The sequence below is a fragment of the Paenibacillus antibioticophila genome (assembly GCF_000455265.1).
Lineage (GTDB): Bacteria > Bacillota > Bacilli > Paenibacillales > Paenibacillaceae > Fontibacillus > Fontibacillus antibioticophila.
In genome coordinates, this window is record NZ_HG005139.1 from 2,960,567 (window position 1) to 3,018,237 (window position 57,671).

The following is a 57,671-nucleotide window of genomic DNA, read 5'->3' on the forward strand; positions in this document are numbered from 1 at the left end:
CGAGCCGTGAGATTATCGCAGACTCGCTTGAGACTGTCGTATCTGCCCACTGGTTTGATGGCATGGTCTGCATTCCGAACTGTGACAAGATCACACCGGGAATGATGATGGGCGCCCTTCGGGTGAATATTCCGACCGTCTTCGTCAGCGGCGGACCTATGAAGGCTGGTGTCGACAGCAAGGGCCGCAAGCTCTCCCTCACCTCCGTCTTCGAGGGGGTTGGTGCTCACCAGGCCGGTCAGATCTCTGATGGCGATCTGTATGAATTGGAACAATTCGGTTGTCCGACTTGCGGCTCCTGTTCAGGGATGTTTACAGCGAACTCGATGAACTGTCTGGCTGAAGCCCTGGGATTGGCTATGCCGGGTAATGGCACAATTTTGGCCGTAGCTGAAGAGCGCCGCGATTTCGTACGGAAGTCCGCTCGCCAGCTCATGGAATTGATCAAGCTCGACTTGAAGCCTCGCGATATTGTTACTATCGAATCGATCGACAATGCCTTTGCCTTGGATATGGCAATGGGCGGTTCCACCAATACGGTTCTGCATACACTTGCTCTCGCTCAGGAAGCCGGAATCGACTATCCATTGGAGCGCATCAATGAAGTTGCCAACCGTGTGCCGCACATCGCCAAGCTGGCTCCAGCCTCGGATATCTTTATCGAGGATGTGGATCGTGCCGGGGGCGTAAGCGCCGTACTGCATGAGCTGCTCAAGAAACCAGGCGCCATCTATGGCGATCGTATCACTGTAACCGGCAAGACGATTGCCGAGAACGTTGAAGGCTGCGAAATTCTGGATCATAACGTCATTCATCCGATCGATCAGCCTCACTCCGAGAAGGGCGGCCTGGCAATTCTGTACGGCAACCTGGCGCCGGAGGGCTCGGTTATCAAAGTGGGCGCCGTTGATCCATCGGTAGGTGGCTACCATAAAGGACCGGCGATTTGCTTCGATTCCCAGGAACAAGCCTTGGAAGGCATCGCAAACGGAAAAGTGAAGGAAGGCTCTGTCGTTGTTATCCGCTATGAAGGACCTAAAGGCGGACCAGGGATGCCTGAAATGCTCGCTCCTACTTCCCAAATCGTTGGTATGGGGCTTGGCGCGAAGGTCGGCTTGATCACGGACGGCCGCTTCTCAGGCGCTTCCCGCGGTATCAGCATCGGGCATATCTCTCCGGAAGCGGCAGAAGGCGGTCCAATCGCTTTCGTCGAGGATGGAGATATCATCGAGCTTGATCTGAACAACCGGAAGATTGAGCTGCATGTCGCCGAGGAAGAACTGGCCCGCCGCCGTTCCAATTGGAAGGGCTTCGAGCCGAAGGTGAAGACAGGCTATCTCGCGCGGTATTCCAAGCTTGTAACGAACGCCAGCTCCGGCGGCGTGCTTAAAATCTAACTATATAGTTGAACTAAGTTGAACTAATGAATTTTACGTTTTGGGCAACGTGTGAAGTGTTCTTACGCCCTTTCATCGCAGCATATTTAGTTCAACTTATAGAATTACTAAAAAATAAGGGTGTCCCAAATCATCTGTGATGATTTTGGGACACCCTTTTCACTGAGTATGACATTAACATTTAAAATCCATGAGTTCTATCTGCTTTTTAAAGGCTTGCAGTGATTGCAACCGGCTCCGGCTCCTCTATGCTCTCATTCGGCTTCTCTGAAATATTCCGATGTGACCTATCTTCCGCATAATGTTCGGCAAGATACTCAAGCGGCATCAGGATCAGTTTAGGAATCAGCAGTTCCGGAGATTGATTCAAGCGTGATCCGCCTTCTGGATGGATGACCCGCATTAGAAACTTCAGGTAAATCCGGGATGAGCCGGAGAACAATCCCTTAGGAAGATCTGTAACTGTAAATCCGAATTTTTCCGGCCCCCGGTTTATCATACTCACCCCATACAATGCCTTTACCTTGGCAAGCTCCGCATGATCGGTTACATAACGGGCAATCAGCGGCATCTCCTGCTCCATTCGCCGGACCATCTTAATCGCAAGCTGTACAGGCGACTTCGACTTCATTCCCAGCTCGAACAACAGCTTGTTATCAATATGCAGTTCCATTACCTGGTCACCTGCTGTAAGTACAGAGCCATCACTCATCGTGACTTGCTGTCCGCGATAGCTTCGGACGCGAAAATGCATCAGCGGGTTTTCCGGGTTAATCGTCTTTAGTCGGAACAGCAGATGGAACAGCTTCTCCCATGCCATCCACAATGCAACGATGGTCTTTTTGAACAGACTAATCGGCTTTTTCTTTGAATCGGCTTGCTGAGCTGAAGAGCTCGGCTTCACTTTTTTTCCCTCCCTGGACACTTCGCTGATCCGAATCATCTCATCGATGCGGATACTGTTCAGACCACGGTCTCTTGCTTCCTTCAATACACGTTCGAGCGCAATCAGCATTTCCCTCGGTGCTGTCATATTGGCTCCCAGCGTCGCACCGCAGTCATGCAGCAGAAATACCTCGCCACCGCGCAATTTCTTCAGCATCCGCTTCGTCAATTTGTCGGCGCCAAGCTTGACCCGCCAATCACTGAATATCGCCGACCAGAGAACGATCTGAGTTTCATTTCGCTTGGCAAAATCAAACAGGTTCACAATCCCCCAGGGCGGTCGATAAAAGTGCGTGCGCACGCCGGTTGCGTCCAGAATCACCTTGCCTGTCTTCTGAATCTGCCTTTTCACTTCAGCAGGTCCCATTAGCCAGTTCGTCTTGTGGACATAATTATGAATACCGATCAAATGTCCCTCTTCGTGCATTCTCTTCAGCAGCTCAGGATGTCGTTCTGCATTGGAGCCAACCACGAAGAACGTAGCCTTGGCATCATAACGCTTCAGCAAATCAAGCAATTCCGGCGTATATTGAGGATCAGGACCATCATCAAAGGTCAGTGAGAAGTATTCCTTGCTTATGCCGCGCCTAAACACGCGAAACCCGAAGATTCTTGTGATCAAGCCGGGAATAAAAGCATATAGCGATGAAATATAAAATAACCACAGCAGCAAAGTCTCCATGTCGTCTTCCCCACTTTTCTATAGTTCATGACTTTGGCATGCCCTAAAGCATAGCATCCCCACTATTTTATCATACAGACCTGCCAAGTTGGGGCATTTTTTTGGAAAAGAAGCTGTTGACGACTAAAGCTGCCTACTAAGACACATCCGTATCCTGCGCGAGAATATCCATCACCCGCCGGAATACGTCGGCCGCAAGATGGTGCGACCCGGCTGGACGGTTCTGGACCAGCACAGCTACGGCATATTGAGGCTCACTCACCGGCCCGTAACCGATGAACCATTGCTGATTGAGCTTTTTACCCGACTTTATAACTTGGGCGGTTCCAGATTTGCCTGCTAACTCCCATTTTGAGGACCTCATTGACCTTCCAGTCCCTTCAGTGATGACACGTCTCATCATGACAAGCAATTGATGTGACGTCTTGGGAGAAATCACTGCTTCACGCCCCAACTTCTTTGCAGGAAATTCAGCCATCGTGGAGCCATCCTTGTACAGAACCTTACTGACCAATCGGGGGGAAAATAACTGACCATTATGAAGCAGCGTCACTACCAAATTTGCTGCCTGAAGCGGAGTTACCAGCACATCCCGCTGGCCAAGTGCCGTTTGAGCCAGTACACCACCGTCAACCTGGACCGCTGGATGAAAGACCCTCCCCGCCTCCTCCTGATCAATCTGTCGTAGCTCCTCACCGCCCATGAAGGAGTCAGCATACCATCCGATCTTGTGAGATAATCCCAGAGCAGATGCGGTTCTTGCAATTTGGGCCTGTGACAAACGCTCTCCCAGCTCGGCAAACACCACATTACATGATTGCGCCAAGCCTTGCTCCAAGGAAATATCGCCATGACCTCCGGTCTTCCAGCAGGATATACCGTAGCGGTGATATTCTCCAGAGCAATGAAACATTTCTCCAGGCCTGGTCACGCCGGATTCCAGAGCAGTTGCAGCTATAACCAGCTTAAATATAGACCCTGGGGCCTCTGCCTTGACTGCTCTATTGCTCCAAGCTCCATCTGCAACTTGAATATGGCTAGGATCATAAAAGGGCCTTGAGACCATAGCTATAATATCCCCCTGCCGTGCATCCAGGACGACGATCGCTCCCTCCTCAACCTTCATGGTCTCGCTAAGCTTTTCCAGTTCGCGCTGAATTCCTTCCTTTATCGTGGTCTGGATCTGGACAGGATAATAAGGATTATCGGTCGTTCGAATTCTGGTTCCGATGCTGGGCATGGAGCGGTATCTTCCGTCGGTGCCATAAGATACTCTTGTTCCGCCAATTCCTCTTAAGAAGCGATCCATGGATAATTCCAAACCCGAAGCCCCGACCTCCATTTGAATCGGAAAGGGCCTGCCGGACTCCTGTCCGATCTTCAACCCTCTTATTACATCGGGGCGCTGAGCGACATAACCGAGCCATTGACTCCCGCTTCTCCCCTCCCGATACCGCTTCATATAAGGCAACCACTCCGCTCCCTCGGGCAGATCACCGATCGACGGTTTAGAAGACTCCTTGTTCGCTACCTCTAGCGCAAGCGGTGTTTGAATCATCTTCCATCTCGCCTTCAACTCATCCGGTGACATATCCACAAGATCAGCAAGCTTCATCAAGCTTTTCGTCTCAGGAAGCCCATGGATTGGGAAAAGAGTAGGCAGCCATTGAATCCCTCCTGTAAGCTTAACCCCATCACGGTCAACAAAGTGGCCCCGCCCTGAATCAAGCTCAATCCCTTGTTCCCGTTGCCTGACAGCCAGTTCATTCATAGTTCTTCCTCCAGCTGTTAAAGGGCGCGCAGCAGCACTCCATGCCAACCAGCCCATTCTTACGGCAAACACCGTTAAAAAAAATGAAAAAGCGAGCAATACGATAAATATCCGTTTTTTCAAGCGCGTTAGCAATTGAACCGCCTCCTGTCTCTTCCCATTATTTCCTGGGAAAAGATTGTTCACACTTCCAGGGGCAATTCGAATTAAACGGCTGCTTTTTCATATAAAAAGCAGGTCCACCCATAGCCTATGACTATGTTGGACCTGCCTTCTCATTCATATCAAATTAGGATGATTATACCGTAAACTTGGACAATGAGTCCTTCAAGCCTGTCGACACATTCTCTAGCTTCATGGACAGTTGTACCAGCTGTTCCCCAATCGTCTGCTGCTCGCTGCTTAACGATGCAACTTCTTCAGAAGTGGCAGAGGATTCCTCGGCCACTGCGCTAACGTTGCTCATCGCATCGGACAGAATATTTTGCGATTCATTCAACTGATCAATCGAAGTGGTAACCTTGTCCAGATGAGTAATGAAGTTATCCATTTGCTGTTGTACAGAGACAAAGATTTGTCCTGTTTCCTTCACAGAACTCATTTGCTCCTGGAACAATGGGCTGGCATCAGAGAGCGCCTGTACCGTTTCATTCATTTCCTTCTGAATGTTATCGGTAATCTCTCCTACCATGGCAATCGATTGCTTGGACTGATCCGCCAATTGACGAATTTCGTCTGCCACGACCATAAAGCCTCGCCCTGCAGCCCCGGCACGTGCAGCCTCAATCGTTGCATTCAAGGACAGAATATTGGTTTGCTGTGTAATATTCTTCATGACATCCAGTACCTTCATCACCGAAGATGTACTTGTCTTCAATTCATCTACTTTGTTGGTCAATTGGCTGATCATCTCGGCGGAAGCTTCCGTCTTGTCAAGCAGACCGTTCAAATACTCGGTTCCGCGCTGACTGGACTCGTGAACCTGATGCGCAGATTGCTCCATCTGTTGGTTCACACTGATGACATGCTCCATTTGACGGGCGATATTATCTGTCAACGAATTGCCCCGCTCCGCTTCATTCGCTAAGCTGGTTGCGCCATTCGCAATTTCTTCGGTTGCCGAAGCGATTTCTCTCGCGGAGATCGCTGTTTTATTGGAAGCATCCGTCAATTCTGCAGCAGTCTCCAGCACATCTTGAGCGGAATGATTAGTCTGACTAACCAGAGATGTAATTTGCTCCATCATCAGGTTGAAGCTGACCGAGAGCTGTCCGATTTCATCCTTGGCCTTTGTTTCCATACGGACCTTGAGATTCCCCTTGGCTCCCTCTTCCATTAATTCCTTCATTCTGCCTAAAGGATGAGCAATCATTCGTACCATCCAGACCGCAATCAAGGTAGTAATCAAGGCAACGATTAATGCAGACAGAAAAGTGTAATTCAAAATGCTCTTAGCATCCTTCGTCAATTCGGAAGTTGCTACAGTTCCTACCAGCTTCCAGCCAGTCATCTCATGCTGTACGAATACAGCCAGGACACTTTCACCGGATTGATCCTTAGTTACGAAGCTGCCGTATGAATCGGTTCCGGCTTTAGACATATCGATCGTATCTGTCTGACCAACACTCTCTACGTTTGAAGAGCTTACAATAAAATTGTCAGCCGTCAACATCTTGACTTCAGAGCCATCTCCAAGAGAAACTTCCTTCAAATAGTCTTCCAGCACCTTAATTTTAATATCTGCCACCAGCACAAAACGCTCCATACTGGTTACGCTCTGAACCGAACGGACCAGTCGGAAGACTTCGGGTGTGCTGCCGTCTTCTTTCGGAACAGGCATCCATTGGGTCATCGTCTTATCAGAGACATCCTTAAACCATTCCGTATCCCTGATTGTGCTCAGGAGCGCTGGATCGGTATTGCCTGCGCTGATATCATCAATAGCCTGCTTGCCTGAAAGCATATAAATCGCTGTGAATCCATCATTTGAAAAGGTTAGACCATTCAGGCGAGTTCTCATCTTTGTCACCTGCGTAAACCGGTCATAATCAGACAATCCCGGGAGATAAGCTTCCGTAATTGCTTTTTGCATCTCATCATCCAAGAATGCCTGCTGCAGATTATCCGCAAACTTTTGGAATACAATATCCAGCTTCTGCGTGGTTTGCAATATGGTCTGTGTATTGGAAGTCTCTGCGTTTCGTTGAATCGTACTTTTTGCGACTCCATAGGACACAAAACCGATGGCCAGAACAAACGTCATAATTGCTATAAAGAAGATTAAAAACAATTTTACGCCAACCGACTTATTAGGGTTAATCTGACCTGGCACCATCTTGCCCAGAGATGATCTCCAGCCGCCCCCGGCCTTTTCCAATGAAGGGGGTTTCAATTTCTCCTTCAAAGCATTAAGGCCTTTCCGTTTCGATTCCTTGCTGTCCGTGTCTTGCTCCTTCTTCTTAGGAACCATACCCATTCATACTCACCTACCGCTCGTAATAGTCATCGTACTTTAAGCATGGGATTAAAGTCATACCAGTTTCGATCTGGTGGTACGACATCCTTACGTGCATAATTCGACATGCTCTGACGACTTCCTCTATAATATCGGAAAAGTTCATACCGAAAATTACATTTTTTTGATCCAAAAATCAAATAAGGACTTTCGTCCCACACCACCCCTTTCGTGCAAACGATTTCCAGAAAAAGAAAAGGGTGCCCCAAAAGCATACTTTGGAACATTCCTACCAACAAAATAGGATGATTCATAAAAAAACCAAGGGGTTAAGCGGTCTATCTTCGCTTATCTCTTTGATTTTTATCGTCTATGGCTGCTTTTTTAAGCAGATTGTCAACAAGGGGAGGCAGATCCTTACGGAACACTTGAATCGCCTTCCCCCAAAACAGACTCCTCTTTGGGTGCAACCGATTCTCTGATTAGCATTTGCTGCTCGCTGCCGGATATTTTAAACTCGCTAACGGACATTCTAGCCTCTTAGCAGACTTTTTCTCATGATTCGAAGGGCTAACGGACATTTCGGACGCTTAGGACGCTCAAACGACTCTGGTTCACTCGATTCTACTCTCTAAGCAGCCAAAATGTCCGTTACAATTCTGGTTCATCCAAAGGTGGACCGTAAGGAGACATAATGTCCGTTGAACTAGACCAAGTGCTTACTTCCTTAGACCAAATGACCGCATTGCTTATATTGAAAACAGAGTTGATCCCTGCTATATCGAATGTGCAAAGAAACCGTCTCCTTGTGGTTTATGGTTGGGTGGTACCTCCATTTTCCCAGAGAGCGGTTTCTTTTTGCTTGACGAAATGAAAGAGGGTGCCCTCAGTTCATCTTATGATGACTTCTGGGACACCCTCTTCTGATAATTTCATTTTATTACTTCTTTTTTCTCATCATATCAAAATAGGATACCGGCCGGTCTACCTTGAACTTCACTCTTTGCAGAGGGTGGCGTGCTGCATCCAGCTCATTGCCTTCTTCATCCCAGATCGTTCCGACCGTTTGCTTGAAGAAGGTGCCGCCCGGACCGAAGAACTCCACTTCTTGCCCGGGCTTGAAGTGATTGCGCTGCTGCACCGTTGCCATGCCTGTCTCGGAATCATATTCCATCACAAGACCGGCAAAATCATAAGGAGCTGCCTTCTCTTCAGGCTCATAGATATGGTCCTCATGATCCGGCGTGTCGTAGAAGAAGCCGGTGTTCAGCGGACGATTCGCTGCTTTATTGATCTCTTCGATCCATTCCGGCTTGAGGACATAGTTGTCCGGATCCGCCATGTATGAATCAATCGCTTGACGGTAAACATTGACTACCGTTGCAACGTAGTGAATAGACTTCATCCGTCCTTCAATCTTAAAGCTGTCAACACCGACATCGATCAGGTCCGGAACATGCTCAATCATGCACAGATCCTTGGAGCCCATCGTAAAGGCATTGTCGTCCTCCGTAAATTGCGGCAACTGGTTAACTCCCAGCTGGAATTTTTGCAGAACCGGATCACTAAGCGCTTCTTCCTCCGAGATCCATGTCTCAGCCTCCGGACGCGCATCCTCAAACAGATCATATTTCCAGCGGCAGGATTGACAGCACCCGCCGCGATTCGAGTCACGATCCGTAAAATGGTTCGATAATACGCATCGTCCGGAATAGGAGGAGCACATTGCACCGTGGATAAAGGCTTCATTCTCGACATCTACATGCCGTTTGATCTCTTCTATCTCTTCCATACTTGTCTCTCGGCCCAGCACCACCCGCGGGAGACCTTCTTCCTTCCAGAACTGAACAGACTGCCAGTTCACGGTGGACTGTTGGGTACTTAAATGAACCTCGAGGCCAGGCACTGCTTTTTGCGCCGTCTGGACAATAACCGGATCCGCTACGATAACGGCTGAAATCCCGGCATTGTACAAGTTGCGTAAATATTCCTCGATTCCGCCCAGATCCTCATTGTGGGCATAAATATTCGTGGCAACGAATACCTTCGCCCCGTATTTTTTGGCAAATTCAACGCCTTCGCGCATTTCCTCAAAGCTGAAGTTATCCGCATTCGAACGAAGGCCATATTTTTGTCCCCCAATATATACAGCATCTGCTCCGTAATGAATCGCGAACTTCAGTTTCTCCAAATTTCCGGCAGGTGCGAGCAATTCCGGTTTGCTGAGGCGATTTCGTCTGCCTGAATATTTACGCACATGTGTCTTGGTTGTTGTCTGCATCTTCGTTCACCTCTCTACTGGATTAATAAACCTGCTCTTTATAGAAGAAGCCGAAGGAGAGCTCCCGCTCGGGATCCTGAACCCGGCGAATCTCGTCCATCCACGCCTCATTAAATTCATAGTCTTCAGGACTTTCCATATAAGTATCAATAGCTTGGCGATACACCTGAATCACTGTCCTGTTGTAGCTCACCGGCTTCATCATGGTTTCGATCTTAAAGCTGTCAAGTCCGGCTGCCAGCAATACATGCAAATCCTCAAGAATACACAAATCATCTGAGCTCATGATATGCGTGCCATTCTCATCTTCATAAATCGGATACTTTTCATTCGGGCGTTCGGCTTCGATCAGGAACAACCCGCGCTTTGGACCCAGGTCTGTTCCGGAGACAGGGCGCCCCTGATGGGTCATATAGCTGTTGACCAGGCGGCGCTTCGAGTGATAGATATTGGTCATGCCATGAACCTGCACCTCTGACTCGATACGAAGAGACGGCTGCATTTCTGTTATTTCATCCATATTCAGCTCACGGGCAAGCACTACCCTGCTCGCTCCTCGGTCCCCCCAATAATTGGCGGTCGAATAATTGGTCGAGGTCATCTCGGCATTCCAATGAAGCGGCAGTTGGGGAGCAATCTCTTTGACAAGTCTAAGAACGCCAGGATCACCAAATTGAATCCCGTCTACCTCAGCGTCTGCCAGTTGAAGAATATAAGTCCTGAGTTCCTCCAATTGCTCATTATGAAAAAGCTTGCTTATACTTACATATATTTTCGCATTGTGCTGATGCCCATAGGCAACAGCCTTCCGAATGTCTTCGATCGAAAAATCACCGGGCAAACGCATCCCGTATTTTACATTGCCAATCAATACAGCGTTCGCACCAGCGCCCAGGTATTCGCTGATCTCTTCCAGCGACCCTGCAGGTACCAGAAGCTCAGGTTTCTTGCACATTGCTTGTTCACCTCAATTAATTAGCCTATTTCTTGCTAGTCTCGATGTTCTTCAAATGCTCTTTATATGTCTTGGCAAACAGATGCTCTCCGCTTCCATCCTTTTTGGTTACATAGAACAAATACTCGGAGGCCTCCGGCTCCAGCGCAGCTTCAACGGACTTCAAGCTTGGCGCAGCAATTGGACCGGGCGGCAGCCCGGCATACAGATAAGTATTATAGGGACTGTCTACACTGCGCAGATCCGAGTTAAGCAACCGCTCCTTGGGCTTGTCGAGCAGATACTGAACCGTTGCATCAATTTCCAGCTTCATGTCCGTCTCCAACCGATTATAGATTACGCCGGCCACGAGCCTCCGTTCAGCGTCCGCAACCACTTCACGCTCGATGAGCGAAGCAATTGTCATAAGCTCGTTCAGAGAAAGACCGGTCTTGGACAATTTGGCATCAAAATCAGCTATTCCGTTAAGCCGCTTGTTTGTCTCCTCTAGCATCCGATTGATAATATCGGCTTCTGTACTCCCCTTCTTCAGCTCATACGTCTCTGGAAAGAGGTATCCCTCCAGACGATATTTCAGAGCATCTCCGCTAGGCAAATCACCTGACAATGAAGAGGTCACCCCATCTCCTTGCTGCACCAGCTCTAAAAATATCTCTTTATCCGCAATCCCTTGTTCTGCAAGCTTATCCGCCATCTGCATAACAGTATAGCCTTCCGGAATTGTAAAGCGAATCATCTCCGCCTTTACCACATCGCCTGAATTGAGTTTGGCGATAATCTCGTCATAAGTTACGCCTGGCTTCAAATCATAGATACCCGCCTGAAACTTGCTCCCTTCGGATTTCCATTTCAGATAAGATACAAAGAAGAATGAATTTTTGATAAGGCCGTTCTCTTCCAACAGATCTGCAATGGCGCTCGTTCCGGTTCCCGGCTCAATCGTAATTCGCACATCCTGTTCAGCTGAGTCCACCGGCTGCATGCCGGAATATACATACCACCCGCCTGCGGCGGCGCCAAGAATCAGGATCAGAACCAGAATCCCGAGCCCTTTCAATACCTTCCTCAACAGATCAACCCCTTTACAGCCAAAAAGAGCGGTTGTCCCGCCCTTCCCAGTCCGATCTATGATATCACACATTCCAGACCCGGTCTATTCCGGGAACGTTAATTCATCATACAGTTCTGCTACATTTTCCCACTCTTCATCGTCATCAATCGTAACGAGTTCGAGTCCTCCATCCGGCAGTACAACGATCTTCAGAAGTTCAGGCTCATCTTCATCACGGCCTTCATCATTCCGCAGAACGGCATAAGAATTACCTGCAACGTCAAATTCCTTTTCCACGGAATAGTAGGAAACCTTACCTGTCTCATCCTGCAATTCAACAATCTCACCGAAGGCATCCATGACACGGGTAGTCCATACCACCTGATCCGCCCGATACTCAGTCATGATCGTCCTCGCTTCCGTCAAACTCATCAATGAGGGTGTTGAACGTCTCTTCAACAATTTCCCACTCCTCATCGCTCTCTATAGTATACAGCTTCAGGTCATCTCCGTCTTCTTCGTAACGGAATGCGTATACTTCTTCGCTCTCTTCATCTTCCTGTTCAGTTGAATCCAAAGGAACGACCATCATATACTTGGCATCCGAACCGTCGACTTCGAATTTCATAATCACTTCGAATTCTTCTTCATTCCCCTCATCATCAGGGATGTAAATAATTTCCGGTTCTTCTTCATTGCCGATACGATCTTTAGACATGTGCGATCACCCTCACCTTTGACTCTTAGAGTCCAAATAATTTTGCAAAATCAGACTTGCGGCCATTTTATCAACGACCCCTTTGCGTTTTTTCCTGCTGACATCCGCCTCGATCAGCGTGCGATGGGCAGATACTGTAGTTAAACGCTCATCCCATAAATGAACGGGAAGCTGGAGCAATGCTCTCAGTTCCTCGGCAAAGGCTATGCATAATTCACCACGGGGGCCGATGGTGCCGTTCATATTCTTCGGAAGTCCAACCACAACCTCCTCGATATGATGCTCCTGCACCAGGGCTGCGATCCGATCAAGCTCGGTTCCCTCTTTGCGGCGTTCAATAACCTCCAGGCCTTGAGCAGTCCAGCCGAAAGCATCGCTGACAGCTGCTCCGATTCGCCGATCCCCGTAATCCAATCCTAAAATTTTCATGAAATCTCCTAACGATGTCCGGCAAGATAATATCTGACCAATTCCTCGATCAGTTCGTCGCGCTCCTTCTTCCGAACCAAACTCCGGGCATTGTTATGCCGGGGAATGTAGGCCGGATCTCCGGACAACAGATAACCAACGATTTGATTAATCGGGTTGTAGTCCTTCTGCTTGAGCGCTTCGTATACCGCAAGCAGGATTTCCTCCGAGGAAGCCTCCTGCTCGTCGCCAGTGACATTAAACTTGACGGTTTTATCCATGGAGTCCACGATAACACCTCGCTTCTTCAAACTGCGGCCTGCACGTTTGCCTAGTTGAGTCTAATTCTACCTTTACTATATCACATCATGGGCCTCATAAGGAAATATCCGGTTTTATAAGTTGGATTACTAATGCCACGTTCTGCTGGCAACGTATGAAGTGTGGCTACGATCGCTGTTGTTCGCGGATTTCTTTGATTGAACCACCATAAGGAAGAAATCCGCTCACAAAGGCGAACGCTACCGCTTCTATCACCACACTTCACACTTATGCCTAATATCCGTATTATCAGTCCAACTAATATTGGATATATTCACATAGCAATTGATTACTTAGCAATCAGCTTAGCCGGCAGCTTCAAGGCTTCCTCCAGCTTGGAGATATCCTTTCCTCCGGCCTGAGCCATATCAGGCCGGCCGCCGCCGCCGCCGCCGCAGACAGCCGCAACTTCCTTCACCAGCTTGCCGGCATGCAGCCCGCGCTTCACTTCCTCTTGCGGTACAACAACGACAAAGCTCACTTTGTCTTCTACGCTTGCACCAAGTACAAGAACTGTATCCGGGAGCTTGACCTTTAGCTCGTCAGCCAGTCCTCGCAGCGCGTCCATACTGCTCGCCTGAACCTGAACCGACAACAGCTTGGTATTTCCAACCTCAATCACGCGGTCTGTCAATTCGCCGGCCTCGATTGCGCTCAGCTTGCTTTGCAAAGACTCATTTTCACGGGCAAGGTCTTTAAGCTGCGAATGCAATGCTTCAATACGCTTTGGCACATCGGAAACATTGGACTTAAGCAATGCCGCCGATTGCTTCAACAGCTCAAGCTGACCATCCATAAACAGATAAGCGCCTCGGCCCGTTACCGCTTCAATCCGACGAACACCGGAGCCGATACCGCTCTCGCTTACCAGCTTGAACAGGCCGATTTCGGCTGTATTGCTCACATGGCAGCCACCGCAAAGCTCCAAGCTATAAGAGCCGACTTGTACAACACGAACGATATCACCGTATTTTTCACCGAACAGAGCCATGGCTCCCATCGCCTTCGCTTCATCAATCGGCTTCAGCTCAATCTTGACATCAAGCGCCTTCCAAATCTGTTCATTCACTCGGTGCTCAATCGTCGCCAGTTCCTCAGCACTGATGCTGCCCAAATGCGAGAAGTCGAAGCGCAGGCGATCAGCCTCCACCAAGGAGCCCGCCTGATTGACATGCTCGCCCAACGTCTCCTTAAGCGCCTTATGCAGAAGGTGGGTCGCTGTATGGTTCTTCACCACACCGCCGCGAAGCTCCCGGTTCACCTCGGCCTTCACGCTGGAACCGCTGCGAAGCTCGCCAGCCGTAACCGTAACCTGATGCACATGCTGACCATGCGGAGCCCTGAACAAGCCTTGAACCTCAGCCGCTCCCGTTTCGCCTTGAAGCATTCCTCTATCGCTGACCTGACCGCCACTTTCTGCATAGAACGGAGTTTTCGACAGGATCACCTGGCCGCTCTGACCGGCAGTCAGAACATCCACGAACTGATCGTCCGCGATCAAGGCTATAATTTCGGAGCTAACTTCAAGCTCATTATATCCAATGAATTCTGTTTTAGTCGTAAAGTCGGACAGGACCCCTCCCTGCACCTTCATACTGCCGCTTTCATGCCGGGCCGCACGAGCGCGCTCGCGCTGTTCCTCCATTGCCGCTTCGAACCCTTCCCGGTCAACGCCGAGCCCATGTTCAGCCGCGAAATCTTCTGTCAGATCAAGCGGGAAACCATAGGTATCGTACAGCTTAAAGGCATCTGCCCCACCGATCCAAGTTTTCCCTGCCGCTTTAGCTTCGGCACTCATCTCGGCGAGAATGGCGAGACCATCGCTTAGCGTCTCATGGAAGCGCTCCTCCTCCGAGGAAATAACCTTCTCAATGAACTCGCGCTTTGTAACGACATCCGGATAGTATCCGCCCATAATATCGCCAACAGTCTCCACCAGCTGGTACATGAACGGTTTATCCAATCCGATCAGCTTGCCGTAACGCACCGCACGGCGCAGCAAACGCCGGATAACATAGCCTCTGCCCTCATTCGATGGAAGAACACCGTCAGCAACAGCAAAGGTTACGGTACGGATATGGTCGGCGATAACCTTCAGAGCCACATCGACGTCTTCCTTTTCCCCGTAAGTCACCTTGGCGAGACTGGTGCTCTTCTGAATAATCGGCTGGAACAAATCGGTGTCAAAGTTGGAATCCACGTCTTGCAGAAGAGAAGCAAAGCGTTCGAGACCTGCACCGGTATCAATATTTTTATTTGGCAACGGCGTATAACTGCCGTCTTTATTATGATTAAATTGGGAGAACACCAGATTCCATACCTCCAGGAATCGTTCATTCTCTCCGCCCGGATAGCATTCCGGATCGCTAAGATCCCCGTAAGCCTCTCCACGGTCGTAGAAAATCTCGGTACATGGCCCGCACGGACCCTCGCCAATATCCCAGAAGTTGTCCTGCAGCTTAACAATCCGTTCAGCCGGAATGCCGACGACCTCGTTCCAGAGCTTGAACGCTTCCTCATCCTCGGGATACACGGTTACAGACAGCCGTTCAGGATCAAGCCCAATCCACTCTTTACCGGTCAAAAATTCCCATGCCCAGGTAATGGCCTCCACCTTGAAGTAATCCCCGAACGAGAAGTTCCCCAGCATTTCAAAAAAGGTATGGTGACGACGCGTCTTGCCGACATTCTCAATATCGGTGGTACGAATGCATTTTTGCGAGTTGGTCAGACGCGGATTGTCAGGCTTGACCCGTCCGTCAAAATACGGCTTAAGCGGCGCCATGCCGGCACTAATCCAGAGCAGGGACGGATCATTATGGGGAACGAGCGAGGCGCTGGGCTCCACCTTATGTCCCTTTCCTTCAAAAAATTGCAGCCATTTAGAGCGAATTTCACTTGCTTTCATCTATAACATCCTCCTGTACCATGAAATGTGAAGCAAAATGGTGCCAAACAGAAAAAACGCCCCTGAATATCAGGGACGATTATCTCGCGGTACCACCCTGGTTATCGCTTCTGAAATAGACATCACAGAAGGCGATCGCCTTGTACGGTCCGATAACGGGCACCAGCCGGTGAATTTTTAACTCACACTCGGAAAACAGCGTTTCTGTCCGGCGAGATTCGGGTTCTTTCAGCCATTCCCCGAGTATTACGTCAGTAAACTACGTATCGCAGCGGGGAAGGAACACCTTCTCTGGGAAAATCGGGCGGACATACTTTTTTTCGTCAACGTTTTTATCAGCATGCAGACATATAAATTTAGTATATAAGCGGACCTCTCTGCTGTCAATCTGCTTCACAGCGCTTTAAATTTGGCGCAGCTAAGCTGTTTTCCTGCGAATGTAGTACGCGTAGAAATGCTGGATTACCACTTTGCATACGGCGAAGAAAGGGACAGCCAATACGAGACCGATGATCCCGCCGATCTCCCCTCCGACAAGCAGAGCGAAAATAATAAACATCGGGTGCAAATGCAAGGTTCTGCCTACGACTTGAGGTGAAATAATATTGCTCTCCACCGTCTGGCAGATCATATTGACGAGCAGCACCAGCAGGACCATTTTCCACGAAATCGTGGTTGCCATCAGCATGGCAGGAGCCGCTCCCAGGAACGGTCCCACATAGGGAATGATGTTGCACACGGCAACAATGCCTGCGAGCAGCAGGGCAAAGGGCATTCCGATGATCATATAACCAATATAGGCAAGCACGCCAATAATCACGCAGACCAGCAATTGACCGCGAATGTAATTGCCCAGCGCCTCATCGATATCCTTAAGCAAAGTTACAATGGACTTTCTGCGCGATTTCGGAAGGACACGCAATATCATGCGCTCTATCGATTCGAAATCCTTTAGCATGTAAAAAATCAAGAACGGTACGATAAACGCGTTAAATACAACGCCAAGCGTGGTTCCCAGATTATCCAGAAAGCCCGAGATGGAAGCCGCAAGCCGATGCTCCAGCTGAAAAAACCAATTATTCATTCCCATTCGAATACTCCCCGGAAAAATCCCCTCATCCCAACGATTCATAAGCTGCTGCGTCTGAAAGGTAATCTGGGGCAAATGCTCGCCAAGCTCCTCCACCTGCTCAACGAACATCGGAATGACATTCATTAGAATCACGGCCAGGCTGGTCAGGAATACCGCATAGATCAGCAGCACCGCCGCTGTCCGTGGAACCTTCCGGCTGCCTAGCATACGAACAATAGGATTCAAGACATATGAGATGATCATCGCAACAATAAATGGGGCGAAGATCGTGCTGAGAAACCGGTAGACCACTGCAAACAAGGGACGCAGCAGCCAAATGAAATACAAGATGACCAAACCAAGAAGCAGCCATACCCCGTAACGAAAAGCTTTACTCTTCATCAATTGCTCCATCCTTGTGTCCCCCTTCCGGAACTCGGAGTCGGACCAGCTATGATGAAAGTATATGCCCTTCTGAAAAAAAATAATCGCCGTCCGCAAATCCGCATTTCACGGAGAGGCAGCACGGCGACGATACCGATCATTCTTTGTGTTAACTAGATACGGGATTGAAGAATTTCATATTGCTTCATCACTTCCTGATGTACCGGATGGGAGTCAGGAATTTGCGAATATTTACTGATGGTATAAGCCGGACCATGCTCCTTAAGCGTTGTCTGTACTTCTTTCGCTTCAGGATCATCTGCTGCGTTAAAGAACAGAGCTGCGGCCATTGTTCTCGCCAAGTACAAATACCCGGTGCCAAGCTCATGTCCGCGCAATGCCGGCAAAGTCAGACGATCAAGCGGGGACAGCTTGCGGATAGGAGAACGCCCTACCCGGGCTACCTCATCCTTGAGAGCCGGATTCCGGAAGCGCTCCAGCGTGGTTGCAATGTAGACTTCATGCTCTTTTGAATCGAAGCCGTGCTTAGCAACCAGCATCGCTCCTGTTTCTTTCAGAACAGATGCCACATGGTTGACGACCTCGGCATCATTCATCGCTGTCTGAATCGTATCATATTCATGCAGGTTTCCAATGTAGGCAGCCGAGCAATGGCCCGTATTCACCGTAAACAGCTTTCGCTCGATATAAGGCTCAAGATGCTCTACATACTTGACTCCTTCAATCACGCGATGCTCCGGAAGCAGTTGAGATTTATCCACAACCCATTCGAAGAAGGGCTCCACCACAACCTTCAGAATATCCTCATGCTGCTGCAGCGGCACGATACGATCCACGGCGGCATCCGGGAAGGCAATATGCTCATCCGCGTACTTTCTTCCTTCAGCATCCAGCTGTTCATAGACCAGCTGCTTCAATTGAGAGCTTGCGCCGATGGCATTCTCGCAGGCAATAATATGTAGGGGTGCCGATCCGCGTTCTGCGCGCTGGAGGATGCCATTGGCAATAGCTCCGGCAATATGCTTCAGGATAGAGACACCGACAGCAGTCGTGACCAGATCCGCTTCAGCGATGGCTTCAACCAGCTCAGCCGTTTCTGTATTGCTGTTCACCGCAGTTACCCCGGTAACAATCGTTGTCTCCTGTTTCTCATCCGCCAGGGTTACAGGATATTCTTTACGCTCCTTCAAGGCGTCGACAAGACGCTCGTTGACGTCGGCAAAGCATACCTCATATCCGGAACGGGCCAAAAGCAGCCCGATGAATCCCCGTCCGATATTCCCCGCTCCAAAATGGACTGCCTTCATGCGAAATCTCCTCCTTGGAAGATGGCTAGAATTTCTTCCTTCGTCCGGGCATCCATGACCTTCTCAATGCTGTCATCATCCGAGAAAATCATGGCAACCTGCGTCAAAATCCCCATGTGCTCGCCGCCTGCTCCAGCAATGCCGATCACGACAAACGCAGGCTCATCCCCGCCAAAATCAATCCCTTCCGGAAAGCGTACAATCGACATCCCCGTCGATTTAACCAGGGACTTGGCTTCTTTGGTGCCATGGGGTATTGCCAGTCCGCCCCCCATATAGGTGGATACAATTTCTTCGCGTTCCAGCATCTTATCCACGTAATCCTCAGTAACATGGCCCGCTTTTACTAACAATTCACCAGCCAGGCGGATGGCTTCATTTTTATGACTTGCTTTCGCATCCAATACAATTTTCTCTGTAGACAGTATGCTCATCAATTCTCTCTCCTTCAGTCAGATTTTGTTCTGAAGCTAATATTATTAGTTATTCTCAAAAAAAGACAGCAGCTCTTCAGCCAATTCATTACGAATCTGCTCCTCGGAGCCGACTTCCAGCAACTGAACCACTTCAGCCTTCAGCAGCAAGGAACTGATCTCGCTTAATACCTCAAGGCTCTCCCTTGATAATTCGCGATTAGCGAGCATTAATAGAATGACCTGGACGGGCTCTCCTTGACCTAATAGCATCGGTTGAGTCAATCTGAATAAGGAAACAGCCCTGTTGTGGATGAACCTGCTTCTCGTGTGAAACAATGCTAGTGAAGTGCCAGGAATAATCTGGGTCGCCATACGCTCCCGATCCGTCAACCTTTGCACGACCGCCGGAACATCTGCAATCATTCCATCTTCGCTTCCGGCCCCCGAGGCATTCATTAGCTCCAGCGCTTCCCCCAAGATTCCTTCCAGGGACCAATCGGTATTATCCAATTCATACAGCCGGAAGCCTTTTAGCAGGGAGACGATTTCATGAAGCATGTTCCCCAGCTTTACAAGCCGGTGAATCGCCCTCTCCTCCTGGAAGTCCGCCTGCCTGGGAGCCGAGCGCTCCCGCAGTGTGATGCTCTGGATATGGTTAAGCAGCCGTTCCACATCCTCCTGGCTTAGCAGCGGGCTCAAGCGGATGTAGCGATCCTCAGGAATCGGCAGATTAATCGTTGAAATAATAAGATCATAATCCTCCTCCGGAAGCCTTGCTGCTTCATACCAGGAAGCATTACGAAGCACTTCAATCTGAGGCATCTCCTTGGCCAGCCTTGTAGCCAACAGCTTGGATGAGCTAAGGCCGCTGGAGCAGACCAGAATCGCCTTCACATTTCTGCCCAGCTGGCTTAACCGTTCGGCCGAGGCGCCAAAGTGCATGACCAGAAAACCGATCTCCTCGTCAGGCACTTCGAAGCCGCCTTTAATTTCATTGACAGAAGAGCGCATCACCTTGAACAATTCTTCGTAATCCTTGCGAATCGCACTGAGCAGCGGGTTGCGGATTCTTGCTCCTTCCTTGATCCGTTTCAGTGCCGGATTCAAATGCTCTTGAAGCCCGACACGAAGCGATCGATCTTCATGAAAGGGCAGTCCTGTTCGCTTGACCACCTCTTCAATCAGACGCTCGACAATATCCATGATTTCCAGATCGACACGGGCTAATTCCGGCGAATCCTCCCGGGCCGCCAGAAATAGTCTTGCGATATGATGAATTTCCCCCGGAGGCAGTTGAATGTCGAACTCCCGCTCCAGCGCGCCTGCAATTTGTCTGGCCTGGTCGATGACCTGTTGTTCTCCGCCCTCTGCCTGCAGATCTGCCTCTTGAATCTCAATGACCCGGCCCGAGGCAACCCTGGTTAGCATCACGGATAGAGCGATCAGTAGCGAGGTATAATGCTGCTCACTCAGCCTCTCGGTCCAATCCCAGTTCATATCCCAAAGACTGTTCTCCAATTGCAGCAAGTTCGCTTTGCCTGCAAGCTGCAGGAGTCGGCGGGTAACCAAGCCTTCCTTAGAGGGGGAATTCCCGATCAGATCTGAATATTCCAGCTCATCGGAAGCAATTTGGGCAATCGCTGCGCGAATATTCTCTTCTTCCCCTTCAATCTCTACACCGTAGCCCCTGCGCCGAATCAAGTTTAGCTTGAGTTTGGACAGCTCAGACTCCAGTACATCGAGATCATTGCTGATCGTTGCCGAGGTTACGTTCATCGTGTGGGCGAGAGCAAACATTTTAACCGGCTCCACAGCCTCCAGCAGCTCGCACATTAACAGAATCAGCCGTTCCTCGCCGGAGAAGTCTGTCGGCTTGACGGACAGCACCGTTTCACGGAACTCCTTGAGCGTCTCTTCTCCCGGAACTTCTCCGCCCAGCAGGCGAATCGATATGCCGGTTCCCGATTTACGGTACAGCTCGAGACCGTAAGGGCTCAGTCTTAAGGCCAAATCATCCATCTCCCGGTGCACTGTGCGCACACTCACGGAGATTGTCTCTGCGATTTCGGCGGCTGTCACCCCGTTTTTCCGGTTCAGGAGAAACATGAGAATTTGCCTTTGTCTTGCGGAAAATCTCCTCATTTCATCCCTCCCGCATAAAACTAAGATAAACGCTGGAGGGGTGCTCCAGCGTTTTTAGGGAACGCAGTGATGATATCACGAATGCTGTTAGCCTTTCAAACGGTCAACGAGCTCATCGTACTTCGGACTCTTCAGGAAGTTATCGATGGAGATATGCTCGGCATCCGGTTTGGCAATTCTGGCGCGTTCAGTTAATTGATTCTGTGTAATGACGATATCCGCATCTGCAGGAATTTCACTTACCGCCGAGTTCACGACAGTTACGTTAACACCTGCTTCCTGCATCTTCTTGCGGAGGATCGAAGCGCCCATGGCACTGGAGCCCATTCCTGCATCACAAGAGAAGACGATCTTATTCACATTTTCTTTGCGAACGCCTGATTGCGCGGCAGGAGCGGCGGAAGCGCCGGCAGCCTTCATTTGACGGCTCTTCTCGGCAGCTTCTTCCAGAGAAGTTTCGTCTTCTTTTTGTTTACCCGTTTTCAGCAGCAATGCCGCAATCAGGAACGATACGATCGTTGCCGTGATAACACCGGAGAATACCGGAAGCAAGCCGCCCTTAGGAGCCATGGCAATGTAAGCAAAGATACTGCCCGGCGCTGGAGCTGCGACCAAACCTGCATTGAACAGCTGGAACGTGAATGTACCTGTCACACCGCCGCCAATTGCGGCTAGAATCAGACGAGGATTCATCAGGATGTACGGGAAGTAAATCTCATGAATACCTCCGAAGAAATGAATAATCGCAGCGCCTGGAGCAGATTGCTTAGCCGATCCTTTACCCACCAGCATGTAAGCAAGCAGGATGCCAAGACCAGGGCCTGGATTGGATTCAAGCATGAAGATTACGGATTTACCAACCCGAAGCGATTCCTCCAATGCGATCGGGCCCAATACCCCGTGGTTAATGGCATTATTCAGGAACAGTACCTTTGCTGGCTCAATCAGAACGTTTACAAGCGGCAGCAGGCCTGCTCCTACCAGAACGTCTACGCCTGAAGACAACGCTTTAGTGATTACTTCAACGAAAGGACCAATCCCTGTCAAAGCGGCGATTGCCAGCAATGCACCAAGAATACCCAGCGAAAAGTTGTTGACAAGCATTTCGAAGCCGGACTTGATTTTTCCATCAACCAACTTATCAAATTGCTTCAAAATCCATGCGGACAAAGGACCTACGATCATTGCCCCCAAGAACATTGGAATGGATGCGCCGACAACGACACCCATGGTTGCAACTGCACCGATAACCGCACCGCGCTTGCCGTGAATCATGGATCCGCCTGTATAGCCGATCAGGAGCGGGAGCAAATATTTGATCATTGGGTCTACAAGTGTAGCCAGTGTTTCATTTGGAAGCCACCCTGAAGAGATAAACAAAGCAGTAATCAGACCCCAGGCGATAAATGCCCCGATATTCGGCATCACCATCCCGCTGAGCAAACGCCCGAATTGCTGGACCCGTACTCTTACCCCTCCACCGGATTTTGTTTCTGCTGTTTCCATACTCATATCTTGAACCTCCTTGGAAGCTTATATCGAAAGCTTGAGGGGAGCTGCCCTCGTGCTCTTCTTAACTCCATCCTATTTCATAGCGCTTTCATTATCAATGAATTGAAAATGTGATTTCGTCATGATCATTGTTGTCAATATTTAAATGTCCTGTTGTAGCTTTTGCCGCGGCACTTTGAACTATGCGGGGAAATTGCAGGTTGAGCCAGTGATTGTACGCTGGAGGCAACGTGAGGAGTGTTCTTACGATCGCTATTGTTCCGGGTTTTTCTGACTGAACTAAAAAAGCAGCGGTAAGAGTTCACACTCCACCGCTGCATTCAAACCGATATCTATTTTACTTTATGTCAAATGCATTTGCGGATAATCCTGCATAACCTCGTCGCCAAAGAACAAATCATCCAGCGAGCTGAGCGTACCGTCCTCTTCCACCTGATACACTGACATCTTGTCTCCATTTACCGTCAATTCAATAAAACAGCCCCAGCAATAAAACTGATGGGATCCAATCTTCCCGATATCCTTAGAGCTACAATTTGGACATTTCATCTTCATTAATCACCTATCCGTTAACAGATTCAAGGCGCCTCAAGCAGCTCATCACTGTTGGGGGGCACCATAATTGCATTTTCGCCCTTGATCATACCGTCTATGTAGGGCAGCACCTTGCGGCCTTCCATCAGGTCGGAGATTAAGCCGTCGCTGATTTCTATCCCTGTAATTGTATTTCCCATTTCCTGGTCAAAATAAACATCACTAACGTGACCAAGCATCGTACCGTCACCGGTCAGAACCGGAAGCTCCTTCAATTTCCCGTTGCCCGATAAAAAGGTAAGTTGTATATTCTCGGCATCCCATTTGCGGATTGCCTGTCGATTGCGAATCATTACGGCATCTTCACCGTAAGCGATAATGTCATCCCAGAACACAACCTTCACGCTGGCTGAGAACATTTGCTTCCCTTCCAGCAAAATGCCGACGATGTTCCACTGTTCATTCAGCAGGACATCTTGGACATCCCCGACCTGTTTACCGTCTTCTACATCAAATACGGCTAAACCTGTCAACTCCTGAAGTTTCATGCGTTGGATCCTCCTGTATGGGCAATCTTGTGGATCCCCTGTATTACGAGCCAACCTCCTCCCCGAAAAAACGTGCAGAAGCCCATTTATCTTCTATTACGAAGACGGTTCAGTATAGTTCCAATTTTTTCGGCGGTTTTCTCTAATTCCTCCCTAGTATTACCCAAACCAAAGCTGAATCGAATCGCTGAACGCAAAAATATTTGTGGAAGATTCATGGCGGCAAGCACATGGGATGGTTCCAGAGAGCCGGATGAGCAAGCCGACCCGCTGGCAGCCGCGATACCTTCAAGATCAAGATTCATCAGCATCGTCTCTGTGTCACACGCCGGAAAGCTGATATTCACAATATGCGGCAATCTGTATCCGGCCTCCGGGTGCCCATTCAGATGGTAGTTCTCGGCACCGACATGAAGCTGCAGTGCTTGAAGCAGGGTTAATCGCATGAGCTCATCCTGTTCCCCGAGCACCGGAAGCTGTTTGCTTGCTAATGAAGCAGCCGCAGCAAAACCGGCCATACCAGCAATATTCTCGGTTCCCGCCCGACGTTTCCGCTCTTGAAGCCCGCCGAAGAACAGCGGATCAAGCGGCGTGCCTTGGCGGATATATAATGCCCCGACACCCTGCGGGCCGTTAATCTTGTGAGCGGAGAAGCTCATCAAATCTACAGCGAGCTTGCTTGTATCGATCGGAAGCTTGCCAAAGGCTTGTACAGCATCGACATGAAACAGGATCCGCCGGGCCGCTGTAACTTCTGCAATTTCCCGAATCGGCTGAATCGTCCCCACTTCATTGTTAGCGTACATCACGCTGACAAGTATCGTATCTGGACGAATCGCTTCCTCTACTTGCTCAGGATGTACGATCCCGTACTTGTCAACTGGCAGATATGTCAGTTCAAAGCCCTCTTTCTCCAGCTGTCTGCATGTGTGCAGCACGGCATGATGCTCAACTTGAGTCGTTATGATATGACGGCCGCGATGCTGATTCGCCTTTGCCGCACCGAACAAGGCCAGATTATCGCTTTCTGTTCCCCCGCCTGTAAAGACAAGCTCATCCGTTCGGCATCCCGCCAACAAAGCCACCTGCTCTCTTGACTCGTTCACGAGACGCTTGGCCGCACGTCCGAAAGCATGCACACTCGAGGCATTGCCATAATGCTCCTTCATCACACGCAGCATCGTCTCCATCACTTCAGGATGAACGGGCGTTGAAGCCGCATGATCAAGATATATCGTATTCATTCTCTCATCACCTTGATTTTTTTCAGGATAGAACTCCTGCTGCACTTTTTGGGCAATCATCTGAAAAACACAAATACCGTCCCGAACGGGACGGCCATCGTGTTGGTATCACAGTAGGTTCTGTGATTCATGTGTTGTTATCTAATCCGACCGCCGCAAGTGCATCCCCATCTTAATATGTTTCCCGGGTTTTGTACAGCGTAACCTGGCCCAAAAGGAGGTTTTCTACAAAAGCAGCGATAATCCGATTAATTTCTTGCAAGAAGCTTCTTGCCAAGCTTGATCAATTCGTTAACACACAGCGGCACCAAGGCAAGAGCGATAACAATTCCCCAATCGGCGAGACTCAGGTTCTGTACCTTAAAAGCATCCGCCAGGAACGGGATGGTGATCGAAGCGAATTGAAGCGCAAAACCGGCAAGAACAGCCAGCACAAGAAACTTGTTAGAGAAAAGACCCAGCTCAAAGATCGACTTGGTCGAACTCCGTTTGGCGAAGGAGTAGAACAATTGAGAAGCGGCAAGCACCACAAACGCCATGGTCCGCGCATATGTCATCACATCCTCAGGAATGGAGCCGGCTCCAAGACTGTATCCGTGCTCTCTGAGTCCCAAATAGAAGGCAACCAGGGTCAACGTTCCGATGAGAAGCCCCCCAAGTACAGCCTGAGTTGCTACTCCCTTCGAGAAGAAGCTCTCCTTCGGATCTCTCGGCTTGCGCTTCATGACATCCTTCTCCCCTGGATCAACACCCAGCGCGATGGCTGGCAGCGTATCCGTAACAAGATTAATCCAGAGAATCTGGGTCGCGAGCAACGGCAACGGCCAGAAGAATATAATTGAAGCCAGAATAGCTACGATTTCGCCAAAGTTACAGGACAAGAGGAAAGTAACCGTCTTACGGATGTTAGCATAGATATTTCGCCCTTCCCGAATGGCTTTTACAATCGTAGTAAAATTATCGTCCGTCAAAATCATATCGCTGGCACCCTTGGATACATCCGTACCAGTGATCCCCATAGCTACGCCAATGTCCGCGCTTTTCAGCGAAGGAGCGTCATTTACTCCGTCGCCCGTCATGGAGACTACATTCCCTTGAGCCTTGAAGGCTTTCACAATCTTCACTTTATGCTCCGGAGATACGCGAGCGAAGACTCGGATGTTCTGGATTCTCCGGGCAAATTCCTCATCGCTCAGCTCATCGATCTCCGCACCGGTCATACTCTGGTCGATTGAAGCAGCGATCTCCAGCTCCTTGGCGATGGCCACGGCCGTGTTCCGGTGGTCTCCCGTAATCATAATCGGGGTAATACCAGCCAGCTTGGCTTCGCGGATCGAATCCTTCACTTCAAGACGAGGCGGATCAATCATGCCGACAAAGCCCAGGAAAGTCAAATCCTTCTCCATCTCATCCGGGCTGATCACAGCCTCCGTATCCTTGAATGCCGCTGCCAGCACCCGCAAGGCATCGTCAGACATCGCTTCCGCCGCTTGCAAATATTGCTGCTTCAGCTCTTCCGTAAGCGGCACGACCTCTCCATTCACAACGGCCGTCGCGGATACCTTCAGCAGCTGGTCAATCGCACCCTTCGTGTGGACGCGATAACCTTTTCTAGTCTGATTCAGGGTGGACATCAGCTTTCGGTCAGAATCAAACGGCTTTTCAGCAACCCGCTTATACTCCGCCTCCAGCGATTTCTTCATCAGATTATGCTGCTGGCCGTAGACGACCAAAGCAATCTCTGTCGGGTCTCCCGTTCCCTGGCCCTCTTCAAAGGTAGCATCCGAGCACAGCACGAAGGTCTTGATCATCTCCACCGGAGGCTCCTCGCCCAGTTGAGCGGCTGTGTAATGCTTGACGACGGTCATTTTATTTTGTGTCAGGGTTCCCGTCTTATCCGAGCATATAATATTGACCGATCCAAGCGTCTCAACCGCAGGAAGCTTCTTCACAATAGCGTTCAGCTTCGACATGCGGGTTACGCCCAGAGCCAGCACTATCGCCACAATTGCCGGCAAGCCTTCCGGGATCGCAGCTACAGCCAAGCTGATCGAGGTCAGGAACAGTTCAAACAGGTCGCGTCCCTGGAGCAAGCCGATGATAAAGATGACAACACAGATGCCGATCGCGATATAGCCGAGCACCTTGCCAAGCTCCTCAAGCTTAATTTGTAGTGGTGTCATGCTTTGATCGTCTTCGTCCAGGATTTTTGCGATCTTGCCCATTTCTGTATCCATCGCCGTAGCAACAGCCACACCCTCACCGCGTCCATATGTAACAAGCGTAGACATGAATGCCATGTTGGCCATATCACCGATTGGCGTCTTAGGACCTTCCAGAAGGGCGTCAGGATCCTTGTCTGAAGGCACGGATTCCCCGGTAAGTGCAGATTCTTCAATCTGAAGGTTCGCTCCCGAGATCAGCCGCAGATCGGCCGGGATATAGCGTCCGGCATCCAAAATCACGATATCGCCCGGAACAACATGGACCGAATCGATCTCTTTAATATCCCCGTCCCGTCTAACAAGCGTCCGGGGCGTCGTCATTTGTTGAAGCGCTTCGATGGCCTTTTCTGCCTTTTGCTCCTGGAATACGCCAATTGCCGCATTCAAAAAAACGACCGCAAGTATAATGACCGCGTCCACATATTCGCCCACAATAAGCGTAATAACAGCCGCGCCAAGCAATACGTAAATCAGCATATCCTTCAATTGAGAAAAAAAGAGGGCCGCCAGGCTTTTCTTCGGCTTGCCTTTCAGCTTGTTTTCACCGTACTTCGCCAGCCTTGCCTCAGCCTCCTGCGAAGTTAATCCTACATCAGGATTCACTTCAAGTTCCTTTAGAACAGTATCTGTTGACTTATCATGCCACACCAAGCAACACCTCTTCTTTAGAATCTGAATGTACATTAATTATTACGGCTATTGTGAGCGGAATGACTCAATATTAATCAAATTGTATGCTAGAATCTTAAATCCTCCAATTTCCAATTGCAATTAAGAAGGACATAAAAAGAAAAAGCCTGCCCTGTAGGCAGACTCATGGGATAATTTGCACAAACGAAAATAACCCGCCCAGGTCAGCTCCAAGGGAACGGGTTATTTTTTAACAACAAGTTTGGAGGTATCCCATCCAAGTGTTTGTACCGGTGAGGCTGTGGCGCAGCCTCCCTGCCTCTATTGTACATTGGCCAAGCACTTGATCCTCCCTCAAATGTAGAACATATAGCTATCCTTTGCTCCCTGCTCTTCGTAAGTTACGAGGCTTTCCAGTGTTGTCGAATCCAGCACGTCGGCAATGCTGTCCCGAATCCGTAGCCAAAGGTCGCGCTTGGCAGGATCGTCCTCCTCCGTGAAATCCACCGGGGAAATCGGGCCCTCCAATACGCGGATAATATCGCCTGCAGTAATCTCGCTGGCATCACGCGACAGGATATACCCCCCATATGCCCCGCGAACGCTCTTGACCAGACCGGCATTGCGAAGCGGAGCAATCAATTGCTCCAGATAGTGCTCAGACAGTTGATTTTTTTCCGCAATGCTCTTCAAGGATGTCGGCCCTTCGCCCAGCTTAGCAGCCAACTCCATCATAATGGTCAGGCCATAGCGTCCCTTTGTAGAAATCTTCAAAGAAGCCACCTCTTTCATTTTTCGGATAAACTTTATATAATGGACCTTTGGTCGATTAATAATATACCTTCTTATTCCTATCACTTATCTCTGTAATAGTAACACATCCTGATGCTTTTGCAAAACACGCTGAACAGCTTGACACAGGGCTATCGATTGTCAGGCATAGATTTGATAAAATGTACACAGGCTCAAGGAAGCCTGAAGGAGTGATTGAATGAATACAGCCAACCAGCACACCCGCGTCGTTGTCGGCATGTCCGGGGGCGTCGATTCATCGGTGACTGCGCTCCTGCTCAAGCAGCAAGGTTATGACGTCATCGGTATTTTTATGAAAAACTGGGACGACACCGACGAATTCGGCAACTGTACTGCCGAGTCGGATGCCGAGGATGTCCGCCGTGTCTGCGAGCAGATCGATATCCCCTATTACACCGTGAATTTTGAGCGGGAATATTATGATAAAGTATTCGCCTATTTCCTGGAGGAATACAAGCGCGGACGCACTCCGAATCCGGATGTGATGTGCAACCGCGAGATCAAATTTGGTGAATTCCTGAACAAAGCGCTGGATCTCGGCGCGGATTATGTGGCGACAGGACACTATGCAAGAGTCATTGACGAAGATGGCATCTATAAGCTGCTTCGCGGTGTCGACAGCAACAAGGATCAAACCTATTTCCTCAATGCGCTTAATCAGACACAGCTCTCCAAGGCAATGTTTCCGATCGGTCATTTGCCTAAGCCTGAGGTGCGCCGAATTGCGGAGGAAGCGGGGCTCTATACCGCCAAGAAGAAGGACAGCACAGGTGTCTGCTTTATCGGCGAACGGAATTTCCGCGAGTTTTTGAGTCATTATCTTCCGGCCAAATCCGGCGAGATGATCGACATCGTGACCGGAGAGGTTAAGGGCCGGCACGACGGTCTGATGTACTATACTCTCGGACAGCGCCAAGGCCTTGGGATTGGCGGCTCAGGCAACGGAGAGCCTTGGTTTGTTGCAGAGAAGGATCTGGATCTCAACATTTTGTATGTAGTACAGGGGGACAAGCACCCAAGCCTGTATTCGACGGGTCTGGTTGCTTCTGATATCAACTGGATCGCAGGAGCGGACCACATGCCGGCCGATACGTTCAAATGCGCCGCCAAATTCCGGTACCGTCAGGCTGATCAGGACGTCACGGTCTCGAAGCGCGAAGACGGCACCTTGTATGTACAGTTTGATCAGCCTCAGAAGGCGATTACGCCTGGACAAGCTGTTGTATTCTATGACGGAGAGGTCTGCCTTGGAGGCGGGATTATCGAAGCGGCCGAAAAGCTGCCTGTTCCTGAACTGGGACGGCACCGGTAAGAGCGTATATTCTGACTCTCTGATTGGATCACAAGGCTATGCAAGTTCGGCTGGATATTAAGCGTGGGGACCATGCAGACGAAATAAGTGTCAAAAGGCATTATAATTGCCGGCACGGGCGCTCATACGGCGAATTTAGTGCCAAAAGGCATTATAATTGCCGACTCGGGTACTCTTCTGGCGAATTTAGTGCTTAAAGGCACTATAATCGCTGACGCAGGAGCTCATACGGCGAATTTAGTGCCAAAAGGCATTATAATTGCCGACTCGGGTGCTCTTCTGGCGAATTTAGTGCTTAAAAGCACTATAATTGCCGACACAGGTGCTCATGCGGCGAATTTAGTGCCAAAAGGCACTATAATTGCTGACTCGGATACTCATACGGTGAGTTTAGTGCATACGGCGAATTAAGTGCATAGGCGCATATTACTTTGGCAAAAGTGAACGGACAATAAAGTTGGGCGGTTCCCCCTTATGGTGGTTCTCGCCCAACTTTTTATTTTGGGGACTTTTCGGCAGTCCCCTTCTTATTCCTTTCGCCGCAGTTCTTGATTATGACGGATTTTACTCTCATTTCCCTGCTCTGTTGCCTGATAGAACACTTTTCCCTGCAGAGATTCCGGCAGATATTCCTGCTTTACATAATGATTAGGATAATCATGCGGGTATTTATACCCGACATGACCGAGCTTGACGGCCCCCTTGTAATGGGCATCCCGCAAATGCAGCGGCACCTCGGCGGAGCGGACCTCCTCGATCGCTGACATCGCCCGCGAGATGGCCGCCACAACGCCATTGGATTTCGGACTCTCCACGGCAAATAGAATGGCCTGGGCCACGTTCAGCTTCGCTTCGGGCCAGCCGTTATTGCGGTACGCCTCCAGGGCGCTGACCGCCTGAACCATCGCCTGGGGATTCGCCAGGCCGATGTCCTCGCTGCATGCCGCTATCAGCCGGCGGATGAAGGTCATGGGATCCATGCCGAGCTTCTCCACGGCATAGAGGAACCAGAAGAGCGCGGCATCGCTGGAGCCGCGAATGCTCTTGTGGAACGCGGAGAGCACATCATATTGCGTGGACTCGTCCGCCTTCACCAGAGGACGGCGAATCGACTCCTCAGCCACCGCAAGGCTGATGTGCACGGAGCCATCCTGCTCCGGCGGCGTGGTCAGCGCCGCCAGCTCGAGCGCATTCAGCGCCCGGCGAATGTCGCCGTTTGCCATGGCCGCGATATGCAGCAGCGCATCCTCATCCACCTGGAGCGGCATATGGCCCAGCCCTTTATCCTTATCTGCCAGCGCCCGCTTCATGGCGAGCAGCGAATTCTCCTTCGTCAGCGCCTGCAGCTCGAACAGCGTAGAACGGCTCAGTAGAGCGCCGTTCACGTAGTGAAACGGGTTCTCCGTCGTTGCTCCGATAAATATAATCGTTCCCTTCTCCACCGCCGGGAGCAGCGCATCCTGCCGGGAGCTGTTGAAGCGATGCACCTCGTCCAGGAAGAGGATCGTCTTCGTTCCATAGAACGATTTATCATTCTGCGCCTTCTCGATCACCTCGCGAACATCCTTCACGGAAGCATCGACGGCATTGAGCCGAACAAACTCAGCCTGGGTATGGTGCGAAATAATATGGGCCAATGTGGTCTTGCCACAACCAGGAGGTCCATATAGCAAGATCGAGGAGACCTGATCCGCTTCAATCGCACGGCGCAGCAGCTTGCCCGGCCCTACGATTTGCTCCTGCCCGATATATTCATCCAGCGTCACCGGACGCATCCGGTCGGCGAGCAGCCTGCCGGAGGGATTTTGCTCCTGTTGAAATGAAAATAAGTCCACTGCCTTCACGTCCTTGATTCGTTGATATTCTTCTTAACATTCTATATCAGTTGAACTAAAGAAGCTACGCAGAAAGGCAACGTATGAAGTTTCAACTTTTATGCCATACACGGTAAAAAACATTTATAAATGTTCTTTCGCTTTCGAAGCTGCTGACAATATGAGTTAATATAGATGTCGGGCCGACGAATCACTGGAAAGGGGGCTGATCGAAGTGATTACAGTGAGTGAGGTGGCTGTCGCTTAACGCGGCAGCCCGTACGTTGAGGGGCTTTCGGGCCCCTCTTATTTCCGTTTATTCAATGATGTGTTAAAATAAATCCAAATCTTAATTCTAATTCGAACGAAAGGGGGGAGTTGCGACCATGAACACTAGCAAAAGCCAGGTAAATACACTCCAGAACGCAAGTTATAAGGAGGATCATGATCGTGAACTACAAAAACGGGAAGGATGTGCTTCCCCCTAGGCTATTGAAGGAGCTTCAAAGCTACATTCAGGGAGAACTGCTGTACATACCCAAGCCGGAATGCGCCAAGGCTTCCTGGGGTGAACTCAGCGGGACCCGCACATCCATGGCAAAACGCAATGAAAATATTTATAAGCTATATGATAACGGTCATTCCGTGAGCGATCTGGCTCAAATGTTCTTTCTGTCCGACGAGAGCATTCGGAAGATCGTGTGCAAGGTGCGCTCCTCTCATCGAGAGGCGGCGACCGTATCTGAATAAGTATTAAAGGGCTGCCGTAAACCGGCAGCCCTTTTGGTTTTATTAGGGGATTCAGACTCTGCAAGGTATAATAAGGATATTGAATCAGTGGAGGATACATAAATGAATGAGAATACAATTCCGGGCAGCAAGCGCTGCATCCGGTGCGGAGAGCAAAAGCCGCTCAATCATTTTCTAAAAAGAACCGGAAAGCGTTACGGCAAGGGAGTCCGGCGCGGAACCTGCCGCAGCTGCAGGAAGCAGGTGAAGCAGGCCGAAGCATTAAAAGGAATTCCTCCGCTCGAGCACACGGGACTTGCTTCCGTTTCCACTAAGGATAAGTCATTACGTCATGTTTCTTTACCTGTACCGCCCATATACCCGCAAGGCCAGCCCGATGCCAGTCTGCTGAGACCAAACCGTCAAGGAAAGATCAGAATGCGGGGGCGGACAGACAAAGGCAGCCGATGGCATCAGGAGATTGAGCTTGATTTAGCCGTCACACTTGTGAAGGAGTATGCCGCGGTCGTCGTTAACCGTCATACGATCCGCAGACTATACAGCAACAAGGATTTCCGGCGTTACATTCTGACGCGCGATCATCACACCTGCTTCTTTTGCGGCGGGTATGGGGATACGATTGATCACTTGCTGCCGAAAGCGAAAGGCGGGCATACGACCCCGCTCAACTGTGTCTGTGCCTGCAATGAATGCAATCAGTTCAAGGCGGATCGCGATCTCGATGAGTTCTCGCTGCGCAAGATGCCGATCGACGAGGCCTGACAACAATGCCCGGATGCCCGAGATGATTACTCCGCTGCGGAATGAACGTATTGCGGCAATTCTCTGCCATGAAGCAGCCATAGCTCGTGCAGCGCACGGGTACAACCGACGTAAAGAAGTCTTGCGTCGTGGACTCCATAGTGAGCTGTATCCACATTCGTCAAGATAACTGCATCAAATTCAAGTCCCTTCGATAAATATGCCGGCAGCACGGAAATTCCTCCCGTATATTGCCGCTGTTCTCCGCCGATCAAATGAATATCGAAGCTCTTGGCTGCAAGCGTCCCATGGAGCTCACGGGCCTCCTCCATCGTCCTCGTCAAGAGAGCGACAGTCCGGTGGCTGCCTTCAAGCACTTTCGTCAACGTCTCCGCAATCCCCTTTTCCCTGTCTCTTTCTGTTATCCTGAGCAAGTTGACCGGCTCTCCACTGCGGAATACCGGTACAGCCAGCAGGTCCGTTCCGACTCCCCGTTCCAGAATGCCGTTCGCAAAATCAATAATTTCCATCGTGGAACGATAGCTTCGGGTCAAGGCATAATATGCGGTGTCCTCGGGTTGGAAGAGAGTCTGCATTTCCTCCCAGCTTTGAATGCCCTTATAATAATGAATGGCTTGGGACAGATCGCCCAGAATCGTGAAGGAATGTCCCTTGACGAACCGGTCAAGCACAGCCACCTGAAACGGACTGAAATCCTGGGCTTCATCGATGACCACATGGTCAAAGGTCATCTCCCCTTCAATCTCTTGGGTTCTGGAGAAAATATATAATAATGCGGCAAGGTCTTCTTCCTTTACCTCGCCTTCCTTCAAGTAGGAGCGGGTCTCTTTCAAAATCGAGGAAGGCATTCCGTCCGGTTTGTCCTGCATCAGTCTCTTGTAAATAGCGAGCGAGTCCAGCTCCGGCCATTTCTTGGCATAGGACTTCTCCCGTTGCTGCGCCTTCTTCTTCCGCTCCTTCAGAGCCGCTGCTGACGGGGATTTCTTCAGCTCCATTTCAATCCACCGATGAATCCGTGCCAATACCCTTTCCTTGCGCCTTGCAATCGGGTAATGTCTGTATTCGCCATTGAACCAGTCGGCGATAACGCTAAACGGCAGCTTAGCTCCATCCCAAGGCTCGAAATCCTGCTCGGGTACACATGTGGGCTCAAGACGATCCAGATAGCCGTCGAGAAGAGACTTAAACGCCATCGAGCCTTTAAATCTGCCTGGATATTCTGGGTTTTCCTTGCCAGAACGCGTAACACTTTGATGATGATTCAATGAATCAAACCAGCGCGTCAGTTCATTTGCATCGTCCTGCGGCGCATTCTCCAAATCAAGCAATCGCGCCGCCCAATCCGCAAATGTGCTTTGCTGGATATCTCCTACGCCAAGCTCAGGCAGTACCTCAGAGATATAATCAATAAACATATGGTTGGGAGCAAAGATGACCATTCGTTCCGCTTTGATCTGCTCCTTGTACTGATAGAGCAAGAAGGCCAGCCGATGAAGAGCGACGGTGGTTTTTCCGCTCCCCGCCACTCCCTGAATGATCAGTGCCGTATTTTTGGCTGCCCGGATAATCAAGTCTTGTTCCGCCTGGATCGTAGAGACAATATCTCTTAGCCGATTGTCCTTGTTCTCGCCAAGCCGATAGACGAGGAATTCGTCGGACACGGCCGGACCTTCGCTCTCCCGGTTATACGTGTCGGCAACCCGCTCCAGAATGCCCTGCCTGATCACCAGGTTCCGCTTCAGGTACACAAGTCCTTCAATCACGCCTTCCGGTGCCTCATACGAAGCATCATCGCCCCCCGTAAATGAATAGAACAAGCTCGCTACCGGAGCCCGCCAGTCGATGACGACCGGCTTGCTGCTCTCTGGATCATACACCCCCTGCTTGCCGATATACAGCTCGCTCTTGCTCTTTCCCGCCTCTGCAAAATCAAGCCTCCCGAAGTACGGCTCCCGCACCGACCGCGCAAGCTGCTGCCTGCTCTCTTCCCGATGCGCCTCCAGCATCTGTTCCGTGAAATCCTGGCCCGTATAAACCGGAATACTCTTTAACCGGGTCAATTGGCTGTCGACCATCTGCAGCATGTCATCCAGCCGCTGCTTCTCTTCTTGATAGGCACTTTGAAAATCATCCATTTCAGTTACCTCCTAAGGTTTTATTTTTTTGCCCCGGCACATCGATTCCTAAAATCCAGAAAATTCCGAAGTCAAAAGGAGTTTTATTATAGCACTCGTTATTTGAAAAAGCGAATACAGCTCCGGATGCCTGCGAACACAAAAAGCGCAGCCCGGTCTAACGACCGAGGCTGCACCTTTTGGTGATTACAATTTGACTCCGCCTGCTTCCAGTAATTCACGTACCGCCACACTGACCATGATCAGGCCCACTACCGGAGGAACGAATGAATTGCTTGCCGGCGGCTGCTTGGCTTTACGGATTTTGGCCTCGGGAGACACAATTTTCTCCGTAACATCCTTACGCGGTCGTACTGGCGGCTCGGTTGAGAATACCACCTTTACGCCCTTCTTGATCCCGTCCTCGCGCAGCTTCGTACGGATGACGCGGGCCATCGGGTCCATATGCGTCTTGGAAATGTCGGCCACCTGAAATTTGGTCGGATCCAGCTTGTTCGCGGCTCCCATGCTCGACAGAACCGGAATGTTCCGCTTGCGGCATTCCTTAATGAGATGAATCTTGTAAATAATCGTATCCGAGGCGTCCAAAATGTAATCGATGTCGTATTTGAACAGCTCCTCATAGGTTTCTTCCGTATAGAACATATTGAGTGCGATCGTCTCGCATTCCGGATTGATCAGCTTAACCCGCTCGCACATCAGATCGGCTTTCTTCTGTCCGATTGTAGTCGTCAAGGCATGGATCTGACGATTGATGTTAGTAATATCAACAGCATCCTTATCGATCATAATGATGCGGCCGATGCCCGTACGTGCCAGTCCTTCCACAGCCATTGCTCCGACACCGCCGACGCCGAGAACGGCTACTGTGCTGTTCTTCAGAATTTCGAGCCCTTCTTCTCCAATAGCAAGCTCGGTCCGTGAAAATTGATGAAGCATTCTTTATCCTCCCAGCTAAGTCAAGCCTATCCTTCCGGATACACCCGTCATGGTTCGGCACCATCTGTTCCCTACAGCTTAAAGAGGGTGTGCAGAACTTCATTCACCCCAAAGAAACTAACCCTTGACGTAAATGTCTTTCCCGGCTTCCTCCGTAACGATGCACTTGATGTACAGATGATTGTCCTGTTTGTCATAATACCATCCCGAATGCCGATGCTCAAGATCACATAAGCCAGGAACTTGCGAAATTCCATGAATTTCGGTCGGAATGAACCGGATATGATGGATGGTGAACAGCAACGGCTCATCCTGAACGGAATATAAGGTCCGATTGTTGTCTGCATAACGGCAGCTTATAGACATGCAACGCTCCCCTTCTTCAAAGAAGATTTGCAGACTCCGGCTTATGCCCCGCGTATAGGCATCGCTGATCCCGTCGTCCTCATAGAGGGTGAATTCGCCAGTAATCGGCTCCTGTCCCGGACAATCCGTTCCAGCTCCCAGCCCGTACAGGTGAATATTCAAACTTTGCCACTCCGCCGTCCCGGTGTGCTGCGATCCAGGAATCATGGGCAATACTGCCCCCGACTTGACGTATAGCGGCAGTGTATCCAGTGGAGCATAGGCTACGACATTTTGCCCGCCTGCATGCCGTTCTCCGGTCCAATAGTCGAACCAGACCCCTTCCGGTAAGTACACAACCCGATGCTCTCTGCCTGGCCGGCAGATCGGAGCAACCAACAAATGAGTGCCGAACAGGTATTGATCGGATAAATTTTTCACCCGCTGATCCAAGGGGTGATGCAACACCAGCGGAGACATGATCGGCAGCCCGTCTTGCGTCGATGCCCGGAATAAAGAATAGATGTAAGGGAGCAAACGGTACCTCAATTCAATATATTTTCGACAGATCGCTTCAATCTCTTCGCCAAAATGCCAAGGCTCCTGGTTGCGGGTCTCAATTGCGCTATGATTTCTGAAAAAGGGGGTGAACGCCCCTAATTGGGTCCATCTTGCCAACAGTTCCCCGGAGGTATGGTGCATAAAGCCGCCGATATCCGCTCCGCAAAAGGCTACGCCCGACAAGCCCAAATTCATTCCCATCGCCATGAACATCTCCATATGCTCCCAATAGCTGCGGTTGTCGCCGGTCCATACAGCGGCATAGCGCTGAATACCCGCATAGCCTGCCCGGGTCAACACGAACGGCCTCTCTCCGTCCAGGAGCCGGGCGAGCCCGTTCCTGGTCGCTTCACACATCAGCAAACCGTACAAATTATGAAGCTCTTCATGCGGCTTCTCTTGTCCGCCGTTCCGATGAACGACATCTGGATCAAGCGTCTTAGAGGGACTGTTAAATACGCTAGGCTCATTCATATCATTCCAGATACCGCTGATCCCGTGCTCCACATAAAATTGATGAAGACGGCCCCACCACTGCCTGGTCGTCTCCTCCGTAAAATCAGGGAACACGCTGGCGCCGGGCCATACATCGCCTGTAAAAAGCTCGCCGTCAGGCTTCCGGCAAAAATACCCTTCAGCGCTTCCCTGCTCATATACGCTATAGCCTGCGTCAATCTTGACCCCAGGGTCAACGACCGGAACGATGCGGAAGCCCATTGTTTTCAATTCCGCTATCATTTGCTTCGGATTGGGAAACCGGACGGGATCAAAGGTAAATATTTTGTATTCGTCCATATAATGAATGTCCAGATAAATTACGTCGCACGGAATCCGCTTCTCCCGGAATGCGGCTGCAAGCCCGAGCACTTCTTCCTGATTCATATAACTGAATCTGGACTGCTGATATCCTAATGACCATAAGGGCGGCAGCTCCATCACACCGGTAAGCCTCGCATACGCCGCAACTACCTCCTTGATGCCTGGACCTGGAAGAATGTACAGATCCATCTTCCCGTGAAAGGTCTCCAGCATGACCTGGTCCCGGTCCTCACGCATATCGACGACCAATTTTCCTGGCTCATCTATGAATACGCCGAATGTCCCCGATTTCGAGTGCTGGATGAGCACCGGAATCGATTGATACAGCGACTCCGTGTCCGGAACATGCGGATCAAAAATATCCGAATTCCACATGGTGTATTTTTCACCGCGTTTGTTCAAAAATCCTGTCGTCTCGCCCAGCCCGTATACGGCGGCGTCTTCCGGCATAGCTGTCCGGCATTGCATCCGTGATCCAGATCTGGACATCTTGTAGCTGCCGCATTCGGAATGGTGCCCATCCGTGACCGATACGCTCATCGTGCGCTTGTCGACTATAACTATAAATCCCTGGCTTCGAAGCTCCAGGCTGTCTACTTGCTCCTTAAGCTCCCACCCTGCAAGTGCAAGACTGTCTGCAGGCAATACGGCCGGCGTTGGCAGCAATACTGCAGCATCTTCATGCAGCGCGTATGTGATCCGGATTATCCCCGGTCCTGCTCCCCGAACCGCCATATTGCCGTGTTCTCCGCGGATTTTAACCGCATGCTCTTTCTGTTCCGCATAAATAACGGGGCCAAGTCCATGGAATGCCTCCTTCGTTGATTGCTCTAACTGGTCGGGATGAATGCTCTCACTTGTTTGCATGGCTACGTAAGCTCTCCTCTCTCTGTCTCGTAGTCAAGTTTGGTCCAATGGAGCCCAAACCCGGAATTGGCGAGGTCGTAATTCCTCCGTGAGCGTGCCGCCGCTTACCACATGCTGTTCCTCCGTCAGCAAATCGATCCAAACCCCGCTTGCGGCAGGCACGCTCGTTCTGGCTGCTTCCTCACCTGCATTCATGACGATCAGCAGCACCTCCTTGTATAAGCAGCGTTCGAACGCAATCACAGAGCTGCCTGGCTCGGCAACGCGGAATGTCAAGCTTCCCGAAGTCAGCGCCTTATACTGTCTACGCAACCGGATCAACGCGCGATAGAAATCGTATAGCTCGCGGTCTTGCTTATGAGACTCCCAAATCATGCAGCGGCGGTTGTCCGGATCAAAATCCCCGGCGAGTCCGATCTCATCGCCGTAATAAATGCTGGGCGCTCCCACATACATAAATTGAAATAATATCGCCTGCTTCATCTTGCCTTTGTCGCCCTTGCAGAGCGTCAACAGCCGGACGGTATCATGCGTGTCCAGATGATTGAAGCAAGCCTCGTTTGCCTGCTGCGGGTACCTTGCCAGGTAATGCCCGATCCGGGAGGAGAAGATATGCGCATCCAAATGTCCGAAGACAAAGAAATCAAGAATCGCACGGGATACCGGATAGTTCATCACGCCGTCGAACTGGTCGCCTCTCAGCCATTTCATTCCGTCATGCCATACCTCCCCAAGAATATAGGCGTCCGGCTTTATCTCTTTTACACCTTTACGAAATTCCCGCCACAGCTCCAGATCCGTCTCGTTGGCAACATCAAGCCGCCAGCCGTCGATCCCGGTCTCCTGAATCCAGTAGCGGCCAAGCCGGACGAAGTAATTCCGGACCTCCGGATTCGACGTGTTCAGCTTCGGCATCGTGTGTTCGAAGGCAAACGTTTTGTAAGTAGGGATTTCATCCTTGACCTCGAGCGGCCATTCCTTGATATGAAACCAGTCGAAGTACCGGGATTCCTTGCCCTTGGCCACAACATCCTGGAATGGCGGGAAGGTAATTCCGCTATGATTGAACACCCCGTCAAGCAGGACCCGAATTCCCCGTTCATGACAGGCATCGACCAGCTTGCGCAAATCTTCCTTCGTCCCGAAATGAGGATCGATTCTGAAATAATCCGCAGTATCGTATTTATGATTGCTTGGCGCCTCGAATAACGGCGTGAAATAAATAGCGCTAACCCCCAACTCGCTCAGATGGTCCAATTTCTCCAGAACGCCCTTCAGATCGCCTCCGAAGAAATTGAAGTATTCGGGAGCCCCGCCCCATTCCAACACATTTTCAGGATCATTGCCGGGGTCTCCGTTGGCGAAGCGCTCGGGAAAAATCTGATAAAACACAGCCTCCTTAACCCAGGCCGGGGGCTGGTGCGTATCACTCGGATGCAGATACGGCAATTCGAACAAACCGAGGTGTTCCGTCGGCGGCAGTTGATGCAGTCCCTGCTCGGTGAACCAGATCTCCTCGTTCTCTTCCTTCAAGAGAAAACCGTAAGCCAAGCGGCCATAAGCTGGAGTCAACTCCGCTTGCCAATAATCGAAATATTCGTCGCTGGACAGCAGGCTCATTGTCTTTGCTGTCATTTCCGCCCACGGTCTGCATTTATCGCCGAATACGATATCAATCGTCAGCGGATCATTCCTTTTTGTCCGAAGTCTCACATGGACGGTACCGCCGTCATATCCGTAACACCAGTTATCAACAGGCCGATGATAGACGGCCTCTCGCATGAATTTCATCTCGTTTCTCCCCTCTTGCATTCCATTGTTCATAGTTCATGTCGCCACTATGCAGGTCAGCCTTTATCCGCACCTGCCATCAACCCTTCAACCAAATAACGTTGCAGCATAACAAACATGATCGTCAGCGGTACGGCAACAAGCACGCAGCCTGCAGCGAACATCGTAAATTCCGTGGCGAATTTGCCTTGAACGATTCTGAACAAGCCGACAGCCAGTGTCTGCTTCTCCGGCGTGCTAAGCACCATGTTGGCGAAAATAAAGTCAACAAAGCCTCCGCTGAACGAAGTCAATGCAACATATACAATCATCGGCTTTGAGAGCGGCAGCATAATCCGGCTGAAAACCGTCAAGTGTCCGGCCCCGTCGATTTTGGCTGCATCGACCAGACTCTGGGGAATGGTGTCGAAATAGCTTTTGACATATAAGTAGCCCATCGGAGCTCCTGCGGAATAGACGAGAATCAGTGATAGATGCGTATTTAACAGTTGCAGCTGAAGCAGCAAAATGTAGACGGCAATCATGCTCATAAATCCGGGAAACATTCCGATGACCAGCAGTCCGAGCATGAGCTGCTTGCGGCCCTTAAAGCGAAAACGCGAAAACACATATCCCGTAATCGTCACCAGGAGCGTACTGAAAATCATCGAAAAAAACGCGACTTTAATCGTATTGATGAACCATTGACCGAATGGATAGGTATTGAACAGATCCACGTAATGCTGAAGCGTGAAGGTAGAAGGAATCAACCGATCACTGTACAAGGCATTTCCCGGTCTGAAGGAAGACATGATGACCCACAAGGCGGGATAGATACAGATGACTCCGATCAGGGCAAGGCCGATGTAACAAAAGAAATTGCCTACTCTTCCCCTGGACTTTGCCGAGTTTCTCATTTATACGAGTCCTCCTCCTTGAATGCCTTGGTCTTTCGGATATTGCTGACCGCCAGTGAAGCAACGAGAATGAATATGAAAATACCGATAATCGATGCATAATTGTATTTGCCGCTGTCCATGGTCAGCTTATAAAGCCAGGTGATCAGAATATCAGTGCTGCCCGCAGACTGATACGACGAGTTGGCAGGGTTTCCGTTTGTCAGCAGGTAGATCAGATTAAAGTTGTTGATGTTGCCGGCAAAAGACATAACCAGCAGCGGACCGAACGAGAACATAACCGTAGGGAATGTGATCGCTCTGAACTGCTGGAACGAGCTCGCTCCGTCTATTTCGGCTGCCTCATAAAGATCCCGGGAAATCGTAGATAAAATCCCGATAATCATCAGCATGGTCAGCGGGAACCCGATCCAGATATTGACGATAATTACCGTTACCTTCGCCCAGAACGGATCTGTTAGCCACGGCAGGCCTCCAAGCCCGAAATAAGCCAAATACTGATTGATCGGCCCGAATTCTCCATTGAACATATTGCGCATAATGAGCAGCGAGATGAATTGCGGGATCGCATAAGGAATGATGAACAGCGTCCGCCAAAAGCCTTTGAAACGGATTCCCTTCCTTTGCACCATTAGCGCAACGCCAAAGCCGGCGCAGAAGGTGGTCAGCGTCGCACATACGGTCCAGATCAAGGTCCATAGCGCTACACCGAAGAAGGTCTGATTCCACGCCTTGATCGTAAATATATCCTTGAAGCCCTGGAGCCCTGTCCAATCCACCAGCTTGGCGGGAGGCAAATAATTAGGCGCGGAATAATTGGTAAATGCGAGCAAAACCATGAAAATAATCGGCATGACAGTAAAAAACAATACGAGCAGCACCGGAAGAGAGATAATCATGTTTGGAAAGCTCTCCCCGCCAAGACGTTGAAGGGTGTCCTTAAATGACGGTGCCTTGCTTCCTTGTTCCCGAATAAGGCCTACACGGTAGGCATCCCGGATATTGGCCATGTAAAGAGCGACGATCACCGCAAGCGCCAGCAGGACGATCATGCCTTCAATCAACAGAAAAATTGAATGATCTCCCCGGATATTCATATAGACCTTTCCCACTTTTTCAAGACGGTCCGCCTGTTCCCCCAAAGTGACAATGCCCCAGAGCGCCCTCGGCAGAAGCGTGGCAAGTCCAATTCCGCCTAGATGCAGCAAGAAGAATAAAGTTCCTTTTAAATATTGACGGTTATAAATTTGACCGAAGCCCATAGCGATTACTGAAAGAAACGCCGCTGTCTTTCGATGTTTAATCATTAAACGATCATCTCCAATGAGGCAAAAATGGAACGTCATCCACCTTGCGAAATGGATGACGTCGTCAAATACTGGACCAGAGAGTTATCTGTGCAGCGTTTCGATTCCTTCTTGGATGCTCTTCACAGCATGATCCAAGGTCGTCTTCGGGTCGTCGCCCTTCCAGATCAACTCCAGGGCATTCGCCATAGGCGACCATACCTGTTGCATCTCAAAGATCGAAGGCATCGCCACGGAATGCTCGAATTGCTTGATTGCGCCCGAAACCATCGGGTTCTCCTGAATCACCTTTTCGTTCTCCATTCCTTTTCTTGCCGGGATAAAGCCTGCCATTTCATAGTTCTTGATCAAGGCCTCATGCGTTGTTACATATCGGGCGAACAGCTTGGCTGCGTTCGGATATTTGGAGTATGCGCTTACGTAATAGGATTTGACGCCGGCAAATGTAGTCGGAGTCTCGCCATTAGGGAACTCCGGCAGCGGAACCATGCCTACCTCGAACGGAAGCGAAGAGAAGTTGCCGATGTTCCATACGCCATCCAGATTGATAGCCAGCTTGCCGTCCTGGAACAATGCCGTCTTTACGTCTGTAGTCGCATCAGCGGCCTCCATTGGCAATATTTCGCGCATGTTCTGGAAATAAGTCATCCCCTCAACTGCACCCGCACTGTTCAAGCCGATATCGGCCGGGTTCGTGTTGTTCTCACCGAAAATGTAGGCGTTATAACCGGAGAAGAACGGATATGCAAAATAGAAATTGTTCAGTTGCATCATAAATCCGTATTTTTTATTGCCTGTATCGTTAAAATGCTTGGAAAAGGCGATTATGTTATCCCAGCTCGCAAGATCGCTCTCTTGAACGAGATCCTTGTTGTAGAATAATGCGTAAGTCTCCATGTTTCGCGGATAGCCATACAGAATTCCATCCTTCGTCACGGCATTGACCGCTGTCTCCTGAAATTCCGCTCTCGTCCCCTCCTCGAAGAAATCATTCGGGAGGACAAATCCGCCAGCGACCGCTTCACTTAAATTGTCATGAGGCAAAACCAGGAGGTCGGCTGCCAATCCTGCCGGACCGTCGGTCTTCATCTTTTGCATTTGTTCGGGAGCGCCCTGCTCCTGGACCTCAACAGGAACTCCGTACTCTTCCGTAAATTGCTTGGCGATTTCATTCAGGAATGGAACGCCGTCGTTGCCGTCCCAGACGATCAGCTTCGCGCCCTCCTCAGGGAGCAGCTCTTCCGAATTCGCCTCGTTCGTACTTGAATCGGTTGAATCGACAACCTGGGAATTCCCGTCTCCTTTCCCGGAAGTATTGCCGCCCCCAGTGGAGGAACAAGCCGAAATACTTAACGTCAGTAATGCAGCCAACAAGGTAACACTCCATTTTTTCACTTTCATTCAATGAACCACCCTTCTCAGAATAAATCGCTTTCATAAAACCATTAATCATTGCATCAAAGCTCTGGAAACCTTTATTCTCGAAGCTTTCAAACCACCTCCCTTAATGAAGTACAAATTTAGATTAAACGTTTAATCATCAGTCAAAAAAATATAGCCGATTCAGACTATATTTTTTTAGGAGCTGAAGTGCTTTGTCGAACTACAAGGCTTACCGGCAGTACCACCTTTTTCAAGGGCGACTGAGTTCCGTTAATCTGATCAAGCAGCATTTTGACGGCTTCCTGCCCTTTATTCACGATATCTTGCTGAATCGTCGTTAAGGAAGGGATCATGTATTTCGTGTAAAAAATATCGTCAAAGCCGACGACCGAGATATCTTCCGGTACCCGAAGACCGAGATCATGCAACCCGCGAATCAAGCCCATAGCAGAGACGTCGGATAGCGCAAAAATCGCACTGATTCTGTCTGCGAGGCTACCGAGTTTTTGAGCCGCCTGGTATCCGCCGTGAACCGATGAATCCGCCTGGAGAATATAGTCAGGACTGTCCGGGATGCCGGCTTCCCTTAATGCGCGCAGGTAGCCCTGATAACGGCAGGAAATAACCCCGCTTTGCTCCATCTTTCCTGTCAGGACCGCAATATCGCGGTGCCCCAGTCCAATGAGATGCTTTGTCGCCAGATAGCCGCCTGCTTCATCATCCAACTCGACCTGATACAGCGAAGAATCCGATAAATAGCTGTCCAAGAATACACAAGGAACACCGATGGACTTAATTTTACGGAACGCCTCGGAATGCTGGTAGACCCCGACCACAATCAGACCGTCCAGATGCCGGCCCTTGACGAACGAGAAATCCTCCGCTTCGCTGATCCCGAGCAAAATAACCTGTACTTCATGATTTCGCGCCCCGCTCTCAACGCCGCGTACAAGCTCCCAATAGAACGGATTATCTTGAAGAATCCCCTTTTCGATAAAAGGAACGACAATCGCGATCAAATGCGAATTTTTATCCTTGAGGCTTCTCGCCGAGGCACTCGGGACAAATTGAAGCTCCTGAATGACCTTTTTGACTTTGGCGGCAGTTTCCGCCGATACCCGGCCTGTTCCGTTGATCACATTGGATACGGTGGCGATGGATACGTTTGCAATTTTAGCAATGTCTTTGATTGAAATTTTATTTGTCATCATGGTCTCTTTCTTGATTAAACGTTACATCATTGTCTGAATTGATTAAATCATCCATGCCCGCATTTGTCAATACAAGAATGCCCGCCGTAAGCAAATGATTACGGCGGGCATTATATTAGCAGCTAAAGCTGATCCGATCTTATTTCTCTTGTCCAGGCTTCTTCGCCAGCTTGATGTGAAGCTGCTCAAGCTGCGGTGTGTCTACCTCGGAAGGAGCGTTCATCAGCAGATCTGTCGCACTCGCGGTCTTCGGGAACGCGATCGTCTCGCGCAGATTGGAGCGCCCGGCAAGCAGCATGACCAGACGGTCGAAGCCGAAGGCGATCCCGCCATGCGGCGGTGTGCCGTAATCGAACGCATCCAGCAAATAGCCGAATTTGTCCTGGGCTTCCTCCGGGCTCAAGCCGATGGCCTTGAACATTTGCTCCTGAACATCGCGCTTGTAGATCCGCATGGAGCCGCCGCCTACCTCATAGCCGTTCAACACGAGGTCATAGGCTTGCGCAAGAATCTGACCCGGGTCGCTCTCGAACAGGTGCAGGTCCTCTTCGCGCGGACGAGTAAACGGATGATGCTCCGCCACATAGCGTTTTTGATCCTCATCCCAGCCGAGCAGCGGGAAGTCAACGACCCAAGCGAATTTATACACACTGTCGTCGATCAGGCCAAGATCGCGGCCAATCTTTAGACGAAGCGCGCCCAGGACGTCGGCCACCACCTTCTTGGTGTCGGCGGAGAACAAGAGCAAGTCTCCCTCTTCAGCATCGGTACGAGTCTTCAAAGCTTCAATCTCTTGCTCGCTAAGGAACTTCACGATCGGTCCGCGGAATTCGCCTTCCTTCACCTGAATCCAGGCCAATCCCTTTGCGCCATAACGGGCAGCATATGGTCCAAGGTCGTCAATGTCCTTGCGGCTCCAGGTGCCGCAGCCCTTTGCGTTCAGCACCTTCACCTCTCCGCCTTTCTCAATGACGGAGGCAAATACCTTCGCACCGCTTCCGGCAACGATGTCGCTGACGTTAACGAGCTCCAGGCCAAAGCGCAGATCCGGCTTGTCAGAGCCGTATTTACCCATAGCATCTGCATAAGACAGACGCTGGAACGGTGTTTCGATCTCAATGCCCTTCGTCTCCCGGAACAAGCGGACGACGAGCTGCTCCATCATCTCTAGCAATTCGTCCCGGCTCAGGAACGAAGTCTCGATGTCGACCTGCGTAAATTCCGGCTGGCGGTCCGCACGAAGATCCTCGTCGCGGAAGCAGCGGGCGATCTGATAATAGCGCTCAATCCCGCTGACCATCAGAAGCTGTTTGTACAGCTGCGGAGATTGCGGCAACGCGAAAAATTCTCCCGGATGTACCCGGCTTGGCACGAGATAATCCCGCGCGCCTTCCGGCGAGCTCTTGGTCAGGATAGGCGTTTCCACCTCAATGAAGCCTTCCCCGTCCAGGAAATCTCGGAACACTTTAGCTGCTTTGGAGCGAAGCCACAATGTATTTTGCATTTCCGGACGGCGCAGGTCCAGGTACCTGTATTTCAAACGCAGCGATTCATCTACCTCTACTCCGTCTTCGATGAAGAACGGAGGTGTCTTGGCTGCATTCAATACTTCAATCTCAGTAATACGCACTTCAATTTCACCTGTCGGCAGGTTCGGATTTACGGTCTCCGCATCTCTCTTCACCACGGTGCCGCTGACAGCCAGTACGTATTCGCTGCGCACCTTATCCGCGATTTGCAGCGCTTCTCCGGAATAAGCCGGATTGAAGACAATTTGTACAATCCCGCTGCGGTCACGCAGATCGATGAACAGAACGCCCCCCAGGTCGCGGCGGGTTTGAACCCAACCATTCAATGTTACTGTTTCTCCAATATTCGCGGGACTAAGTGTACCGCATCGATGAGTACGCTTCATACGTTGACAATCCTTTCATTCGTAAAATAGTGTAGTAGTTATTTCAATGCGTCAACCAGCTCATGGAGCTTGATCGTCCGCTGTTCACCTGACTCCATGGACTTGAGAGCAATTTCCCCGCGCTCCAGCTCATCGTCGCCCAAAATGGCGGTATACTTCGCCTGCATCCGGTCAGCAGATTTCATCTGCGCCTTCATTTTACGGCCCAAATAATCCTTTTCTGCGGAATAGCCCGCCTTGCGCACCTTGAACAGCAGCTTGGATATTTCCTGATCCGCAGCCTCTCCCAAGGAGATCAAGTAGACGTCCAGCGGCTTGGCCGCCGTCAGTCCGACTTCCTGCTTCTCCAGAATCAGAGCAATCCGCTCCAGTCCGAGTGCCATGCCGATGCCTGGCTGATCCGGCCCGCCGACATCAGCGACGAGTCCATTGTAGCGTCCGCCGCCGCCAATGGTATCGATCGCCCCAATACCTTCCGCCTTGTACTCAAACGCGGTGTGGGTGTAATAGTCAAGGCCCCGTACCAGCCGATGGTTGATGACATAATCAATATCCATCGCGGTCAGCAGCTCCTGGACCTTGGCAAAATGCGTGCTGCACTCCTCATCCAGACTGTCCAGAATCGACGGAGCGCCGCCGAATTTGTCCTGGTCTACCTTGCAATCCAGCACCCGAAGCGGATTGCGCTCCATCCGGGATTGGCAATCCTTGCACAAGGTGTCCTTCATCGGCAGCAAGAAGGCCAAGAGTTTATCCCGATAAGCTGCCCGGCTGGCCGGATTGCCTACGGAATTGATCTCTACCTTCACGCCCTTCAGTCCCAGCTCTACGCAATATTGATATCCGAGCGCAACAACCTCGGCATCAATGGCCGGATCCGTGGCGCCAAAGGCCTCCACGCCGAATTGATGGAATTGCCGCTGCCGTCCGGCTTGGGGCCGCTCGTAGCGGAACATAGGACCGATATAGTATAGCTTGGTCAGATCCGGGTCTCCGTAGAGCTTGTTCTCCACATAGGACCGTACAACACCAGCCGTGCCTTCCGGTCTAAGGGTCATCCATCGCTCTCCTTTATCCTGGAACGAATACATTTCCTTCTCGACAATATCGGTAGTTTCTCCTACCCCGCGCTCAAACAGTGAAGTCTGTTCAAAGATCGGGGTCCGGATCTCACCATAATTAAACCGGCGGCACAGATCCCGTGCTTTTTCCTCGATGAATTGCCATTTCTCAACGGTTCCCGGCAGCAGGTCCTGTGTTCCGGTCGGTTTTTGAAAAGCCATATTTTTTCCTCCATCCTCTATGCTCATCCAAATGCTGGACATTAAAAAAACTCCCGCCCCTGTCAACAATAACAGGGGCGAGAGTCTGGAATTCCATTCACCCGCGGTACCACCCAAATTCCGAATGTTCACTTAGGGAACATTCGCTTCATAACGGATAACGCCCGTATGCGCCTAACGTCTACTGGACCGGAGAGGGAAGCTTTTCAGGCTTCTTTCAGCTGTTCGTCGTCGGTTCTCGGGGAGGTCCTTCCTTCAATCATCACCAGAATCCTTCCAGCCTCATGGGATTCCTCTCTGCGGATGTGGGGTTGAAGTACTTTGTCCCGTCATCAAATCAGTATCAAACTGTATATTCCATGATTTTAAGCAAGTACAGCGGCAAAGTCAAGCCCATATGTCGATAAACAGAAAAAAACCTGTACCAACGGGGCACAGGTCCAAAAGTTAAATATATTAAAAGGGGGTCATGCTGTTATTATAAACAGCCAATGTTAAAGAACGATGAAACGAATATTACAGTTACATTACAAAAAACATGTTAATTAATCTAAACGTTCGACAAATGCCCCCATGCCTCGCAGCTTGTGAATGATCATTTCATAATCCTCATCCTTTGCTTTCAAGCTTAGCACATATTTCAGGTTACTGTAATCTTCATCACTATAAGAAGCAACATTCAGCACCGGATCAATGACTCCATCCTCCCGCCGATCCGGCAGTTCATCCCTGACCGTTCCTTCTTCATTAACGGAATCTTGTCTGGAGACAACCGGAATCACGCCCTGTGCCGAAGCCGTGCTCGGCAACCCGGCAACACCGGCGGTACCTCCCCCATTGGATACGCCTCCGTTGATTGGCATAAATGGCACTAACAAATTGCCGTTTCGTCCAATCGAGGTATCTAATGCACCGACTTCCACCTGCTCCGTCTCAAAGGTCAGCAGACTGGTTCTTGCCCCCTCTGCATCATCCTCGCTCCTGAAATAGGCCTGAATATGCTTTGCCATCTCTATTACCTCCCTTGTTCCTGAGTTTTGGTTTACAGCTTCTTGAGCAATTCTCTGACAAACGCCGGTTCATCCTTCGGCGTACGCGAGGTTACGAAATTTCCGTCGACAACAACCTCTTCATCCCGAAACGTAGCGCCCGCATTGGTCATGTCGTCCTTCAGCGGCGTGAAGGAAGTGATTGTTCTGCCCTCCAGCAGCCCTGCGCTGATCAGAATTTGAGGGCCATGGCAAATTGCCGCAATCGTCCTTCCCTCCCGGTTCATCTCTGTTACAAAATCCAGGATCGGCTTACTGCCGCGCAGTCCCTCGGGAGATGAGCCCCCGGGAATCACGACGGCGTCAAAGTCCGAAGCCTTCACATCCGCAATCGCCATCTCCGTTTTCATATTCCGCCTTGCCTTGCTTGCCCTGAACCTTCCGTCCTGCCAGCAGCCCGATAATGACCGCTTCATGTCCGGCTTTTTTCACTTCTTCATAAGGAACCTGCATTTCGGAGTCTTCAAACTGGTCCGCCAGTAAAAACGCAACTTTGCTCATCTGACCGTTTCCTCCTTACTCAATCCTTTGGTATGTTAGAGATTCTCTAATTTCCTGAGTCCATTTCTTGAGTCGTGCTCGTCTTGTTATTACCCGTTTACTTCTCTTTTATAACAATGCTCCTGCCCCGCGGCAAGGGACGATGAGCTTCAGCAGCATCAATGCATCAATTCAAATAAAAAGCGCCAATCTAAGAAGGATTTCCTTCTAGATTGGCGCCTTACATTTAAACATCCCTTAGCACCGCTGTATAAAGCACATTGTGATCGTTTCTTATCCGGTCTGAACCAGCTTTCCGAATAAGGCATATCTCGCATTATTGAATTCATAAGAGCAGGTACATAAGGCAACAATCCGTTCATTAGCAGCCACCGATACATCGCTCTTAAAGGTTGAGTCACTTTTTAATGCATCAATATAGGTCAGAAAATCCTGGTCATCATGAAATTGGTACCTTATAAACTCGTAGTCCCCATCTGCAACGATTCCGGCAAAAAACTCCACCGTGTATACCCCAGACGGGGTAGACAGTTGCATGGCAGGATGTTTATCAAAATACTCCTGGTCCTTATATTTCCCTAATGATGAGAACATGGAACCGTCCTTCATATTGTGACCATAAACGATCGTATTCTGCCCCGAGAAATCACCTGCAGTCCGATAATCCACGAAGAGACTGCCCAGCTTGTTCTTCTTGCCATTAAATAAATGAGTCAAATAGTACTCGTTATCTGTTCCCTGCACGATTGGATAGTCGATGATCTGGTCCTCCGACGAAATCCAAGCTACGACCTCCGGATTAACCTCTTTCAGGGCAGAAAAATCTATCTCTCTTACCGGATTCACGTCGTTCGCTGAAGGAACATTAATGATGTCTTTTTCTACCGTCAATGGACTTTCTGCCTGGTTCCGAAGCAGGGCATAAGCTTCATCCCCTTGACGATATTCACGCTGCTCAGCCATAAGGATATAGCCGGAACACAGGAGGCCCAGAAAACAGATGACCATCAAAATGCGCAGCAGCTTATGAATCCCGGCAGAGCGATTTACGGTTTCTTTATGTCTGTTTTTGTTCCTGCTCATGCTAATTAATGATTCATCTCATTTTTCGGATATTTTCTGCTTCGCAGAATAGAATCCGTTAAGAATAATGCGGCCAACGCCAGCAAGAAGAAGATGAGTCCGAACTTTGCTGCTTGCTGGAAGGAAGTGTCACCGGTTTTCGGTGTTCCCATCGCCGCTCCCTCACTGTCTTTGTTTCCCTCGCCGCTTTGATTACCGACAGGCGTGGCGACATCGGAATCTCCGTCAACTGAATCTCCGTCAACTGAATCCTCGCCGGCTGGCTCTCCATCCGGCAGGCCTTCACCGTCATTACCCTCTATGTCTCCACCGTCTTCGATCGAGGGCTCTTCATGGTTTTCAGTGTCCTTTGTGTCCTTTGTGTTGATAAAAGCCGCGCTATGCGTCATCCCGGAGTGGATCACTCCCGAGGAACCTGAGCTAGAGGTCACATATCCTTCTTCGGCATAATCCTCTTCCGTTACAACATAATTTGTACCCTCTGGAAGTCCTGAAATAGTAATGCTCTCTCCATGGGCCAGCGAGAAACTGCCTCCGCTTTGAATCGAACCATGGGATGCGCCTCCGCTTCCCGTGAAGTTGTAGAACCCTGCTGCGCCGTTTAGGATGATGGAGAAATTAAATCTCTTCCCGCGATCACCGGCGTCTCCTGTCACAGACTTGCTGATAGACAGGCTGCCCCGGCCAGGTGAATTGTCAGGTGCTGAAGGTTCTGAAGGTTCTGAAGGTTCTGAACCAGGCTCCGATGGCACATAAACATTTTTCGTATTTACGAACGAGGCGGTCATTACGGAATCCGTCAGGATGATCCCGGTATCGTCTATACTTGATTCGGTATAGCCATCAGCAGCGTAATCTGCTTCTGTCACCGAATAAGTAGCATCCTTGGGAAGTCCGGTGATCGCAATGCTTTCTCCATGAGCCAGAGAAATGGTATCCCCGCTCTCGATCCGGCCGTCAGCCGCACCGCCGTTCCCGAAATATTCATATTCGCCTGAAGCACTGAATTGAACCGTAAAATCAAACTTCTTGCTCTGGTCAGCCGCATTACCGGCTACAGTCTTGCTAATGACCAGGCTGCCCGGCTTATCCTTTGTATTCGTAAATGCCGCTGACTGAGTATCATCCGCAGCAATGACGCCGACAGCATCAATACTTGAAGTGAGGTATCCCTCCGGGGAATAATCCGTTTCAGTTACCGTATATTCTGCATCCTTCGGCAGGCCGGTAATAACAATCCCTTCCCCATGAGCCAGAGCGATCGTACCGCCGCTGCTGATCGTACCATTGCTTGCACCACCGGTTCCAATGTAACTATATGTGCCTGCAGCTCCGGTAAATGTGACTGTGAAGGTAAACTTCTTGTCCAAATCTCCATCATTCCCGGCAACTATCTTGCTAATGGCAAGATTGCCCACGGTATTTTCAAGGTAGTTCACTACCGTCAGCAGGTTGGAGCCAGTGCCGGTCTTTCCGTCAATGGAAGTGACAACCTCAGGACCGGAAGTATCCACGCTGACCGTATGAATCGTATCATCCATGGTATAGCCTAAAGGAGCGGCCGTCTCTTTAAGAATATACTGTCCGGCCGGGATCGCTCTCAGCGTCAGCTTGCCGTTTGCTGCGCTGACAGCCTTGCGGATAGCTGTGCTGCCATCCTCCGAGAACAGGGTAAATTCAGCGTCCGGAAGCGTCGCAGCTGTCGCTCCGTTCGTTTTGGTAATTTCCAGCCAACCGCCTCTTTGCATTGTCGCCAAGCTGTCTGCACTGCTGATTGCATAATTCACAGCTTGATTTTCTGCGCTGACGTCGCCTTTAGACAACCGTACCTGATTGGTAACGGAGCCCGGATCACCAGTGATGTCTGTCAGATAAGTAAAGCGATAAGCCTTGCTGTTATCCGGAATGTTGAAGGTAAGGACACGGGTTGTATTGTTGTAAGAGATATTGCCGTCAAGTACTAAGGCAACGGGATCCCCTTCCTCAAGTGTTCCGTCCTCCTTCAGCGTCAATTCCGCAGCAGTAATATTGCTGCCCAGCAACAAAGCGCCCTTGGAATCGGTGCGTAAATCAAGACCGATAGGCAGCGTGTCTTCAATTCTCTCTCCGACATTTGTCAGGGCGTAGGGGTTGTAATCCACGGTCCAGTCCAATATACCCTGCTGGGGAGCTGTGTAGGACTTCTTAAGAACTTCGCTCTTAATCGAAACGCCCCGATTTCTGGATACGCCAGGCGTCCATTTTTCAGCGATCAGTTGCAAGTTATTTGTGATCGTCGAAGTCTGGTTTCTGTTAAAGTAGCCGTCAAGCGTACTTTCGTTCGGTTTAGCCTTCACCAAAATAACATAAGGCTTGTTCAGCGGGCTGAAGGTGAAGGTAGCCTTGCCTGTCTCCGTGAAATCGGCTGTCAAGCCGGCTACATCATCCGGCGTGATATCAACAGCATTCACAGAAGAGCCCGAGCCTGCCGTTCCCTCGAATACAAGGAAGTTTTGGCCAGGTGCAATCTCCGTGAATTCCCATCCCGCCGGCAAGGTATCTGTGATCGTTGCTGCTCCCAGTGCCTCATCGTCCGCATTTTTCGCGGTATCAAAGTCCAAGCCGTCCGCATTGATGCTAAGCCGGAAGATGACCGATTTGTCGATATAATCAAAGCCTTCCGCAGCATTGGTTGTACGGTGAATATTAACGCCTGCGGCCAGATCGGCTTGCGCCTCGCGTTTAAGAAGTTCCTTCTCCAGCGTCCGGCTGTCATAATTCACGTTTCCTGTTGCATCGTTCAACTTGTCGTTCCCTGCAAACAAGGAAGCCGTGTTAGATACATTGGAAGTCTTATTGCCAGCAAAAATATTCGGATCTACAACAAGTGTCTTAAAAGAAAAACTATTGGGTGTGTTCGTCGAAAGTCCCGTAATTTCCAGTAGATCAGCAACGCGCTCTCCGCCTTGCTCGATCGGAATAACATTCAACGTCCCGTTGCCTGTATAACTGCCGGCTACATTTTTCAAGCCATAGCGCGGTGTAAGGTCGTTAAGATTAATGCCTAACGATGGATCTGCTGTTACCGTATTAAGATTAATACTATTTTTGTAGACCAACAGATCATACACCTTCATGTCCGGAATGTTTTGCCCCTTCGCATCCACATTTACCGTCCAGGTAATCTCGCGGTTGGCTTTATCCAGCGTTCCGGACTTGGTAATAGCGTTATAGCCGATGCCCACTCCGATGCTGTCTGTGCTCGGATTCACTCCCGCGGGCTTGCCGTCCCAATCCAGTGTCGCTGAATTGTAGAACGTTCTCGTGCCTGTCGTAGTATCTGTGTCCGTCACTTTACTCGTGATAATCAGTCGAGCCATTTCACTGGTAGTTCCTGTTAGTGTATATTCGCCGTTAACAGGTTCTACGGAAACATCGCTATGGTGATTCCAGGTCGTACCGTCTGTCGAGATCTCCCACTCTGCGGAAGCAAAGGACAGGCCGTTCGGCAATTGATCCTTGATCGTCAGATTTTCCAGTTCTGTCATCGCACGGTTGGCCGTAATCGTCCAGGTAATCGTACGGTTGCTTGGATCATATACCCCTCCAACGAACTCATCGCTGGCTTCCCCGCTTTTTTCAATCCATTTCGGCGGAGTAAATGTCACCCTGTCCGATCCGTCCTTGACGGGGACATTGTCCTTAAGCAATTCCGCAGTATTGCTTACTGATTGACTATCGTTAGCATAATATTTATTTTCCGGGATTTTCGTCTGGAAAGTAACAGACTGCGGGCTCACCGAATTGTCCGGGAAAGTATATTGAATTACATTACCGGTTATAGCGGGCGCAACAGAAGTTCCCCCCACTTCAAAGGAGCCTGCCACAAGTTCGCCTACCCCCGTTAGATCATCACTGAATATATAATCCTTAAGATCCAGTGAATTACCGCTTTGGGTTGCGCTGATTTCCACTTGCCAGTCAATCGTCCGACTGGACAAATCCACAGTACCGCTTTTCCCAACATTGTACACGATTTCAGCCGGAGGAATATTTACGGTATAGTTCTTGCCAAGAATCGTTACCGTATGATCACCTTCGGCACCCGCGCTTCCGCTGTCGTCATATTGAAGCTTTGCCGTAAATTCTCCGTTAACACCATAATAACCGCCGCTTCCATCAAAAATGTCGGTGTCCCCGTTAAAATAGACATCAGCAGTTACGGTGCTTCCCGCTTGAGACAAACTCGCAGTAGCAAGCTGCTTAGAGCCGAACATAAGCGGTGGAATCGATTCCGGCACGGCTAAGAAGCCTTGGCTCAAAAGAAGGCTTACAGTATCCTTGTATTCAATGATCTGCGGTGGAACAGGATCGTCTCCTGCAACCGGAACACCAAAGGAAACGGTAACCTCAATCGGCTCCTTTCCGTTAATTGTATCTGCTTCCGTAATCACCTTGCCGTTCTGTATAACCACAGCCGACAGATTCGTAAGCACACCTGACTTATCGCCCGCTGCGGTCGCCGTACTGCCAACGGGGGCCACCGTGCTGATCAGGACGATCAGAATCAGCAGCCAATTCATAAGCTTTGATCTCATTAGATCATCTCCTTCTTCAGATCTGTCTTTCAGCCCTCAGCAATCTATAATTATTCTAATTTAAAGGCTTCATTACGAAAGCTTATCAGAGGAGATCTTGAGCCGCTTGAAGAAGAAATTAAAAATTCGATGTAAATTTTCCTTTGAAAGAAAATGAATTTCCTTTGAAAGAAAATGATTTTTTTTATAAAGTGGGATGTATATATTGACGATAAATAGGAGATGGACACCACGGGAAGGAGGGCATGGCTATACGTTTTCCTATACGTATGTTATGCGCAACAGACATGAACTTGGGGAGATTATTAGAAGAATTGATCGATATAGCAAAAAAGCCGAAAACCGATTTTGCCATTAGTATGAACATGACTCCTAGCGGATTGAGCAAAATTTTAACCGGAAGCAGACTTCCTGTAAGAAAGGAAAAAAAGATATTCATTAAACTAGCCGCCGACTATTTTTCTGAATACATATACTCTCATGCGTGTTATTTAAAGTTCAAGGATTTGTTTCCCGTGATCTACGATTTTAAATCTTTGGAGGACTTGCGCTCGTTTTTAACTTATGCGATTGAATACGCGCTGGATAAAGATCTTGCGACTGCCAATCAAGTGAATTTGGAGTTTGTAGAACGGGGATTTTACTTTTTGGGGCGGAAGTCGGTGCTTAATCTGCTATGTGTCATGCTATCCGATCATCTCGTTAACGATTCTCATGAGCCGTTAGAAGTCTATAGCACAATTCCCACCTATGATCCGGCCTATTCCGAAATTTTCTTGAATTCGCTGATTGTTAACCCGGAAAGATGCACTCATATTGTCTTCAATCATTTTTTTGACGGATCGCTTCATGAGTCATCTCGCCAAGGAAAAAGTGTCTCACTGAACTTTATTTCTGTCACGCAAAGAGGCTTTAATCTAAACCTGTGGACAACTACAAGTGATCTGGGTCAGCCTTTTCTGCTGTTGAAAGGAAAACTCCTGCTGATGTTTGATTCGCAAATCGACGGAACGCCGCTATTGATCCCCATTGCGCATAAGAACTACTTGAACTTGTTTTACAACAGTCTTATGAATAAGGACATCCGGAAAATCAGCTACAATAGAAGTGAAGCCATTGCATTTTTTGAGGAAAACCGCCCTGCTGTCACAGCACTATTTAATCAAGGAATCGATACCGTATTTAATTTTACTTCCATTGGGTACTTACTGAGGGAGGAGGAAATTAACTCCTTGCCCGGCAGTGAAAAGATAGGCAACTGGGCTTGGCTGTTGTTCCAGCACATTATGAATAAAGGAACGGAGTTTTATGTCTCTCTTGCCGCGATGGAACGCTTTGCCGCAACCGGGAAGGCTGTCGTTCCTTTTATTGGCGCCTATTCCTTCCCTGCCGAGCAGCGTGCTCCTTATATGCAGCGCTTCAATCAATATCTGATGGAAGAGGACAGCTTCAGCAGGATCAGGTTATTGGATAGCCATCTTTCCAACATGGCCATTCTGTGCGCAGGGAACTTTTGTCTCATTTATGCCGTTGACGATGAGTATGCTCTGGAGAGGGTCCATATTTTCGATCGTGACAAGGTCAGTCTTAGTCTGGAGAAAATGATCAAGGACAACAAGTTAGTGGATTTC

Annotated in this window: 40 protein-coding genes and 2 pseudogenes (2 of these 42 running past the window's edge); 6 read left to right on the forward strand and 36 right to left on the reverse strand. The window is 49.9% G+C overall.

Annotated elements, in window-relative coordinates:
* Positions 1-1,397, forward strand: the 3' portion of a protein-coding gene (gene ilvD, locus TX85_RS13505) for a dihydroxy-acid dehydratase (protein WP_044479624.1). 289 nt of this gene lie to the left of the window's left edge; the window shows 1,397 of its 1,686 coding nt (coding positions 290-1,686); the start codon falls outside the window, past its left edge; it ends in the stop codon at positions 1,395-1,397.
* Between the two features lie 208 nt (positions 1,398-1,605).
* Here ilvD and TX85_RS13510 read toward each other — a convergent pair whose 3' ends face one another.
* The 21 genes and pseudogenes from TX85_RS13510 to cymR form a co-directional block, all read right to left on the reverse strand.
* Positions 1,606-3,024, reverse strand: coding sequence for a polysaccharide deacetylase family protein (locus TX85_RS13510; protein ID WP_044479625.1), 1,419 nt, complete (start codon positions 3,022-3,024; stop codon positions 1,606-1,608).
* Positions 3,025-3,160: 136 nt separating this feature from the next.
* Positions 3,161-4,795, reverse strand: coding sequence for a peptidoglycan D,D-transpeptidase FtsI family protein (locus TX85_RS13515; RefSeq protein WP_233500713.1), 1,635 nt, complete (start codon positions 4,793-4,795; stop codon positions 3,161-3,163).
* 298 nt (positions 4,796-5,093) lie between these two features.
* Positions 5,094-7,271: a methyl-accepting chemotaxis protein gene (locus TX85_RS13520; protein WP_044479628.1), complete on the reverse strand. Its 2,178-nt coding sequence runs from the start codon at positions 7,269-7,271 to the stop codon at positions 5,094-5,096.
* 919 nt (positions 7,272-8,190) lie between these two features.
* Positions 8,191-9,531 carry a peptidase U32 family protein gene (locus TX85_RS13525; RefSeq protein ID WP_044479629.1) on the reverse strand — a complete coding sequence of 447 codons (1,341 nt, stop codon included), beginning with the start codon at positions 9,529-9,531 and terminating at the stop codon, positions 8,191-8,193.
* 22 nt (positions 9,532-9,553) lie between these two features.
* On the reverse strand, positions 9,554-10,486 hold the full coding sequence (locus tag TX85_RS13530) for a peptidase U32 family protein (RefSeq protein ID WP_044479630.1): 933 nt from the start codon (positions 10,484-10,486) through the stop codon (positions 9,554-9,556).
* A 25-nt stretch (positions 10,487-10,511) separates the two neighbouring features.
* A complete protein-coding gene (gene mltG, locus TX85_RS13535; protein WP_071784196.1) occupies positions 10,512-11,555 on the reverse strand; it encodes an endolytic transglycosylase MltG in 1,044 nt (347 codons plus the stop codon).
* A gap of 84 nt (positions 11,556-11,639) precedes the next feature.
* Positions 11,640-11,963, reverse strand: coding sequence for a DUF1292 domain-containing protein (locus tag TX85_RS13540; protein WP_316244886.1), 324 nt, complete (start codon positions 11,961-11,963; stop codon positions 11,640-11,642).
* The gene (locus tag TX85_RS13545; protein ID WP_044479631.1) at positions 11,935-12,255 is read right to left on the reverse strand and encodes a DUF1292 domain-containing protein; all 321 of its coding nucleotides are present in this window, start codon (positions 12,253-12,255) and stop codon (positions 11,935-11,937) included. Before TX85_RS13545 ends, TX85_RS13540 begins: the two co-directional genes overlap by 29 nt.
* A 12-nt stretch (positions 12,256-12,267) precedes the next feature.
* Positions 12,268-12,684: a Holliday junction resolvase RuvX gene (gene ruvX, locus TX85_RS13550; RefSeq protein ID WP_044479632.1), complete on the reverse strand. Its 417-nt coding sequence runs from the start codon at positions 12,682-12,684 to the stop codon at positions 12,268-12,270.
* Positions 12,685-12,692: 8 nt separating this feature from the next.
* Positions 12,693-12,953 carry an IreB family regulatory phosphoprotein gene (locus TX85_RS13555; protein WP_044480076.1) on the reverse strand — a complete coding sequence of 87 codons (261 nt, stop codon included), beginning with the start codon at positions 12,951-12,953 and terminating at the stop codon, positions 12,693-12,695.
* A 320-nt stretch (positions 12,954-13,273) separates the two neighbouring features.
* Positions 13,274-15,892: an alanine--tRNA ligase gene (alaS, locus tag TX85_RS13560; RefSeq protein WP_044479633.1), complete on the reverse strand. Its 2,619-nt coding sequence runs from the start codon at positions 15,890-15,892 to the stop codon at positions 13,274-13,276.
* Between the two features lie 418 nt (positions 15,893-16,310).
* Entirely contained in the window at positions 16,311-17,378 is a 1,068-nt protein-coding gene (locus TX85_RS13565) for an AI-2E family transporter (protein WP_044479634.1), read from the reverse strand.
* Positions 17,379-17,521: 143 nt separating this feature from the next.
* Positions 17,522-18,676, reverse strand: coding sequence for a mannitol-1-phosphate 5-dehydrogenase (locus tag TX85_RS13570; RefSeq protein ID WP_044479636.1), 1,155 nt, complete (start codon positions 18,674-18,676; stop codon positions 17,522-17,524).
* Complete coding sequence (locus TX85_RS13575; RefSeq protein WP_044479637.1) at positions 18,673-19,110, reverse strand: PTS sugar transporter subunit IIA; 438 nt, start codon at positions 19,108-19,110, stop codon at positions 18,673-18,675. The genes TX85_RS13570 and TX85_RS13575 overlap by 4 nt, the downstream gene beginning before the upstream one ends.
* Before the next feature lie 45 nt (positions 19,111-19,155).
* Positions 19,156-21,234, reverse strand: coding sequence for a BglG family transcription antiterminator (locus tag TX85_RS13580; RefSeq protein ID WP_044479638.1), 2,079 nt, complete (start codon positions 21,232-21,234; stop codon positions 19,156-19,158).
* A gap of 87 nt (positions 21,235-21,321) precedes the next feature.
* Complete coding sequence (locus TX85_RS13585) at positions 21,322-22,746, reverse strand: PTS mannitol transporter subunit IICB (protein ID WP_044479639.1); 1,425 nt, start codon at positions 22,744-22,746, stop codon at positions 21,322-21,324.
* A gap of 342 nt (positions 22,747-23,088) precedes the next feature.
* Entirely contained in the window at positions 23,089-23,295 is a 207-nt protein-coding gene (locus TX85_RS13590) for a hypothetical protein (RefSeq protein ID WP_044479640.1), read from the reverse strand.
* Between the two features lie 13 nt (positions 23,296-23,308).
* Positions 23,309-23,828 (reverse strand): annotated as a pseudogene (locus TX85_RS13595) (PRC-barrel domain-containing protein).
* An 86-nt stretch (positions 23,829-23,914) separates the two neighbouring features.
* Positions 23,915-25,072: a cysteine desulfurase family protein gene (locus TX85_RS13600; RefSeq protein ID WP_044480078.1), complete on the reverse strand. Its 1,158-nt coding sequence runs from the start codon at positions 25,070-25,072 to the stop codon at positions 23,915-23,917.
* A 248-nt stretch (positions 25,073-25,320) separates the two neighbouring features.
* Complete coding sequence (locus TX85_RS13605) at positions 25,321-27,945, reverse strand: cation-translocating P-type ATPase (RefSeq protein ID WP_044479642.1); 2,625 nt, start codon at positions 27,943-27,945, stop codon at positions 25,321-25,323.
* Between the two features lie 336 nt (positions 27,946-28,281).
* Positions 28,282-28,701 carry a cysteine metabolism transcriptional regulator CymR gene (cymR, locus tag TX85_RS13610; protein WP_044479643.1) on the reverse strand — a complete coding sequence of 140 codons (420 nt, stop codon included), beginning with the start codon at positions 28,699-28,701 and terminating at the stop codon, positions 28,282-28,284.
* A 217-nt stretch (positions 28,702-28,918) separates the two neighbouring features.
* Between cymR and mnmA the strand changes: the two genes are divergently transcribed.
* Positions 28,919-30,052, forward strand: a complete 1,134-nt coding sequence (gene mnmA / locus TX85_RS13615; RefSeq protein ID WP_044479644.1) for a tRNA 2-thiouridine(34) synthase MnmA — start codon at positions 28,919-28,921, stop codon at positions 30,050-30,052.
* An 87-nt stretch (positions 30,053-30,139) separates the two neighbouring features.
* A complete protein-coding gene (locus tag TX85_RS13620; RefSeq protein ID WP_044479645.1) occupies positions 30,140-30,463 on the forward strand; it encodes a hypothetical protein in 324 nt (107 codons plus the stop codon).
* 116 nt (positions 30,464-30,579) lie between these two features.
* Here TX85_RS13620 and TX85_RS13625 read toward each other — a convergent pair whose 3' ends face one another.
* Positions 30,580-31,887: a replication-associated recombination protein A gene (locus tag TX85_RS13625; RefSeq protein ID WP_044479646.1), complete on the reverse strand. Its 1,308-nt coding sequence runs from the start codon at positions 31,885-31,887 to the stop codon at positions 30,580-30,582.
* Positions 31,888-32,316: 429 nt separating this feature from the next.
* On the opposite strand from TX85_RS13625, the gene TX85_RS13630 reads away from it, so the two are divergent.
* Positions 32,317-32,616: a CD3324 family protein gene (locus TX85_RS13630; protein ID WP_044480080.1), complete on the forward strand. Its 300-nt coding sequence runs from the start codon at positions 32,317-32,319 to the stop codon at positions 32,614-32,616.
* A 102-nt stretch (positions 32,617-32,718) separates the two neighbouring features.
* A complete protein-coding gene (locus tag TX85_RS13635; RefSeq protein WP_044479647.1) occupies positions 32,719-33,378 on the forward strand; it encodes an HNH endonuclease in 660 nt (219 codons plus the stop codon).
* 26 nt (positions 33,379-33,404) lie between these two features.
* On the opposite strand, the gene TX85_RS13640 is transcribed toward TX85_RS13635, so the two are convergent.
* The 14 genes and pseudogenes from TX85_RS13640 to TX85_RS13705 form a co-directional block, all read right to left on the reverse strand.
* Positions 33,405-35,513 carry a HelD family protein gene (locus TX85_RS13640; protein ID WP_044479648.1) on the reverse strand — a complete coding sequence of 703 codons (2,109 nt, stop codon included), beginning with the start codon at positions 35,511-35,513 and terminating at the stop codon, positions 33,405-33,407.
* Between the two features lie 186 nt (positions 35,514-35,699).
* Positions 35,700-36,452, reverse strand: a complete 753-nt coding sequence (locus TX85_RS13645) for a tRNA threonylcarbamoyladenosine dehydratase (protein ID WP_044479649.1) — start codon at positions 36,450-36,452, stop codon at positions 35,700-35,702.
* 117 nt (positions 36,453-36,569) lie between these two features.
* Positions 36,570-39,044 carry a glycoside hydrolase family 31 protein gene (locus TX85_RS13650; protein ID WP_044479650.1) on the reverse strand — a complete coding sequence of 825 codons (2,475 nt, stop codon included), beginning with the start codon at positions 39,042-39,044 and terminating at the stop codon, positions 36,570-36,572.
* Positions 39,045-39,077: 33 nt separating this feature from the next.
* Complete coding sequence (locus tag TX85_RS13655; protein ID WP_233500714.1) at positions 39,078-40,835, reverse strand: alpha-glycosidase; 1,758 nt, start codon at positions 40,833-40,835, stop codon at positions 39,078-39,080.
* Positions 40,836-40,891: 56 nt separating this feature from the next.
* Positions 40,892-41,731: a sugar ABC transporter permease gene (locus TX85_RS13660; protein ID WP_044479651.1), complete on the reverse strand. Its 840-nt coding sequence runs from the start codon at positions 41,729-41,731 to the stop codon at positions 40,892-40,894.
* Positions 41,728-43,038 (reverse strand): carbohydrate ABC transporter permease, encoded by a 1,311-nt coding sequence (locus TX85_RS13665; RefSeq protein WP_044479652.1) that lies wholly within the window; start codon positions 43,036-43,038, stop codon positions 41,728-41,730. The genes TX85_RS13660 and TX85_RS13665 overlap by 4 nt, the downstream gene beginning before the upstream one ends.
* Before the next feature lie 84 nt (positions 43,039-43,122).
* The gene (locus tag TX85_RS13670; protein WP_044479653.1) at positions 43,123-44,439 is read right to left on the reverse strand and encodes a sugar ABC transporter substrate-binding protein; all 1,317 of its coding nucleotides are present in this window, start codon (positions 44,437-44,439) and stop codon (positions 43,123-43,125) included.
* A gap of 167 nt (positions 44,440-44,606) precedes the next feature.
* Complete coding sequence (locus TX85_RS13675) at positions 44,607-45,632, reverse strand: LacI family DNA-binding transcriptional regulator (RefSeq protein WP_071784197.1); 1,026 nt, start codon at positions 45,630-45,632, stop codon at positions 44,607-44,609.
* Between the two features lie 139 nt (positions 45,633-45,771).
* Positions 45,772-47,547, reverse strand: a complete 1,776-nt coding sequence (gene aspS, locus TX85_RS13680) for an aspartate--tRNA ligase (protein ID WP_044479655.1) — start codon at positions 47,545-47,547, stop codon at positions 45,772-45,774.
* A gap of 38 nt (positions 47,548-47,585) precedes the next feature.
* Positions 47,586-48,830, reverse strand: coding sequence for a histidine--tRNA ligase (hisS, locus tag TX85_RS13685; protein ID WP_044480082.1), 1,245 nt, complete (start codon positions 48,828-48,830; stop codon positions 47,586-47,588).
* A 545-nt stretch (positions 48,831-49,375) separates the two neighbouring features.
* Positions 49,376-49,840, reverse strand: coding sequence for a hypothetical protein (locus TX85_RS13690; RefSeq protein WP_044479656.1), 465 nt, complete (start codon positions 49,838-49,840; stop codon positions 49,376-49,378).
* Positions 49,841-49,872: 32 nt separating this feature from the next.
* A pseudogene (locus tag TX85_RS13695) lies at positions 49,873-50,380 on the reverse strand (type 1 glutamine amidotransferase domain-containing protein).
* 273 nt (positions 50,381-50,653) lie between these two features.
* Positions 50,654-51,463, reverse strand: a complete 810-nt coding sequence (srtB, locus tag TX85_RS13700) for a class B sortase (protein ID WP_049894931.1) — start codon at positions 51,461-51,463, stop codon at positions 50,654-50,656.
* A gap of 5 nt (positions 51,464-51,468) precedes the next feature.
* Entirely contained in the window at positions 51,469-56,040 is a 4,572-nt protein-coding gene (locus TX85_RS13705; protein WP_044479657.1) for a DUF7601 domain-containing protein, read from the reverse strand.
* 515 nt (positions 56,041-56,555) lie between these two features.
* On the opposite strand from TX85_RS13705, the gene TX85_RS13710 reads away from it, so the two are divergent.
* Positions 56,556-57,671, forward strand: partial view of a hypothetical protein gene (locus tag TX85_RS13710; protein ID WP_148444362.1) — the 5' portion only. The gene runs 57 nt beyond the window's last position; 1,116 of the gene's 1,173 nt are visible here — the first part of the coding sequence; it begins with the start codon at positions 56,556-56,558; the stop codon falls past the right edge of the window.

Excerpts from the sequence above, each read along its gene's own strand:
- alaS (WP_044479633.1), bottom strand. The coding sequence starts at position 15,892 with ATGAAAGCAAGTGAAATTCGCTCTAAATGGCTGCAATTTTTTGAAGGA.
- srtB (WP_049894931.1), bottom strand. The coding sequence starts at position 51,463 with ATGAGCAGGAACAAAAACAGACATAAAGAAACCGTAAATCGCTCTGCC.
- TX85_RS13660 (WP_044479651.1), bottom strand. The coding sequence starts at position 41,731 with ATGAGAAACTCGGCAAAGTCCAGGGGAAGAGTAGGCAATTTCTTTTGT.
- TX85_RS13600 (WP_044480078.1), bottom strand. The coding sequence starts at position 25,072 with ATGAATACGATATATCTTGATCATGCGGCTTCAACGCCCGTTCATCCT.
- TX85_RS13570 (WP_044479636.1), bottom strand. The coding sequence starts at position 18,676 with ATGAAGGCAGTCCATTTTGGAGCGGGGAATATCGGACGGGGATTCATC.
- TX85_RS13635 (WP_044479647.1), top strand. The coding sequence starts at position 32,719 with ATGAATGAGAATACAATTCCGGGCAGCAAGCGCTGCATCCGGTGCGGA.
- TX85_RS13510 (WP_044479625.1), bottom strand. The coding sequence starts at position 3,024 with ATGGAGACTTTGCTGCTGTGGTTATTTTATATTTCATCGCTATATGCT.
- TX85_RS13640 (WP_044479648.1), bottom strand. The coding sequence starts at position 35,513 with ATGGATGATTTTCAAAGTGCCTATCAAGAAGAGAAGCAGCGGCTGGAT.
- TX85_RS13525 (WP_044479629.1), bottom strand. The coding sequence starts at position 9,531 with ATGCAGACAACAACCAAGACACATGTGCGTAAATATTCAGGCAGACGA.
- TX85_RS13655 (WP_233500714.1), bottom strand. The coding sequence starts at position 40,835 with ATGAAATTCATGCGAGAGGCCGTCTATCATCGGCCTGTTGATAACTGG.
- TX85_RS13670 (WP_044479653.1), bottom strand. The coding sequence starts at position 44,439 with ATGAAAGTGAAAAAATGGAGTGTTACCTTGTTGGCTGCATTACTGACG.
- TX85_RS13575 (WP_044479637.1), bottom strand. The coding sequence starts at position 19,110 with ATGAGCATACTGTCTACAGAGAAAATTGTATTGGATGCGAAAGCAAGT.
- TX85_RS13585 (WP_044479639.1), bottom strand. The coding sequence starts at position 22,746 with ATGAGTATGGAAACAGCAGAAACAAAATCCGGTGGAGGGGTAAGAGTA.
- TX85_RS13515 (WP_233500713.1), bottom strand. The coding sequence starts at position 4,795 with ATGAATGAACTGGCTGTCAGGCAACGGGAACAAGGGATTGAGCTTGAT.
- TX85_RS13665 (WP_044479652.1), bottom strand. The coding sequence starts at position 43,038 with ATGATTAAACATCGAAAGACAGCGGCGTTTCTTTCAGTAATCGCTATG.
- TX85_RS13690 (WP_044479656.1), bottom strand. The coding sequence starts at position 49,840 with ATGGCAAAGCATATTCAGGCCTATTTCAGGAGCGAGGATGATGCAGAG.
- hisS (WP_044480082.1), bottom strand. The coding sequence starts at position 48,830 with ATGGCTTTTCAAAAACCGACCGGAACACAGGACCTGCTGCCGGGAACC.
- TX85_RS13705 (WP_044479657.1), bottom strand. The coding sequence starts at position 56,040 with ATGAGATCAAAGCTTATGAATTGGCTGCTGATTCTGATCGTCCTGATC.
- TX85_RS13580 (WP_044479638.1), bottom strand. The coding sequence starts at position 21,234 with ATGAGGAGATTTTCCGCAAGACAAAGGCAAATTCTCATGTTTCTCCTG.
- TX85_RS13675 (WP_071784197.1), bottom strand. The coding sequence starts at position 45,632 with ATGATGACAAATAAAATTTCAATCAAAGACATTGCTAAAATTGCAAAC.
- ruvX (WP_044479632.1), bottom strand. The coding sequence starts at position 12,684 with ATGAAAATTTTAGGATTGGATTACGGGGATCGGCGAATCGGAGCAGCT.
- TX85_RS13590 (WP_044479640.1), bottom strand. The coding sequence starts at position 23,295 with ATGAAATGTCCAAATTGTAGCTCTAAGGATATCGGGAAGATTGGATCC.
- TX85_RS13645 (WP_044479649.1), bottom strand. The coding sequence starts at position 36,452 with ATGCTTCATCAATTTTCACGGACCGAGCTTGCTATTGGAGAAGAAGGG.
- TX85_RS13545 (WP_044479631.1), bottom strand. The coding sequence starts at position 12,255 with ATGTCTAAAGATCGTATCGGCAATGAAGAAGAACCGGAAATTATTTAC.
- TX85_RS13530 (WP_044479630.1), bottom strand. The coding sequence starts at position 10,486 with ATGTGCAAGAAACCTGAGCTTCTGGTACCTGCAGGGTCGCTGGAAGAG.
- TX85_RS13650 (WP_044479650.1), bottom strand. The coding sequence starts at position 39,044 with ATGCAAACAAGTGAGAGCATTCATCCCGACCAGTTAGAGCAATCAACG.
- TX85_RS13565 (WP_044479634.1), bottom strand. The coding sequence starts at position 17,378 with ATGGAGCAATTGATGAAGAGTAAAGCTTTTCGTTACGGGGTATGGCTG.
- mnmA (WP_044479644.1), top strand. The coding sequence starts at position 28,919 with ATGAATACAGCCAACCAGCACACCCGCGTCGTTGTCGGCATGTCCGGG.
- aspS (WP_044479655.1), bottom strand. The coding sequence starts at position 47,547 with ATGAAGCGTACTCATCGATGCGGTACACTTAGTCCCGCGAATATTGGA.
- TX85_RS13520 (WP_044479628.1), bottom strand. The coding sequence starts at position 7,271 with ATGGGTATGGTTCCTAAGAAGAAGGAGCAAGACACGGACAGCAAGGAA.